At 51.7% G+C, this 57,671-nt stretch carries 45 protein-coding genes (2 of these 45 cut by a window edge); 24 read left to right on the top strand and 21 right to left on the bottom strand.

The window, feature by feature from the left end:
- The 3 genes in view from H8L47_RS21550 to H8L47_RS21540 are tightly spaced (at most 9 nt apart) and all read right to left on the bottom strand, a layout consistent with a single transcriptional unit that may run on beyond the window.
- On the bottom strand, positions 1–29 hold the beginning of the coding sequence (locus H8L47_RS21550; protein WP_222616635.1) for a sulfotransferase. Its footprint begins 1,024 nt before the window's first position; 29 of the gene's 1,053 nt are visible here — the first part of the coding sequence; its start codon is at positions 27–29; its stop codon lies beyond the left edge, outside the window.
- Positions 30–38: 9 nt separating this feature from the next.
- On the bottom strand, positions 39–758 hold the full coding sequence (locus H8L47_RS21545) for an aspartyl/asparaginyl beta-hydroxylase domain-containing protein (RefSeq protein ID WP_162060879.1): 720 nt from the start codon (positions 756–758) through the stop codon (positions 39–41).
- Positions 745–1,320, bottom strand: coding sequence for a GNAT family N-acetyltransferase (locus tag H8L47_RS21540; RefSeq protein WP_186955657.1), 576 nt, complete (start codon positions 1,318–1,320; stop codon positions 745–747). The genes H8L47_RS21545 and H8L47_RS21540 overlap by 14 nt, the downstream gene beginning before the upstream one ends.
- An 89-nt stretch (positions 1,321–1,409) precedes the next feature.
- On the opposite strand from H8L47_RS21540, the gene H8L47_RS21535 reads away from it, so the two are divergent.
- The 4 genes from H8L47_RS21535 (at position 1,410) to H8L47_RS21520 (ending at position 14,327) form a co-directional block, all read left to right on the top strand.
- Complete coding sequence (locus tag H8L47_RS21535) at positions 1,410–1,739, top strand: DUF6916 family protein (RefSeq protein WP_186955656.1); 330 nt, start codon at positions 1,410–1,412, stop codon at positions 1,737–1,739.
- A gap of 329 nt (positions 1,740–2,068) precedes the next feature.
- On the top strand, positions 2,069–2,629 hold the full coding sequence (cysC, locus tag H8L47_RS21530; protein WP_186955655.1) for an adenylyl-sulfate kinase: 561 nt from the start codon (positions 2,069–2,071) through the stop codon (positions 2,627–2,629).
- Between the two features lie 200 nt (positions 2,630–2,829).
- Positions 2,830–3,678 carry a sulfotransferase gene (locus H8L47_RS21525; protein WP_186955654.1) on the top strand — a complete coding sequence of 283 codons (849 nt, stop codon included), beginning with the start codon at positions 2,830–2,832 and terminating at the stop codon, positions 3,676–3,678.
- Between the two features lie 2 nt (positions 3,679–3,680).
- Complete coding sequence (locus H8L47_RS21520) at positions 3,681–14,327, top strand: DUF4347 domain-containing protein (RefSeq protein WP_186955653.1); 10,647 nt, start codon at positions 3,681–3,683, stop codon at positions 14,325–14,327.
- 144 nt (positions 14,328–14,471) lie between these two features.
- Here H8L47_RS21520 and H8L47_RS30115 read toward each other — a convergent pair whose 3' ends face one another.
- Positions 14,472–14,606, bottom strand: a complete 135-nt coding sequence (locus H8L47_RS30115; RefSeq protein WP_255431525.1) for a hypothetical protein — start codon at positions 14,604–14,606, stop codon at positions 14,472–14,474.
- A gap of 208 nt (positions 14,607–14,814) precedes the next feature.
- Here H8L47_RS30115 and H8L47_RS21515 point away from each other — a divergent pair, with 208 nt between their 5' ends.
- The 9 genes from H8L47_RS21515 to H8L47_RS21475 all read left to right on the top strand — a co-directional run bounded on the left by H8L47_RS21515 (position 14,815) and on the right by H8L47_RS21475 (position 27,013).
- Positions 14,815–15,693: an ABC transporter ATP-binding protein gene (locus tag H8L47_RS21515; RefSeq protein ID WP_186955652.1), complete on the top strand. Its 879-nt coding sequence runs from the start codon at positions 14,815–14,817 to the stop codon at positions 15,691–15,693.
- Positions 15,690–17,267: a hypothetical protein gene (locus H8L47_RS21510; RefSeq protein ID WP_186955651.1), complete on the top strand. Its 1,578-nt coding sequence runs from the start codon at positions 15,690–15,692 to the stop codon at positions 17,265–17,267. Before H8L47_RS21515 ends, H8L47_RS21510 begins: the two co-directional genes overlap by 4 nt.
- Positions 17,268–17,611: 344 nt before the next feature.
- A complete protein-coding gene (locus H8L47_RS21505; protein WP_186955650.1) occupies positions 17,612–19,456 on the top strand; it encodes a M48 family metallopeptidase in 1,845 nt (614 codons plus the stop codon).
- 219 nt (positions 19,457–19,675) lie between these two features.
- Entirely contained in the window at positions 19,676–20,911 is a 1,236-nt protein-coding gene (locus H8L47_RS21500; protein WP_230413856.1) for an efflux RND transporter periplasmic adaptor subunit, read from the top strand.
- Between the two features lie 31 nt (positions 20,912–20,942).
- Positions 20,943–21,698, top strand: a complete 756-nt coding sequence (locus H8L47_RS21495; protein WP_186955648.1) for an ABC transporter ATP-binding protein — start codon at positions 20,943–20,945, stop codon at positions 21,696–21,698.
- An 11-nt stretch (positions 21,699–21,709) separates the two neighbouring features.
- Positions 21,710–23,017, top strand: coding sequence for an ABC transporter permease (locus H8L47_RS21490; RefSeq protein ID WP_186955647.1), 1,308 nt, complete (start codon positions 21,710–21,712; stop codon positions 23,015–23,017).
- Between the two features lie 7 nt (positions 23,018–23,024).
- Entirely contained in the window at positions 23,025–24,272 is a 1,248-nt protein-coding gene (locus H8L47_RS21485) for an ABC transporter permease (RefSeq protein WP_230413855.1), read from the top strand.
- A gap of 39 nt (positions 24,273–24,311) precedes the next feature.
- Positions 24,312–25,646, top strand: coding sequence for a sigma-54-dependent transcriptional regulator (locus H8L47_RS21480; RefSeq protein ID WP_186955646.1), 1,335 nt, complete (start codon positions 24,312–24,314; stop codon positions 25,644–25,646).
- Complete coding sequence (locus tag H8L47_RS21475; RefSeq protein WP_186955645.1) at positions 25,643–27,013, top strand: sensor histidine kinase; 1,371 nt, start codon at positions 25,643–25,645, stop codon at positions 27,011–27,013. Before H8L47_RS21480 ends, H8L47_RS21475 begins: the two co-directional genes overlap by 4 nt.
- On the opposite strand, the gene H8L47_RS21470 is transcribed toward H8L47_RS21475, so the two are convergent.
- Positions 27,010–28,203 (bottom strand): ATP-binding protein, encoded by a 1,194-nt coding sequence (locus H8L47_RS21470; RefSeq protein ID WP_230413854.1) that lies wholly within the window; start codon positions 28,201–28,203, stop codon positions 27,010–27,012. The genes H8L47_RS21475 and H8L47_RS21470 overlap by 4 nt on opposite strands.
- 2 nt (positions 28,204–28,205) lie before the next feature.
- Entirely contained in the window at positions 28,206–28,895 is a 690-nt protein-coding gene (locus tag H8L47_RS21465) for a response regulator (RefSeq protein WP_186955644.1), read from the bottom strand.
- 192 nt (positions 28,896–29,087) lie between these two features.
- On the opposite strand from H8L47_RS21465, the gene H8L47_RS21460 reads away from it, so the two are divergent.
- Positions 29,088–29,954: a dioxygenase family protein gene (locus H8L47_RS21460; protein WP_186955643.1), complete on the top strand. Its 867-nt coding sequence runs from the start codon at positions 29,088–29,090 to the stop codon at positions 29,952–29,954.
- A gap of 325 nt (positions 29,955–30,279) precedes the next feature.
- Positions 30,280–32,025, top strand: coding sequence for an ATP-binding cassette domain-containing protein (locus H8L47_RS21455; protein ID WP_186955642.1), 1,746 nt, complete (start codon positions 30,280–30,282; stop codon positions 32,023–32,025).
- 102 nt (positions 32,026–32,127) lie between these two features.
- Here the strand turns inward: H8L47_RS21455 and H8L47_RS21450 are convergent, their stop codons facing one another.
- The 3 genes from H8L47_RS21450 to H8L47_RS21440 form a co-directional block, all read right to left on the bottom strand.
- On the bottom strand, positions 32,128–32,400 hold the full coding sequence (locus tag H8L47_RS21450; RefSeq protein WP_186955641.1) for a hypothetical protein: 273 nt from the start codon (positions 32,398–32,400) through the stop codon (positions 32,128–32,130).
- Between the two features lie 79 nt (positions 32,401–32,479).
- Positions 32,480–34,006 carry an ATP-binding protein gene (locus H8L47_RS21445; protein WP_186955640.1) on the bottom strand — a complete coding sequence of 509 codons (1,527 nt, stop codon included), beginning with the start codon at positions 34,004–34,006 and terminating at the stop codon, positions 32,480–32,482.
- Between the two features lie 52 nt (positions 34,007–34,058).
- Positions 34,059–34,703, bottom strand: a complete 645-nt coding sequence (locus H8L47_RS21440; protein WP_186955639.1) for a response regulator — start codon at positions 34,701–34,703, stop codon at positions 34,059–34,061.
- Between the two features lie 430 nt (positions 34,704–35,133).
- Between H8L47_RS21440 and H8L47_RS21435 the strand changes: the two genes are divergently transcribed.
- From H8L47_RS21435 to H8L47_RS21425, 3 genes are all read left to right on the top strand, one after another.
- Positions 35,134–35,799: an energy transducer TonB gene (locus H8L47_RS21435; protein WP_186955638.1), complete on the top strand. Its 666-nt coding sequence runs from the start codon at positions 35,134–35,136 to the stop codon at positions 35,797–35,799.
- A gap of 209 nt (positions 35,800–36,008) precedes the next feature.
- Entirely contained in the window at positions 36,009–36,404 is a 396-nt protein-coding gene (locus H8L47_RS21430) for a hypothetical protein (RefSeq protein WP_186955637.1), read from the top strand.
- Positions 36,405–36,476: 72 nt separating this feature from the next.
- Complete coding sequence (locus H8L47_RS21425; protein WP_186955636.1) at positions 36,477–38,105, top strand: alkaline phosphatase D family protein; 1,629 nt, start codon at positions 36,477–36,479, stop codon at positions 38,103–38,105.
- Here H8L47_RS21425 and H8L47_RS21420 read toward each other — a convergent pair whose 3' ends face one another.
- From H8L47_RS21420 to H8L47_RS21380, 9 genes are all read right to left on the bottom strand, one after another.
- Positions 38,106–39,245: an ATP-grasp domain-containing protein gene (locus H8L47_RS21420; protein WP_186955635.1), complete on the bottom strand. Its 1,140-nt coding sequence runs from the start codon at positions 39,243–39,245 to the stop codon at positions 38,106–38,108. It abuts the gene before it with no gap.
- Positions 39,246–39,660: 415 nt separating this feature from the next.
- Positions 39,661–40,482 (bottom strand): penicillin-binding protein activator LpoB, encoded by an 822-nt coding sequence (locus H8L47_RS21415; protein WP_186955634.1) that lies wholly within the window; start codon positions 40,480–40,482, stop codon positions 39,661–39,663.
- A 19-nt stretch (positions 40,483–40,501) separates the two neighbouring features.
- Entirely contained in the window at positions 40,502–41,116 is a 615-nt protein-coding gene (gene lpoB, locus H8L47_RS21410; RefSeq protein ID WP_186955633.1) for a penicillin-binding protein activator LpoB, read from the bottom strand.
- A 40-nt stretch (positions 41,117–41,156) separates the two neighbouring features.
- Positions 41,157–41,558 carry a YcfL family protein gene (locus H8L47_RS21405; RefSeq protein WP_186955632.1) on the bottom strand — a complete coding sequence of 134 codons (402 nt, stop codon included), beginning with the start codon at positions 41,556–41,558 and terminating at the stop codon, positions 41,157–41,159.
- A gap of 38 nt (positions 41,559–41,596) precedes the next feature.
- On the bottom strand, positions 41,597–43,108 hold the full coding sequence (locus tag H8L47_RS21400; RefSeq protein ID WP_186955631.1) for a COG3014 family protein: 1,512 nt from the start codon (positions 43,106–43,108) through the stop codon (positions 41,597–41,599).
- Between the two features lie 225 nt (positions 43,109–43,333).
- Entirely contained in the window at positions 43,334–44,257 is a 924-nt protein-coding gene (locus H8L47_RS21395) for an alpha/beta hydrolase family protein (RefSeq protein ID WP_186955630.1), read from the bottom strand.
- A 53-nt stretch (positions 44,258–44,310) separates the two neighbouring features.
- On the bottom strand, positions 44,311–44,697 hold the full coding sequence (locus H8L47_RS21390; protein WP_186955629.1) for a hypothetical protein: 387 nt from the start codon (positions 44,695–44,697) through the stop codon (positions 44,311–44,313).
- Positions 44,698–44,731: 34 nt separating this feature from the next.
- The gene (locus H8L47_RS21385; RefSeq protein WP_186955628.1) at positions 44,732–45,934 is read right to left on the bottom strand and encodes a toxin-antitoxin system YwqK family antitoxin; all 1,203 of its coding nucleotides are present in this window, start codon (positions 45,932–45,934) and stop codon (positions 44,732–44,734) included.
- On the bottom strand, positions 45,931–46,128 hold the full coding sequence (locus tag H8L47_RS21380) for a hypothetical protein (RefSeq protein WP_186955627.1): 198 nt from the start codon (positions 46,126–46,128) through the stop codon (positions 45,931–45,933). The genes H8L47_RS21385 and H8L47_RS21380 overlap by 4 nt, the downstream gene beginning before the upstream one ends.
- Before the next feature lie 101 nt (positions 46,129–46,229).
- Between H8L47_RS21380 and H8L47_RS21375 the strand changes: the two genes are divergently transcribed.
- The 3 genes from H8L47_RS21375 (at position 46,230) to H8L47_RS21365 (ending at position 50,979) form a co-directional block, all read left to right on the top strand.
- Positions 46,230–48,578: a Tex family protein gene (locus tag H8L47_RS21375; protein ID WP_186955626.1), complete on the top strand. Its 2,349-nt coding sequence runs from the start codon at positions 46,230–46,232 to the stop codon at positions 48,576–48,578.
- Positions 48,579–48,859: 281 nt separating this feature from the next.
- Entirely contained in the window at positions 48,860–50,380 is a 1,521-nt protein-coding gene (gene adh, locus H8L47_RS21370) for an aldehyde dehydrogenase (RefSeq protein WP_186955625.1), read from the top strand.
- Between the two features lie 209 nt (positions 50,381–50,589).
- Positions 50,590–50,979 (top strand): DUF779 domain-containing protein, encoded by a 390-nt coding sequence (locus H8L47_RS21365; protein WP_186955624.1) that lies wholly within the window; start codon positions 50,590–50,592, stop codon positions 50,977–50,979.
- Here H8L47_RS21365 and H8L47_RS21360 read toward each other — a convergent pair whose 3' ends face one another.
- The gene (locus H8L47_RS21360; RefSeq protein WP_230413858.1) at positions 50,980–52,827 is read right to left on the bottom strand and encodes a sigma-54-dependent Fis family transcriptional regulator; all 1,848 of its coding nucleotides are present in this window, start codon (positions 52,825–52,827) and stop codon (positions 50,980–50,982) included. It abuts the gene before it with no gap.
- 281 nt (positions 52,828–53,108) lie between these two features.
- Between H8L47_RS21360 and grxD the strand changes: the two genes are divergently transcribed.
- Positions 53,109–53,420: a Grx4 family monothiol glutaredoxin gene (gene grxD, locus H8L47_RS21355; protein ID WP_186955623.1), complete on the top strand. Its 312-nt coding sequence runs from the start codon at positions 53,109–53,111 to the stop codon at positions 53,418–53,420.
- 7 nt (positions 53,421–53,427) lie between these two features.
- The gene (locus H8L47_RS21350; RefSeq protein ID WP_186955622.1) at positions 53,428–54,018 is read left to right on the top strand and encodes a UbiX family flavin prenyltransferase; all 591 of its coding nucleotides are present in this window, start codon (positions 53,428–53,430) and stop codon (positions 54,016–54,018) included.
- On the opposite strand, the gene H8L47_RS21345 is transcribed toward H8L47_RS21350, so the two are convergent.
- Positions 54,015–54,869 carry a hypothetical protein gene (locus tag H8L47_RS21345; RefSeq protein ID WP_186955621.1) on the bottom strand — a complete coding sequence of 285 codons (855 nt, stop codon included), beginning with the start codon at positions 54,867–54,869 and terminating at the stop codon, positions 54,015–54,017. The two genes, H8L47_RS21350 and H8L47_RS21345, sit on opposite strands and share 4 nt — an antisense overlap.
- Before the next feature lie 147 nt (positions 54,870–55,016).
- Between H8L47_RS21345 and H8L47_RS21340 the strand changes: the two genes are divergently transcribed.
- On the top strand, positions 55,017–57,086 hold the full coding sequence (locus H8L47_RS21340; RefSeq protein WP_186955620.1) for an esterase-like activity of phytase family protein: 2,070 nt from the start codon (positions 55,017–55,019) through the stop codon (positions 57,084–57,086).
- Positions 57,087–57,141: 55 nt separating this feature from the next.
- Here the strand turns inward: H8L47_RS21340 and H8L47_RS21335 are convergent, their stop codons facing one another.
- Positions 57,142–57,671 carry the 3' portion of a LysR family transcriptional regulator gene (locus H8L47_RS21335; RefSeq protein ID WP_186955619.1) on the bottom strand. Its footprint extends 367 nt past the window's final position, so 530 of the gene's 897 nt are visible here — the last part of the coding sequence; its start codon lies beyond the right edge, outside the window — the gene reads right to left on this strand; the stop codon is at positions 57,142–57,144.

Here is a 57,671-nt window from a genome sequence, read left to right as displayed (position 1 = left end):
AAGCCGGGTTTGATTTCCATGCTATCCATTTCTTGTATTCAATTAGGTATCGCCTGCCCCAGCCGTATGGCTTCCAGGCGGCTGGCAATTTGCAAGCCCGCACTTTGCCCGGTCGCGCGCAACATGGCGATCACTTCCTGCACATTACCGTCATGAATAGCCGGGTCATCATATTTTGGTTTGGGTCTGGCAATCCAGCCAGCATCGAGGAACACCTGCTCCAGCCAGGCATTGCTGACACAATCGAGCATCAAATGTACCCTGGCATGACTACTGGGGTTGACTACACCATGCAGGCAGGCGGCATTCAGATACCAGGTATCGCCCGCTGAAAAATGCACTTCTTCGCCATCGATTTTGAATAGCACATCCGGCGTGGTGGTGATGGGGATATGCAAACGGGTAATACCATCCTCCAGCGAAGTACCATCGTCCCTGTGCTCTTTGATAACACCGCCTGCCTCCAGCGACATCAGGCGCACAGACGTTTTTTCACATAGAAACGTATCGACAACTTCCCGCAAATAAGGGGAGGTTTGCATGAGCGCCGTATCCTGAAAATTGCCTTCATTGACAGGCATGATGTGATCAATACGGCCATCCACCGCGCGCAAGGGCAGGCAGGTCCAGTTGTTGATGTAGGCATTGGTATTGAAATGCCTGATCCATTCTGAGGCTTCGAGTTGGTGCAGTTCGGCACGCAGGCGTCCTAAATCAAAACTGAAGGGCAACTTCAGATAACGGCTAGGCTGTCGCATCAAACTGCCCTTGTTGTGTGATCTTGTGAGCGAGGGTGGTGGCTGGCAATAAATCGATCATGGCTTGCTCCTCTGCGGCTGCCTGTGAACGCCAGTGCATTTGTTCAAACAGGGCATCAGCACTTATGGCAACAAAGCCCAATTGTAAATACAGGCCGCGCGCTGCAAAATTGGTTTGTTCAACAGCAAGGCTGACACCCTTTCCCTGGCCTTGTGCATCGGCCTGTAGTGCCAGCAAAATAGCCCTGGCAATACCTTGGCGTTGCACTGAAGGAATAATCGCTATATCGATCAGGCGTATATCATCACTGCCTGCATTGATAATGACGCGCCCTACAGCCTGACCAGCGCGCTCAATCACCCTATGCATGGCATCAGGATAATTCATCCTGACACCCTCCATTTGCACATGCTGTTGCATTTTGATCATTTGCGCAATGAATGCGGCATCCATCGGCATTTGCCGCAAGTCTTCACGGCGGCTGGCATACAGAGCATCCAGAAAAGCCTGATCGTCGTCATACACTTCACGCAATGCAAGCGCAGCAGGTAATTTATACACAAGCACTCCCAAGCTGGTTAAAATAACATGTATATTATCCTGCCTATGCTTGTGCTTTCTTGCAAGTGAAACTTTTCACAACATTGATCATGACCATCAGCTTAGAACAAGTCCACCCCCTCATCGGTAACAAGTTTCAACTCGAAACCTCGAATGGCATCATTCACCTCGAACTGGTAGAAGCAGAAGAACGCCCACGCCGTGGCCTTCCAGAAATATTCCGCACCCCTTTGTTGTTGATTTTTGCAGGATCTTCCAGTCAACCGCTGGCACAAGATAATTATTTTGTCGAGCACCCCGCCTTGGGCAGACACATCTGGACTGTCGCCCCCACCCTGGCCGACCATTCCAAAGGGCAATATCAGCGCCCACATGAAGATGGCGGCACTTGTGTTTACTATCAGGTTATCTTCAATTAATTTCCCTGGGGAAAATTTTTTTAGCTTATCTCAGTGCCATGCAAATTTTTCATCTAAATTACTTAATTAATTAGCAGTTTTTTTGTTACATTTGCGCGCAAAAAAAGTTTTCAATGTTAGTATTACAGTTAATTATTTAACACTTAACAATTTATCTTCTTGATTTTCCAAGATAAATTGCAAGTCAGAAATATTGGCCTTTCAAACTGACTGGCACCATCTGTGAGTTTTGCAATAAGCCAATTCAAACAGCCCCTGCTGATTTCTGATCTGTTACGTATCGGGTTTCTGCTTAGTCCCGATTTTTTTAGCTTATCGGTGGTGTGCAGATGCCTGGAAGTAATCAAACAGAAAGCAGTACAGAACTTGCTGCAAACAAAGTCAAAACCTGGTGGCTAAGTGGCTTGCCCGGGGCGGGGAAGACAACACTTGCGCAAAACCTAGCCAGGCATCTACGCGAACAATCTATTGCAGTGTGCGTGCTTGATGGTGATGAAATAAGGCAGGGTTTGTCAAAGGACCTGGGCTTTAGCCTGGCTGACCGTGAAGAACAAGGCCGCAGGACCGCTGAAATGGCCCGCCTGCTCAATCTCAATGGCATTTTTGCCGTCGTCGCTCTGGTTTCTCCCAGCATGCGTGGGCGGGCGCTGGCGCGCAGCATCATAGGTCATGACAAATTTATTGAAACCTATATCTCGACACCTCTGCACATCTGCCAGCAACGCGACCCCAAGGGCTGGTACGCCAAAGCAAAACAAAACCCTGCACTGCAACTCACCGGTGTCTCTGCGCCTTATGAAGCGCCAACCTCAGCAGAGTGTGTGATAGATACCAGTCAAACAGACTTGGCTGATGCAATTGATCAACTGACTACTTTCTTGAGAATGTGAGCATATTACATACATGAAAACACATTTCATATCAGATGGGTACGGCTCGCAGGCTTTATCTCAGACTATAGACGCTTTCCTATCTTCTTACGATGAGCTTACGGGACTCTATTAAATTGATCAATTTTTCATTATCTAGCCGATAAGCAATTTAATATTTATTGCACTAATGCCATTTTCAGTTTGAACGCGAAGACCTCATGACTCATACAAAATATCATTTCATCTCAGGTTTGCCCCGTTCCGGTTCTACCTTACTGGCAGCCTTGCTGCTGCAAAACCCGCGCTTTCATGCGGGCATGACCAGCCCGGTTGGCACTTTATATACCAGCATGTTGCATCAATTTGGCGCAGGTACAGAATTTGGCCCGGTAATTACCAAGGCCGAACGCAAGCGCCTGGTACGTGGATTGTTTGATTCTTATTATGCTGAACACGCTGAGAAGAGTGTGGTGTTTGACACCAACCGCATGTGGACAGCCCATCTGCCGATGTTGATGGATCAATTCCCCGGTTCCAAAGTGATCGCTTGTGTACGCAATGTGGCCTGGGTCATGGACAGCATAGAGCGTAAATACGCAGCAGACCCTTATGAAATCACCCGCCTCTTCAATGACGACAATGAACGCGCAACGGTCTATAGCCGGGTAGAGACCCTGGCTCTGCGCAACCGCATGGTCGGTTACCCCTGGGCGGCCTTGAAAAGTGCCTTCTATAGTGAACACGCTGGCTCCATGCTGCTGATCGACTATGACTTGCTGGCGCAAGCGCCACAAAAAGTGCTGCCCCTGATTTATGACTTCATCGGTGCAGAACCATTCGAGCATGACTTCCAGAATATCCAGTATGACGCACCTGAATTTGATGCCCCTCTGGGCATGCGAGGCCTGCACAAGGTCAGGCCAGAAGTGAGTTTCCAGGAGCGCGACACCATACTGCCTCCCGATTTGTTTCACCAATATAGCCAGCTATCGTTTTGGAAAGACACGACTGGTAGCCGCGCCAATGTCATTACCGCCAAATTTGTTCCGACTGCGATAGGAAATTGATCATGATCCCAACTAACACATCCCCGAACAACCAAGCGCAAGATGCTGATCATGCATCTCTCCCAGTAGTGCAGCCAACACCTGTTTTACAGGCAGCAGCACCAGCGCTAGCACCCTCACCAGCACAGGTTGGTCCACATGAGATCGTGTTTGTTGATACCACTTTGCAGAACTGGCAAAGCCTGATCAAGGATATCAAACCTGGCACTGAAGTGATCACGCTTGATCCTTTGAAAAATGGCGTGCAACAAATGGCAGACGCCTTGCAGGGCAAGGCAGACATCACTGCCGTTCACATAGTCTCGCATGGCGGTGAGGGTTATCTGGTCATGGGTAATACCATGCTGTCCTCATATAACCTGGCGGACTATCAAGTCAGCATGGCGAGCATACACAAGGCGCTGGCACCAGGGGCAGATATTTTGCTATATGGCTGTGATGTTGCCAAAGGTGAAGCTGGCAGCAGCTTTGTCAATCAACTGGCAAAAGCGACTGGCGCAGATGTGGCAGCGTCCACCAATGACACTGGTGTGCGTGGCGACTGGACACTGGAATATCATAGCGGCACAGTGGAAAGCACAGCCATCTCCGCACAGCAGTATGAATATGATCTTGCAACTATTAAGGTCACCAATCTGAATGACAGTGGTGCAGGCTCTTTGCGTGCCGCAATTACATCAGCTACGGGCAATGCGGCTGCCGATACCATTGTTTTTGATCCGGCATTATTTGCCAGTGGCGCAGCCACCTTGACACTAACTTCTGGCGAGATAAATGTTGCCGCTTCGGCTAGCAATGCCGACGCCTTGACCATCGTTGGTCCTGGTGAAAATTTATTGACTATCAGTGGCAACAATAACTCAAGGATTTTTGCCGCCTATGGAGGAGGCGATACTTCACCATTGTCGCTTTCTGGCATGACCTTCACTAATGGCAAGGGCATCAATGCGGATTCAGGTTATGGCGGCGGTGCAATTACTTTCCAGAATTCAGGTTCGTTGACACTGGATCACGTCATCATTACCAATAGCACAGCAACAAAACAAGGGGCAGGCCTTCTCTTTTCTGACACCAACAGTAATGTAACGATCAGTAATAGCACCATTTCGAATAACACATCAACCGCTACGTTTTCTAGCGGAAATGGTGGTGGAGCATATGTTTCAGGTAAACAAGTTGTCATCAGCAATACGACGATTAGCGGCAATTCTGGCAGTAGCTTGGGTAGGTATGGAGGCGGGATTGCAGTTGGGTCATCCACCAGTGCCACATTGACCAATGTAACCATCGCCAATAACTCGACAGGCACCCCTGCAGATGCCGCTGGAGGTGGGGCAGGTATCTCAATCCAAGGTTCAGGACTAACGACAATAGTCAATTCAACGATTGTTGGTAATTCATTTACTGGGGCAAATGCTCCAAGCAGCGGCGGCGGTGGACTCTATTTAAGAGGTACCAATCTAACCTTAAAAAACACGATCATCGCTAATAACTCCAGTACGAATGGCACGACTAACGATACTGACGTTTTTGTAGGTACCAGCGGCACCTTAACTGGCAGCAACAACATCGTTCTCACGACAATAGGAGCAAGTGGAACTAATTCTTTGACGGGAACGATCACTACTCTGGGTTCGGCTTTAGGTTCTCTGGCATTTAACGGTGGTCCAGTTCAAACCATAGCCATTGCAGCAAGCAGCAATGCAATCAGTGCAGGCACTACCACAGGTGCGCCCACGACCGATGCTCGTGGTGCTGGACGTGGCGGTACAGTAGATATAGGTGCTTACGAATTCAGTGACAACAATACCTTCAATTTTGCTGGTGTGGTGTCTCCGAATACCGGTGCCATTGATGTGCCAGCGAATTACGACCTTGTCATTGAATTTGGCACGGCCGTCACTGCTGTTGCCGCCAAAAATATAGTTATTTATCGTCAGTCTGACAATGCCGTTCTCGAAACCATCGCGGCTAATGATGGCGCAAAAGTCACTTTCAGCGCTGGCACAGGTGGGGCCAACAGCAAGGTCACCATTAATCCAACCGCCACGTTTGCAGGTAACACTGGTTACTATGTCTTGATTGACAGCGGTGCTTTCCAGGATGGTGGCAGCAATACCTATAACGGCATCAGTTCCAATGCGACCTGGACGTTTACTTCCATTGCCATCCCAACCAGTATTACCAGTGCCACCTACGATGCCAGCACAGGCGTTCTTGTAGTCACCGGCACCGACATCACCAATGGCGGCACGATCGATGTCACCAAACTTACACTTACTGGGCAGGGTGGCTCATATACTCTCACTGGAGCTACCAGTAATCCCACTGCCAGCAGCGCTACCTCTTTCACGGTCACACTAGGTGCAGCGGACAAAATTGCGGTCAATGGCGTACTGAACAACAACGGAACTACGTCTGCGACCGGTGCCATTACGTTCAACCTAGCGGCAGCGGCCAACTGGGATGTAACGGCCGCCGCCTCAGCTGATTTGACCGGCAATGGCGTCACCGTCTCCAATGTCACAGCGCCGACGCTCGAGTCTGCCACCTATGACGCCAACACAGGCACACTCGTTGTTACGGGCACAAATCTAGTCAGTGCCATTGGGTCAAACAACGACATCACTGCCAACAAAATATCTATACGCGGCGAGGGCAACGTCACTTATGTGTTGACTGATACCCCAGATGTGGACATCACGTCTGCTACTTCCTTTACACTCATCCTGAGCGCTGCTGACAAGGCTGGCCTCAACCAATACATTAACAAAGACGGCACTCTCCCAACATCTGCCTCTTCACTATACCTCGTTAAAGGTGCTGACGATTGGAACACCGTCATCACAGGGGGCGACATTAAAGATATTGTCAACAACTTCATTACCGTCAGTAATGTTCAGGTGCCGACCATTACTTCCGCCACCTACAATGCCAGCACGGGAAGCCTGGTGGTAACCGGAACGGGCTTCACTCACCTGAATAATGGAGGAACAGACGACATCGTCGCCAACAAATTCACCATGACTGGCGAAGGTGGTTCGACCTATACGCTAACCGACACAGCAAATGTAGAAATTACCTCAAACACAACGTTTACCCTGCTTCTGAGCGCGACCGACAAATCTGGCGTCAATCAGATCATCAACAAAAATGGTGCCAGTTCCACTGGTGGCACCACTTATAACCTGGCCGCCGCCGAAGACTGGGCAGCCGGTGCTGATCCGGCAGTCGTCGTTGCCGACCTGACTGGTAACGGCATCACGGCCAACACGGTGGCGGCACCTGACGTCACATCAGCCACTTATGATGCCAGCACAGGTACGCTGGTAGTAACAGGTACCGGATTTACCCATCGTGCAGGCGCTATCAACGATATTATCGCCAATAAGTTCACGCTGACTGGTCAGGGTGGCAGCACTTATGCATTGACGGATACTGCCAACGTCGAGATCACTTCTGACACCAGCTTCACTCTGGTACTTTCGACCGCCGACAAATCTGGATTGCGTACCTTGCTCAATAATAATGGCACGCAGTCAGTAGGTGGCACGACTTACAATCTGGCAGCAGCGGATGACTGGGCCAACGGCGCTGATGCAGCGCTCAATGTTGCTGACCTGACAGGCAATGGTATTACGGTATCAAATGTCGTTTCGCCTACGATTACATCGGCGACCTATGATGCCAGCACAGGTGTATTGACCGTCACTGGTACTAATATGCTGACTGGTGATGCGATTGATGCCACCAAATTAAGCCTTACCGGCGAAGGTGGTTCTTACACACTGACAGTTGACACCAGCAATCCAACCGCCAGCAGTGCTACCTCTTTCACAGTCACGTTGGGTGCAGTCGACAAACTGGCCGTCAATGGTGTACTCAACAAAAATGGTACGACTGCCGTTGATACCACAACCTTTAATCTCGCTGCTGCGGCTGGTTGGGATAGCACTGTCAATGCGAGCGCTGACCTGACCAGCAATGGTGTGACCGTCTCCAACGTCACTGCACCAACGATTACCTCTGCGACCTACGATGGTACAACGCATCAGTTCGTCATCACCGGTACCAACCTCGTCAAGACCATTGGTGCAACAAACGATGTGAACATCTCGACGCTGACCATCACTGGCGAAGGCGGTGCAACCCGCACCCTGTCCACAACGGGCAACGTCGAAGTCACCTCCGCCACCAGCTTTACCTTTACCCTGGCTGGCGCAGACATTGTGGCCGTGGATAGCCTGCTCAATAAAAACGGCACGTCTTCCGCCAGCAGTTCCACCACCTATAACATCGCAGCAGCCGACGACTGGAACAGCGCCATCACCGGCGGTAATATTGCTGATTTAACCGGCAATGGCATCACCGTCTCCAATGCCGCGCCTAGCATATTGAGTTCTACTTACGATGCAGCGACTGGGATGTTGACGGTTTCTGCCGCCAACATCGCCACCAACGACGTCATTGATGTCACCAAATTAAGTGTGACTGGAGAAGGTGGTTCTTACACGCTGACAGCGGCTACCAGCAATCCAAGTGCGGCCAGTGCCACGTCTTTCATCGTTACGCTGGGTGCTGCCGACAAACTTGCCATCAACGGTATTTTGAACAAGAACGGCACCACGGCGGTGGACACCACCACCTTTAACCTGGCTGCCGCTGCTTCCTGGGATCAGACAAGAACTTCCGGTGCCGACCTGACCGGCAATGCAGTGACTGTCTCCAACGTCACCGCACCAACAATTACGTCTGCAACTTACGATGGCACCACGCACGTCTTCACCATCACGGGTACCAACCTCGTCAAGACCATTGGTGCAACAAACGATGTGAACATCTCGACGCTGACCATCACTGGCGAAGGCGGTGCAACCCGCACCCTGTCCACAACTGGCAACGTCGAAGTCACCTCCGCTACCAGCTTTACCTTCACCCTGGCTGGTGCCGATATTGTCGCAGTCGATAACTTGCTCAACAAGAACGGCACCTCGTCTGCCAGCAGTGCCACCACCTACAACCTCGCCGTTGCCGATGACTGGAACAGCGCCATCACTGGTGGCAACATTCAGGATTTGACTGGTAACGGCATCACCGTTTCCAATGCCGCACCAAGCATATTGAGCTCAACCTACGATGCAGCGACTGGCATATTGTCCGTCTCGGCAGTCAACATCGTCGGCGGAGACACCATTGATGTCTCCAAACTCTCGATCACAGGCCAGGCTGGTTCCTACACCCTGACCTCTGCCAACGTCACCGCCAGCAGCAGTACAGCCTTTGCAGTCACGTTGAATGCCGCCGATAAGCTCGCCATCAACGGCATCTTGAACAACAACGGCACCACCGCCGTTGATACCACCACATTTAACCTGGCCGCTGCTGCTAACTGGGACGCCACCACCGCATCCAGTGCAGATTTGACCGGCAATGCTGTGACTGTATCGAATGTCACCGCACCAACGATTACGTCCGCGACTTATGACGGTACCAGCCACGTCTTCACCGTCACTGGCACCAACCTCGTCAAGACCATCGGTGCAACAAACGATGTGAACATCTCGACATTGACCATCACTGGCGAAGGCGGTGCAACCCGCACCCTGTCCACAACGGGCAACGTCGAAGTCACCTCCGCCACCAGCTTTACCTTCACCCTGGCTGGTGCCGATATTGTCGCAGTCGATAACTTGCTCAACAAGAACGGCACCTCGTCTGCCAGCAGTGCCACCACCTACAACCTCGCCGTTGCCGATGACTGGAACAGCGCCATCACCGGTGGCAACATTCAGGATTTAACTGGTAACGGCATCACCGTTTCCAATGCCGCGCCAAGCATATTGAGTTCTACCTACGATGCAGCGACTGGCATATTGTCCGTCTCGGCAGTCAACATCGTCGGTGGCGACACCATCGATGTCAGCAAACTCTCGATCACAGGCCAGGCTGGCTCCTACACCCTGACCTCTGCCAACGTCACCGCCAGCAGCAGTACCGCCTTTGCAGTCACTCTGAACGCTACCGACAAATTGGCCATCAACGGCATCTTGAACAACAACGGCACCACCGCCGTTGATACCACCACATTTAACCTGGCCGCTGCTGCTAACTGGGACGCCACCACCGCATCCAGTGCAGATTTGACCGGCAATGCTGTGACTGTATCGAATGTCACCGCACCAACGATTACGTCCGCGACTTATGACGGTACCACCAACGTCTTGACCGTCACTGGCACCAACCTTGTTAAAACCATCGGTGCGACCAATGACGTCACGATGTCCAAGCTCACCATCACCGGTGAAGGCGGTGCGACCTACACCCTGTCCGCCACTGGTAACGTTGAAGTCACTTCTGCCACCAGCTTTACCGTCACCCTGACTGGTGCTGATATCGGTGGTGTTGCCGCGCTGTTGAATAAAAATGGTACCTCTTCGGTCAGTAGTACCACCTATAACATCGCCGCTGCCGATGACTGGAACAGCGCCATCACCGGTGGCAACATCCAGGATTTGACTGGCAATGGCATCACCGTTTCCAACGCTGCACCGAGCATCATCAGCTCTACCTACGATGCAGCCACAGGTATTCTGAGTGTCACTGCCGTCAATATTGTCGGTGGCGACACCATTGATGTCAGCAAACTCTCACTCGTCGGCCAGGGTGGTGGTTCTTATACCTTAACCACCCCCAACGTCACCGCCAGCAGCAGTACCGCCTTTGCCGTGACCCTGAACGCCGCCGACAAACTCGCCGTCAATGGCCTGTTGAACAAGACTGGCACCACGGCCGTTGATGCCACCACCTTCAACCTGGCCGCTGCTGCTTCCTGGGACGCCACCACCACATCGGGTGCCGACCTGACCGGCAATGCCGTCACCGTCTCCAATGTATCTGCCCCAACCATTACCTCAGCCACCTACGACGTCACCACTCACGTCCTGACCGTCACCGGCACAGGCCTCGTCAGCACCCTCGGTGCCACCAATGACATCACCGTCTCTGCCCTGACCATCAAAGGCGAAGGCGGTGTCGTCCGGACTTTGTCGACCACCGGCAATGTCGAAGTCACCTCCGCCACCAGCTTTGCTGTAACACTGGCCGGTACCGACCAGACTACCGTTGAAGGCCTGTTCAACAAGAATGGTACGACCTCAACCGGTGGTACGACTTACAATCTGGCCGCAGCAGACGACTGGGACAGCGTCATTACCGGTGGCAACATTGCCGTCACCACGGCCCCGATTACCGTCTCCAATGTCGCAGTGCCGACCATCACCTCCTCGGTCTACAACGCCAGCACCGGTGTACTGACCGTCACAGGTACCGGGCTGACCGGCCTGACAGGGGCCACCAATGACATCGTCGCCAACAAGTTCAGCCTGCAAGGTGAAGGTGGTGCCAGCTATACCCTCACCACCACCAGCAATGTCGAGATCACCTCCGCCACTTCGTTCACACTGACCTTGAGTGCTGCAGACAGGTTGGGTGCCAACCTCATCATGAACAAGAATGGCACCAGTTCCACCAGTGTCAATACGTACAACCTGATCGCCAACGAAGACTGGAATGCCGGGGCTGATGCCGCTGTCGTCATTGCTGATCTGACCGGCAATGGCGTTACCGTTACCAATGTGGTGGCACCTACCGTCACCTCGGCTACCTACAACGTCGGCACGGGCGTACTGGTGGTCACGGGCAACAACTTCCTGAGCCTGACAGGGGCCAGCAACGACATTACCGCCAACCGTATCCGCTTCCTCGGCCAGGGTGCCATTAACTACACCCTGACCGATACCCCGAATATAGACATCACCTCCAACACCAGCTTCACCATGACCATGAGTGTCGCCGACAAGACGCAACTGGCACTGAAGCTCAACAAGGATGGCAATTCTTCCACCGACAGCACCACCTACAACATCGGCATGCTGGAAGACTGGAATACCGGTGCCGCTACTGCTGTCGTCATCGCAGACCTGTTTGGCAATTTCATTACCGTCACCGGCAACAACGTCGCTCCCGTCATCGGCGGTGTTGTCGCCGGCCAGACTGTGACCGAAACCACCACGGTTTCTCCGTTCACCGGTGTCACCATCACCGATCCTGATGTGGGTGCGTCGGAAACCATCATCATCAGCCTCGATACCGCCGCCAAAGGAGCCTTTACTGCCGCCTCCCTGGCAGCCACAGGTTTCTCAACCGCCGATGGCGGTCTGACCTATACCCATGCAGCCGGTACCCCGGCTGCCGTTGAGGCCGCCATCCGTGGCCTGGTATTCCAGCCTGCGGCGGGCCGTGTCCCTGTCGGTGGCACAGAAACCACGACGTTTACCATCAGTGCCAATGATGGTATTGCTTCTGCGGTACTCAATAACACCACCACCGTGATTGCCACAGGTGTCAATGCCGCACCGACCAATATCACACTGTCGAATGCGGCTGTACAGCAGGGCTCTGCTGACAATACCAGTGTTGGTACGCTGACTGCGGTTGATCCTAATCCTGGTGATACGGCAGCGTTCACGCTGGTAACAGGCAATGGCACGAATGATAAGGACAATAGCAAGTTCACCATCTCAGGCAATAGCCTGGTGGCAAAGAACCCTGTGGGCATGACGCCGGGTAATTACAGTGTCTTTGTGCGCGCCACCGATGCCTTGGGTGCTGCCTATGAGAAGAGTTTTACTATCGCTGTTGGCGATAATGTTGCGCCTGTTGCTACCGGTATTACCCGTATCCAGCCTGAGAACACCAGTCTGGGTACGATAGAGTACAAAGTGAGCTTCAGTGAAGCGGTGACGGGTGTGAATGCGGCTGCCTTTGCCCTGGCCACCACAGGCACTGCGGCAGGCACCATCAGCAGCGTCACCCAGCTTGACCCTTCTACCTATAGCGTCAGGATCACGGGCCTGACAGGTGATGGTACCCTGGGCCTGAACCTCAAGGGCAGTGGCACAGGCATTGTGGATACGTCCAGTCTGCCACTCAATGGCGGCTTTACCGGGCAGTTGTATCAGGTAGACCATACCGCGCCGACAACGGGCATAGGCTCTGTCCGTCTGTCGAATGATGATGGTGTCAGCGCTACTGACTTCATCACCACCATCAGCAACCAGACCATTTCGGGTAGCCTCACTGCCGGTCTGCTGGCGGGGGAAACCGTGCAGGTCTCGCTGGATAATGGTGCCAACTGGATCAATACGCTGGCGACCGCGGGCAGCACAACATGGAATTTACCGAATCAATTACTTTCTGGCAGCAACACCCTCAAGGTCAGGGTCATTGACCTGGCAGGTAATAGCAGCCTGGAAGTGGCGCAGCCCTTTAGCATCAACACCGGAACAGATAATCCCAATAGTGGCAGTAGCGATGCCGACGGTGATGGTATTACTCAAGGGACAGAGGCGGAAGTCCCCAATCTGAAAGGTGAGGGCAATGGCGATGGTAATGGCGACGGCATACCGGATCAGTCACAGAAGAATGTCAGTTCCCTGATGTGGCATAACAATACGGCTGCGACTCAGCATTATGTGACGCTGGCCAATAGCAATTTCCTGTCACAAACCAATGTGAACACGACGGTAGCGCCAGCGACGCTGCCGGCAGAACTAAGCATGCAGTACGGCATGATCACTACCCAACTGACCGACCTGACTGCAGGGCAGGAAACCACAATGTCGCTCTACACGGACGCCATCGGACCTGTGAATGGTTACTGGGTACAGGACAAGGCTGGCACCTGGACGAATATTGCCACTAATATTGCGACAGTGAACGGCAAACTGAAAGTGGATTTCAAGATCACTGATGGCGGACTCTTTGATGCTGACGGCAAGGTCGATGGCAAGATCAGCCTTGTTGGTGGTCTGGGCTTTAAAACCACGATTCCGACCAATCCAAGTACATCACTGCCAGGTGACAAAGATGGCGATGGTATCCCCGATGCGATAGAAGCAAAAGTCGGCACCAAGGTCGATGTCAAAGACAATGATGTACTACACCGCTCTGACTTGTTTGCCATGCAGCTCTACCGCGATGTGCTGTTCCGTGAGGCGGATGCGGCAGGTGTGCAGTACTGGCAGCAGCAAATCGACAGTGGCAAGATGAGCCGGGCTCAGGTGGCGGCATCCTTTATGGAGTCGGCTGAGTTCCAGAGTGGCATAGGCGGTATCACACGCCTGTACTTTGGCGCCTTTGACCGTTTGCCTGACCGTGAGGGCCTGGCGTACTGGATGCAGGCGCAAAAGGATGGCATGAACCTGTCCAAGATCAGTAGCTCATTCGTGGCCAGTGCTGAGTTCCAGAAGACTTACGGGGCATTGGACAATACGGCATTTGTAGACCGTGTCTACCAGAATGTGCTGCACCGTGGTTCAGACGCAGCAGGTAAAGCTTACTGGTTGGGTCAGTTAGGGAATGGTCTGTCCCGTGGCGATATGCTGGCAGGCTTTACGGAATCGACGGAGTTCAAGGCGAATTCGCAATCCAAAGTATCGCTGACGCTGGATTACATCGGTCTCTTGGGTCGTGCGCCAGATCAGGCGACGTTTGATGCACTGCTGGCGCAGTCAGGTACTGATACGGTGACGCTGATCGGGCAGTTTATTAATTCACCTGAGTATCTGGCGAGGTTTATGGCTGGCTGAGTTACTGATATGCGTTACTGATGTACATTAATGATGTGCAGTATTGATGTGCGGAGTTTCCCTCAAAAGAAATTCCGCACATAGATTATCTTTGAAACACCTATTCTCACCAGGCAGAAATATCCTGCCTGGTGCAGATCAACTCTATGCACCAGTGCGCTGTGTCCATGGAATTGCCGTCCCAGCCTCTTTCTTGGCTTGCTTGGCGGCTTTCTTTTCTTTAGGCGTACTGGCCGCCTGCTTCTTGGTTTCTTTATTGCTTTGTTGCACTTTACTCATGATTTACTCCCGGGAACACCAAGGTCTTGGTGATAAGCCAGTATAAGCTTCAATTACCGCATTAAACGTTTTATAAAAAATATAATCTCCGCGCCCAAACCCCGTTTCATACCGTGATTTCTGCACTCTGTCTGAAGGCCAGGGCAAAACCAGGCACAATTCTTTACAGTCCCCCGTATTCAAACAGATCAATCATGCGGGGGACAAGATGCTGGAAATCCGGAATATCACAAAGAGCTTTGGCAAAAAACTGACGGCGGTGAATGACGTGTCACTCAATCTCAGCCATGGAGTAGTCGGCCTGATCGGGCATAACGGTGCAGGTAAAACCACCCTGATGCAAATGGTGGCGACGCTGACACGGCCCAGCAGTGGCAACATACTTTTTCAAGGGCAGGATATTGTTAAAAAGCCGCAAGCCATCCGTCAGCGGCTGGGGTTTTTACCGCAGGATTTTGGCATTTACCCCAATCTGACGGCGCTGGAATTCATGCAGTATTTTGCAGCACTCAAAGGTGTACGTGACCCTGCCAGGATCAGGCATTTGCTGGAATTGGTGAACTTGCATGAACAAGCCAAGCGCCAGGCATCGACCTTTTCTGGCGGCATGCGGCGACGCCTGGGCATCGCTCAAGCCTTGCTGAATGATCCCGACATCCTCATCGTCGATGAACCAACTGCTGGCCTGGACCCGGAAGAACGTCTGCGCTTCCGTCATCTACTGGGCGAACTCGGTTTCAACAAACTGGTGATCATGTCCACCCATATCGTCTCAGACGTTGAAAGCATCGCCAGCCAATTGGCCATCATGCGCCAGGGCAAACTGATCGCCTGTGCCACGCCAGATGACATCCTGGCACAAGCACATGGGCAGATCTGGACTGCCGAAGTTGCCAGCCATGAATATGATGCTTTGCGTCACAAGGTGCATGTCTTGCAAACGCAAAAACAGGGCATGAAAATGAACTTGCGGATTGCCCATCCACATCAGCCTTGCGCCGGTGCGCAGCATGCCACTCCCAGCCTGGAAGAAGCCTTGATGGCACAACGCTATGCCATACAAAACACACAGGAGCTGGCTGCATGAATACTGCACTGAATACTGCACTGCTAAGCACTCTGGTATTGAATGAAGCACGCCTGCGCCTGCGCCGCTTAAGCAGCGTAGTGGCTGTGCTGGCTGTTATCGCCCTTGCCTGGGTAATGATCCCTGACCCGCAAACAGGCGTGACTCTGATGGCGATTGACGATGCCAGAGTTCTATACACCAGCTCTACTCTGGCCTATGGCAGCTCGGCGCTGGCCAGCCTGCTGTTTGGCCTGGCAGGCTTTTACCTGGTGCGTGGCCGCATTGCCGAAGATATGCGCAGTGGCTGCGGTGGAGTCATCGCCGCCACGCAGGTAGGCAATGGCATTTTTTTGCTGGGTCGCTGGCTGGGTGGCGTGGTGTATTTGCTGGCTTTGCTGGCAGCACTCCTGGGAGCGATGCTGGTCTGTCATTTGCTGCGTGGCGAAGGCAGTATAGAACTATTTGTGTACATCCAGACATATGCTGCAATCCTGTTGCCCATGGTGTTTTTTGCCGTCAGTTGTGCAATTCTGTTTGACAGCTTTGCGCCCTTGATGGGCAAGCTCGGTGACCTCATCTTCTTTTTTATCTGGATGGCGCAAATTGCCATGATGAACAAGGTAGAGAGTGGAATAGTGGGCCAGATCAATCCCTTTGTGTACATCGATTTCATAGGAGCGGCCACGTCGATGGCAAATTTGAAGATACATATGGGGACCAACCACTTTTCGATTGGGACAGCCACATTCAATGCCGCCATCCCGCCGATACTTTTGCCCAATGTCATGTGGTCGGACAAATTGCTGCTGATACGCGGCGCGAGTGCACTCCTGGCATTGCTGCCACTGCTGCCAGCGATTGCCTTGTTCCATCGGTTCTCTCCTGATCGTGTTCAAGTGAGCCAGACACGCCAACGCCGCTCGCCATTGATTGTGTTGAATCAATGGCTGCGCCCCTTCGCAGGTCTTGCACAAGCCTTGTTCCGGCTGGCACAAGCATTGCCTGGCTTGGCAGGACAGATATGTGCCGATCTTGCCCTGACTGTGGCCAGCAATCCCCTTGCTGGCCTGGCACTATTAGTGCTGCCCTTTTTCGCCATGTTCTGCGAATCAGGCAGCTTGCCTGGTTTGCTGACGATCAGCGTCGCCATGTGGGGCATCCTGGTGAGTGACATTGCCAGCCGTGATCATCATGCCGCCTTAGGGGAAATGACAGGGGCGCTGAACGGCGGTATCAGGCAGCGCTATCTGCGCCAGTTTGCAGCGACTGCCATCTTGGGCTTGTTGTTGACTGGTGTGATCGCACTCCGCTGGTCCATACATGAACCAGTACGCAGCTTGGCCTTGCTGACTGGCATCTTCAGCATGAGTGCTGTGGCCTCTTTGCTGGGCCGCTTATCCAGGACGCCGCGCACGTTTTTATCGCTATTTCTGTTTGGCCTGTATGTAGCAGTGAATGCGGTGAAGGTTCCGGTGATTGATATATTTGGTTTCAATGGAGTTGCAAACAGCCAGTCCATCAGCTGGCAGGTCATGCTGGGCCTGTGCACACTGATCGCCGGATATTTCTACAACCGCCGCGCTGCCGCATAAGTCATCTCCTGTTGATAAGTCGGTGGACAAGCTGTAGATAAACCGGTGTCTTCCTGTGGGTAAGCTGTGGGCGGGCTGTAGATAAGTAGCAGATGCCTTATCGATGAAATGTGTGCAAATGTATCTGTACAGAAAAAACAAAATGTATTAATTGTAAGCAGACTTTAGTTTGATTGTTTTAGCAAAAGTATGACCATATACTTTTGTTCAATAAATGGTGGATCTGTGCACAGTGCCAGATCTGCCTGAATCCAGTCTGCTGAGTCCACTGCCATCTTTGTCATCCCGGCCAGTACATCAGCATTGCTTCCTCCGCTTGATTACGACTAGGATAGATCACGCTTATGTCTGCCGGACTTACCCTTAAAAAAGATTTAGCAAAAATACTGCTGTATTCCCTGCTTTCTCTATTTCTTATTCCTGTATTTACTTACTGGTTTGCCCAGCATGTGGAAAACAAACAGGATGAAAAATTTCTTGCCTATGTAACGCAGGAAATTTCCAGTGACAGCAAATTGACAGTCGATGAGAAATTTCAGCAACAAGAATTTTTCCGTCTCTATCCTCCATCCAGAATCTGCGACAACACCAGTATAGAAGCGAGCAATCACCGGAACAGGGTGTGCGCACCTTATTCCGATAACTGGCAATTCACCATGGCCAAAAAAGTTGCTGCCTGGACCATCATCGGCGGCGTGGTTTTGTTGTTCAGCGTGCTGGTACTGAATGCCCTTGCATTCCTGAATGAAAAAGCCCAATACCTGAGTTTTGTGACTGGCTGGCGCGTGCTGACTTTAAGCTGCACCGCTGGAACCATTGCCCAGGGAGCCATGCTGATGTGGCTCTCATTCTGGGTCACCGCATTTTTCATGCACCGTTATTCCATCAAACTGATAGCGGTCGCCGTGATCCTTGTCGCGATAGCAGTCTTTTACGTGATTGTCAGTATCTTCAAGCGTGCCAAAACAGATCATCAGATCCAGGGGGAATTAATTTCCGAACAGGCCGCACCCGGCTTATGGCGGCGCATACGCGATCTGGCTACCCGTCTGAAGACGGCCGCGCCGGATAATATCGTCGCGGGTATTGATGCCAATTTCTTTGTGACCGAATCACCCTTAAATGTCAGCGGCAGAAGCTTGCGTGGTCGCAGCCTGTTCATCAGCATACCCTTGCTGCGCCTGCTCAGCCAGTCTGAAGCAGATGCGGTGCTGGCGCATGAGCTGGCTCATTTCCGTGGAGGCGATACCGCTCACAGTGCTGCACTTGGTCCCAAGCTGGCGCAATATGATCAATATTGTTTTGAAATGCGCAGCGCCCACGTGCCGACTGTGTTTTATCTGATGTGCCTGTACCGGATGATTTTTGAAATTGCTTCGGCACGCAATAGCCGCAACCGTGAATTTCTGGCTGACCGCATCGCCGCCAAAGTGATTGCACCTGCTGCCGTCACCCATTCCCTCATCAAGATTGCAGCATACGCCAACTATCGCTCAGAAATCGAGAGCCAATTATTTTCACGCAATGAAAGACAGGGCTCCAGTCTGGGCATAGCGCAATTTGTGGCATCTGGCCTGCATCCTTATGCCCGCTCATCCGATTTCCTGGCCATCATGAAAGATGCCCGTGTGCCGCACCCTTACGACAGCCACCCCAGGATGATAGAGCGCATGGAAAATGTCGGTCACATCATTACTGAGGCAGGCTATGGTATGGTCGTCACCAGCGTGCCAGCACAAACCTGGGCGGCAGATATACAAACTGCCGACGAAATTGAATCGCGCCTGTGGGCCAGCTATGAAGAAGATTTTTCCCAGTCTCATGAGCATAGCCTTGCTTATCGCTATGAACCTGCAAATGAAGAAGAGCAAGCCCTGGTGTTGCGCTACTTCCCGCCGGTAGAATTTTCCCTGAAAGAGGGCAAGGCCATACAGGTCACCTATGCTGGCTGGATCCTGCCAGATGAATCTGAACCTGTACCCTGGGACAGAGTAGCGACCTATGAATATGAAGACGGCATGATGTCGGATGTACTCACCATCAAGCATCCAGAAAAGGGCATGCTTGGTGCCAAAAGTACCAAGGTGAAATTGCCAGGTATCAAGAAAGTACGCGAAGAATTCAAGAATGTCTCCGGCCATTACTGGCACAGACATCAGGTTATGCGGCATCAGCAAGCATTGCAGTAAGCGCCGCATGCTCCCAAGCGAAATCCCGCCTCTCTCAAGGCGGGATTTTTTTGTACGCGTCTCCTGTACGGACAAGCGTACGGACACGCCGGACAATGGAGAAATATAAAATACCCATATAAATCAATCACTTGAAACTGGCACGGTTTCTGCTAAACAGTATGCAAACTGTTTAACGGAAACATCATGATAAGAGACACTTCAGGCCAGGACATGCTTATGTCCACCAATAAGGGACAAAAAAGCAAGCGTGTGATCATTGCGGGTGCTGTCACGCTGGTGGGTATCACAGCCCTGGTATTACTGATGTCGGCCTGGCGCGGCAGCAGCCAGTCTGTGAATGCTTCACGCTTGCGCATTGCTGCTGTCAGCCATGGCAATCTTGTCAGGGATGCCTCGGTGAATGGCAAGATAGTCGCTGCGGTCAGCCCGACTTTGTATTCCAGCGCTGGTGGCACGGTGACCCTGAAAGTCAATGCGGGAGAGGCGGTGAAGAAAGGCGATATCGTCGCCGAGATAGAATCTCCTGATTTGAATGACCAGTTGAAACGTGAACAATCCAATACCGAACAACTGGAAGCTGAAGTCGCGCGCCAGCAAATACTCGCCAAAAAGCAAAAGCTGATCGCCAGACGTGATGCCGACCAGGCCGAAATAGAGCGTGTCGCCGCTCAACGCGCCTTCCAGCGTATAGAAGCGGCTGGTGTGATCGGTGTAGTTGCCAAGAATGATTTCCTGAAAGCACAGGACGCCATGCATTCAACCGAACTGCGTGCCAAGCATGCTGCCCAGGCCGCCGACCTGGAAAGCGAAGATGTCAGCCTGGAGTTAAAAACCAAGGTAAGCCAGTTGCAGCGCCAGCGTCTGACCATGGACTATGCCAGGCGCCGTGTAGAGGAATTGAAATTGCGCGCACCAGTTGACGGCATCATCGGCAGTCTGGCGATTTCGAATCGTAGCGTGGTGGCTGCCAATACCGCCCTGATGACCCTGGTTGACCTCTCGCAGCTGGAGGTCGAAGTCGAAATTCCTGAATCGTATATGACAGACCTGGGTCTGGGCATGAAGGCCGAGATCATGATTAACAATAACAAGATCATGGGTACTTTGACTGCCATCTCACCTGAAGTGGTGAAAAACCAGATACTCGCCCGTGTCCGTTTCAGCGGCCAGCAACCTGAAGGTCTGCGCCAAAGCCAGCGCGTCTCGGCCCGCTTGCTAATGGAAGAAAAAGCCAATGTCATGATCTTGCCACGCGGCCCCTTTGTTGAAGCAGAAGGCGGGCGTTTTGCCTATGTCGTGGAAAATGGCGTCGCCCAGCGCCGCCCTATCAAGATTGGAGCAACCAGTATCTCAGCAGTAGAAATTCTCAGTGGTTTGAAAGACGGCGACAAAGTCGTGATATCCGGTACCGATGCATTTGAAAACGCCAATAGCGTTTCTATCAATAACTAACATCCATCATTCATTCAAGAAGGAATATCCCATGTTACGTATGAAAAATTTGAGCAAAGTATATCGCACCCATTTGATAGAAACCCATGCTCTGCGCGGCTTTGATATTCATGTCAAGGAAGGTGAATTTGTCACTGTTACCGGGCCTTCTGGCTCCGGCAAGACGACTTTCTTGAACATCGCCGGTTTACTGGAAGATTTCAATGATGGTGATTACCTGCTTGATGGCATCAATGTCAAAGGCATGAATGACAATGCCCGTACCCGTTTGCGTAATGAAAAACTGGGTTTCATCTTCCAGGGTTTTAACCTGATTCCTGACCTCAACCTGTTCGACAATGTCGATGTACCTCTTCGCTACCGCGGCCTGAATGCGACCGAGCGCAAGGACCGCATAGAAGCGGCGCTGGTGCAGGTAGGACTGGCTTCGCGCATGAAGCATTACCCGGCTGAATTGTCGGGTGGTCAGCAACAGCGAGTAGCCATTGCCCGCGCACTGGCTGGCTCCCCCAAACTCTTGCTGGCCGATGAACCGACTGGCAACCTTGATACCCAGATGGCGCGCAGTGTCATGGAATTGCTGGAAGATATCAACGCCAAGGGAACCACCATTCTGATGGTAACGCATGACCCTGAGCTGGCCGTAAGAGCGCAGCGCAATGTGCACATCATTGACGGCCAGGTCAGCGATCTGGTGCGCAAAATGCCTTCGCTGTATGACGCCAAAGCAGACGGGCATGTAGAAACCGACTCTGCCAATGAAGTTGATCGTTCGGCTGTGGCCTGAGGAGCAAGAGCATGTTGAAGTATTATTTCTTATTGGGCTTGCGCAGCCTGCGCCGTAACCCCGCACTGACTGCCTTGATGATACTGACCCTGGCAGTCGGCGTTGCGGCCAGCGTCTCTACCCTGACCATCCTGCATGTGATGTCGGGGGACCCCATTCCCCACAAGAGCAATCGCTTGTTCACGCCTGTGCTCGACAATGGCACTACCAAAGGATATGTGCCCGGTGCCAAGCCTGGTGATACGCAATTGAGTTATACCGATGCCATGAATTTATTGGCCAGCAAACAAGGTGAGAGACGAGCTGCCTTGTATGGTGTGGAAATGGCGATAGAACCAGCCCGCAAGGACCTGGGGGCCATGTCGTCAGCAGGATCAGCAGCCAGCAGCGACTTCTTTGCCATGCTTGACACACCGTTTTTGTACGGCCAGGCCTGGAATGCAGACAGTGATACCAAGGCAGAAGATGTGGTCGTACTTGGCCGCAGTTTGTCAGAAAAGCTATTTGGCAACAGCAACCCGGTTGGTCAATCCCTGGTCATGATAGGCCATCAGTTCAAGATCGTTGGCGTGCTTGACACCTGGGAACCCAGCCCGCGCTTTTATCGCGCGTCTGACGCCTTCGGTGTCTACGACCAGTTTTTTATCCCCTTCAGTACCGCCATACGCCATGAGATTACCCACGATGGCGGCATGAGCTGTTCAGGTGGCGCCACTAAACCGGGCTGGCAAGGACGCCTGGAATCTGAATGCACCTGGCTGAGTTTCTGGATTGAACTGAAGTCGCCATCGCAAAGACAGGATTTACAAGCTTATCTCGATAATTATGCCAAAGAACAGTACAAACTCGGCCGCTTCCAGCGTCAGGCAAAAAATCAGTTATTCAATGTCATGGAATGGCTGGAAGAAGCCAAGGTTGTGGGTAACGACAACCGCCTGTCGGCCTGGCTGGCATTCGGTTTCTTGCTGCTTTGCCTGGTGAATACTGTCGGTTTGCTGTTGGCCAAATTTTCCGTGCGGGCTTCAGAAGTGGGCGTCCGTCGCGCCCTGGGTGCTTCACGCCGCGAGATTTTTACCCAGTTTCTGATTGAAAGTAGTGTCATCGGCCTGGTGGGTGGCGTGCTTGGCCTGCTAATGGCATTTGGTGCACTGGCGCTGATTGCAATGCAGTCGAAGGAATTGACCGTGGTTGCCCACATGGATTGGGAAATGCTGGCACTGACCTTTGTCATGTCGATTTGCGCTGCCATTCTTGCAGGCTTGTTCCCGACCTGGCGTGCCTGCCAGGTAACGCCTGCCATACAACTTAAATCACAATGAGAACAACATGAAAATAAGCTTGGAAATCCGGCCAATTTTGTCTGCATTATTGCGCAGCAAGACAGGTGCCATCCTGGTAGCCATTCAGGTTGCCATCAGTCTGGCCATCCTGGTCAATGCTGTGTACATCGTCAATCAGCGTCTGGCCGTGGTGGCCCGCCCTAGTGGTGTCGCTGCAGAAAATGAGGTGTTTTCTGTTGGCATCGACAACCGCAAACTGGATGATCATGCCACACAAATCGCCATGCAAAAACAGGATGAGGCAACCATGCGTGCAGTACCTGGCGTGGCTTCTGTTATCCGCTCCAGCCAGTCGCCCTTGTCGCGATCAGGCAGTACCACCAGTATTGCTCTGCAAAGAAAGCAAACCAGTGCCAGTGCCCATGTTTCCTATTACATGACGGGTGACTCTGCGATCAAACACTGGGGCTTGAAGCTGGTCGAAGGTCGCGATTTTAACCCGGGTGAATATTTAGAAATTGACCAAAGTTCCAGTAAGGAATTTGTCGATGTCGTCATCATCACCAAGGCACTGTCGCAAAAACTCTTTCCTGGTGATGCCAGCGCCATAGGAAAAACCATTTATTTTGGTCTTGGTGATGACGCTGAAGCAACGCGCGTTATTGGCGTGGTTGAACGTCTGCAAACTCATGGAGCGAATAAAGGAAGCAAAGGTGAAGAATCTGTCATTTTGCCGATACGCATGTCCAACAATCCCTACGCGATCTTTTCAGTACGCACTGAGGCCGGGCAAAGGGACAAGGTCATGAAAGACGTGGATGTCGCTTTGCGCGCAGCCTCAGCAGCACCCATCATCGTCAAAATCCGCAGCATGGAAGATGACCGCCGCAAACGCTATCGCGCCGACAATGGCTTGGCATGGATGCTGATCGCCGTCTGCGTCTTGCTCTTGCTGGTCACCGCCAGTGGCATCGTCGGCATCTCCAGCTTATGGGTGACCCAGCGCCGCAAACATATAGGGGTACGCCGCGCCCTGGGTGCGCGCCGTATCGATATCTTGCGTTATTTCGTCACGGAAAACCTGATGATCACCAGCTTTGGCATAGGCTGCGGCCTGGCACTGGCAATCGCTCTGAATCAATTATTGGTCAGCAAACTGGAATTGACGAAATTGCCGACCCCTTATTTGCTGGGAGGCAGTGTAATTTTCTGGATACTTGGTATTATCGCGGTGGTGGGGCCAGCAGCCCGTGCTGCTTCGATTTCACCCGCGACTGCCACCCGCAGTACCTGAAACCTTGAGCCTGATGCCCTGAAAACCTGAACACTGACAATGCCTACCGTATTAATTATCGATGATAACGCCACCGTCGCGGTGGCACTGGAAGTGCTGTTTTCCCTGCATGATATTGATGCAGTCTGCGCCACATCGCCAGAACAAGGGCTGGCGATGCTGGAGCACCAGACTGTCGACCTGGTGATACAGGACATGAACTTCACGGCCGACACCACCTCTGGTGATGAAGGCCGTGCCCTGTTCACAGAAATACGCAAACGCTACCCTGATCTGCCCGTCATCTTGCTGACAGCCTGGACGCATCTGGATGCGGCGGTGGAATTGATCAGGTCAGGCGCGGCTGACTATCTCGGCAAACCCTGGAATGACCAGAAACTGCTGACCACAGTCAGGAATTTGATCGAACTGGGACAAAGCAACCGCGCCCTGCAACAAAGACTGCAACGCGAACGCAAGCAAAAGCGCGAGCTGGAGCAAAAATTCAATCTCTGCAATCTGGTCTGGAATGATGCAGCTACCGAACGCGTGCTTGGCATGGCGTGTCAGGTAGCGCGCGCTGATGTGCCAGTGCTGATCACCGGCCCGAATGGCGCGGGCAAGGAAAGAATTGCTGAAATCATACAGGCCAATTCCAGTGTCAAGGATGGCCCTTTTGTGGTGCTCAATTGCGGTGCACTGCCAGCCGAACTGATAGAAGCAGAACTGTTTGGTGCCGAAGCCGGTGCCTATACAGGTGCCAGCAAAGCGCGCGAAGGCAAGTTTGAAGCCGCAGACGGGGGCACCCTGTTCCTTGATGAAATCGGTAACCTGCCACTGGCCGGGCAAATGAAATTATTACGCGTGCTGGAAACCGGGCGTTTTGAAAGGCTGGGCTCGAATAAGGAAAGGCAGGTCAAGGTACGTGTCTTAAGCGCCACCAATGCCGATCTGGCCGCCATGATCAAAGCTGGCAGTTTCCGCCAGGATTTGCTGTACCGATTAAACGTCATAGAACTGCATTTGCCCACGCTGGCAGAACGCACGGGCGACATCTTGCCGCTGGCTGAATACTTCCTCAGCAATGGCAAGACCCTGCATCCCAGCACGGCATCGGCACTGGTGCAATATGCCTGGCCGGGCAATGTCAGGGAACTTAAAAATGTCATGCAACGCGCCTGCCTGCTGGCCGCCAAAACTGAAATCATGCCCACGGATCTGGGCCTGCCATTGGCGAATAGCTGGGTCAACGAGCAAGAGCCAGACAAGGATGCGATAGAACGCGCACTGCAAAAAGCTCGCGGCGTAGTAGCGCAGGCTGCTGCCGAACTGGGCCTGAGCCGCCAGGCTCTGTATCGCCGCATGGACAGACTGGGCATCAGCCGCAGCGCATGACTTTCCAGACACCTCCACCAGCCAGCGGCAGCGTGCCTGGAAAACGCTCGCTGTTTTCCATATTGACTCGTCTTAGTTTGTTGATGGTGGCAATATTGTTGCTGGCAGTCGCCATCAGCATGCTGATGCTGCATTTGCTGCCAGATCAAATCTGGCTGGCTGCTGGCCTCAGCCTGCTGATCATCTTGCCGCTGGGGGTCGGCATGATGCGCAGCCAGTTGCTCGACATGATACGTTTGTTCCATACCCTGGCTGGCACGGTCATCAGTTATCAGGACAATGACTTTTCCATCGGTGTGCACTGGCCCTTGAAAGATGAACTGGGTGAGTTGGTGGATGCCCACAATGCATTGGGTGATGTCTTGCGCAAGCAAAGACTGGATCTGGTCCAGCGCGAATTACTGCTTGATACCATGGTGCAGAATACCCCGGTAGCAATGATGCTGGTAGCTGACCACGGGCCCATCGTGTTTGCCAATATCGCTGCCAGACAATTACTGAACCAGGGTCGCAAGCTGGAAGGTTTCAGCTTCAATGAAGTGATGATGCAAGTTTCGGCCTCATTGCGAGAAGCCATACTGCGCGGTGGCGATGGCCTGTTCACTGTCGCAGCCAAAGACCCGGAAGAGGAGGAAGAAGTTTATCATCTGGCACGCCGCCACTTCAGCCTGAATGGCCGTCACCATGAATTATTCCTGCTTCGCCATTTGACGGTGGAGTTGCGTCGCCAGGAAGTGCAGACCTGGAAAAAAGTCATACGTGTGATCAGCCATGAATTGAATAATTCGCTCGCACCCATTGCCTCGCTGGCAAATTCTGCTGCCGTACTTGTAGGGCGTGGGCAGACTGAACGCCTGCCCGGCATCTTGCAGACCATAGAGGAACGTACCCGCCATCTGGAAAGTTTTATCGATGGTTATGCACGCTTCGCCAAATTGCCGACACCCAGGCTGGAAAGCACGCACTGGCACAGCTTCATTGCAGGCTTGAAGTCGCAAGTCATTTTCACCGTCGTTGACAGCCTGCCGGATGAAGTCGTCAGCATGGACCGTGCGCAGATGGAACATGCCTTGCTGAACCTCTTGAAGAATGCCCATGAATCTGGCTCCCGGGCCGATGATGTCAGCCTCAGCATCAGGGCATTGCAAGGCGTAACGCGCATAGAAGTCATGGACAGGGGCAGCGGTATGACAGATACAGTGATGTCGAATGCCCTGATCCCCTTCTATTCCACCAAACGCAGCGGCACAGGTCTGGGGCTGGCACTGGTGCGTGAAATCATCGAAGCCCATGGTGGCAGGATCAGCCTGCAAAACCGTGAAGGGGGCGGTTTGACAGTCAGCCTGTTCTTGCCTTTGCCAACCTAAGCAAAGGCAACTGGCAGTATCATCTGCATGCAGAGTCCAGCAGGCTGGCGATTGCTGGCAGTAATGCTGCCAGCGTGTGCCAGTATCACCCGCTGGGTAATCGCCAGACCCAGGCCATAACCATCACCGGTATGTTCTGCCAGCACACTGCGATAAAAAGGCTGGAAGATGCTCTGCAATTCAGCTTCCGGCACACCACTTCCTTCATCCAGCACCTGAATATGCAGTTGCCCCTGCTTGACGTGTGCCTGCAAACTCACGGCAGTATCTGGCGCGGTATGCCGGATGGCATTGCGCAAGACATTTTCCAGCGCTCGATGTAGCAGTTCATAACTGCCCCGCACACAAGTCTTGCTGATTTCATCAGCAGAAAATGCAACCTTGAAAACTTTGCCTGCATTGCTGGCTTCAAACTGTGCATTGTCGGTCAGCTCGGCAAATAACTCATCCATATAGATCAAGTCTTGCCCGGCTTGCGCGCCTGCTTCGAGGCGCGACAGGGTCAGGATTTCGCCCACCAGTTTGTCCATGCGCACGGCTTCCCTGTCCATACGTACCATGTACTCTTCAGCCTTGTCGGGCTGCTGGCGGGCCAGACCGATAGCAGCCTGCAAACGTGCTAGTGGTGAACGCAGTTCGTGCGAGACATCGTGCAAAAGACGGCGCTGATTTTGCAAGGCGCCTGTCAATTGCTCGGCCATGCGGTCAAAGTCGCGGCCAAGTTCAGTCAGCTCGTCCTTGCGCTGTCCCATGCTGTCTCCTATGCGCGCATGCAGCTTGCCACCCGCCAGCGCCTGAAATGCTTCACTCAGCCTGCGTATGGGTTTGGACATATACCAGGCCATCAAAGCTGCAAACAGCAAGCTGGCTAGCAAAGCACATGTCATGGGGATCAGAGTGCGCATCCCGCCGTTATCAGGTGGCGGTTTGCGTTTCCCCATTGCTGGCGACGCAAAATCGCCAGGTGGTTTCCCAGGGCCTTCACCGTGATGGAAAACTCGCCCTGGGCCTGGTCCATAGCGCCCCTCTTCCACGAGTTTGCTGGCATTCATGCTCGTGGCGGCTGATCTGGCAAGTTCTTCGTTGCTGTGTTTGATCCAGAAAGTGATGCTGATACCGGCGATTGCGGTCAACTGCGCCAGCCAGATGAAGAAAAAGAATTTCCAGAATAGTCGTCCCAGTTTTAGCATACTCACTCTCGTGTCAGCATGTAACCCTGGCGGTACACTGTCTGTATGATGGTGCGGCCATCGGCAAAGGCACTGATTTTCTGGCGTATGCTGCTCAGGTGGACATCGATATTCCTGTCAAATCTGGCGAGAGGGCGACCTAGCCCTTGTTCAGACAAGTCATTCTTGCTGACGGTTTGCCCGGCATTTCTGGCCAGCAGTTCCAGCAAGCTGAATTCCGTGCTGGTCAGGTCCAGCAATTTGTTATTCCATTCTGCCCGACGCTGGCCCGGCCATAATTGCAGTGCGCCTACGACCAGACATTGCCTGTCCTGGTCAGCCGCCATGCCCATTTCTGTGCGTCGCAAGATTGCCCTGAGTCTGGCCAGTAATTCACGCGGCGTACAAGGCTTGGGGACATAGTCGTCGGCTCCCAGTTCCAGTCCGATAATGCGGTCTACATCGTCCCCCCGGGCGGTCAGCATCAGCACTGGCATGCGGCTGTGTTCACGTATCCGGCGCAGGGCATCAATCCCATTCATGCGCGGCATCATGACATCCAGCACGACAATCGCATGCTGGCCAGACAGCGCTTCTTTCACAGCCTGCTCACCATCGTACGCTGTCGTAATGACAAAGCCTTCACGCTCAAGGTACTCCTTGAGCATCCCTACCAGTTCGACATCATCGTCTGCGAGCAATACCTTGGTCATGTTTTGAAGGACAGTAAATTTTATGTCTTGATGATAGCAAAGCCGTCACTGCACCTGGAAAAATTTACCTGCTTTTACACTCCCATTCGCACATGACACAAAATCCTTACCTAACTTTACCTTTGCTTTACTGCGCTTAACAAGCCGCCACGACACAATGCAGCAAGCCCACCCCCATCAGGAAAAGACATCATGGATATGCATAGCAACCAACTGGAAAACGACCTTAAGACTCTCATGCAAACAGCAGCATCACGCAGGAAAATGCTGCGCTGGCTATCAGCCGGTGGCGCCATTACCCTGCTGGGCTGTGGCGGCAGTGATGCCAGCACGGCATCCACAAGCGCAGCGACCAGCAGCGGTACCACGACCAGTACGACAACCGGTACAACGACTGGTGCCAGCAGCGCCTCTTGCAGCATCATCCCTGAAGAAACTGCTGGCCCTTACCCTGGTGATGGCAGCAATAGCAATGCAGGCGGCATCGCCAACTCCCTGACATTGTCTGGCATCGTACGCAGCGACATACGCTCCAGCATCGCGGGAGCAAGTGGTGTGGCAGCAGGCGTGCCTTTGACAATCAAACTGCAACTGGTGAATACCAAAAGCAGTTGTGCTTCGCTGGCTGGATACGCGATTTATCTCTGGCATTGTGACCGTGATGGCAATTATTCCATGTATTCAGCCGGCGTCACTGCAGAAAACTATCTACGCGGCGTGCAAGAAACCGATAGCAACGGCAATGTTAGTTTTACCACGATTTTCCCTGGCTGCTACGACGGACGCATGCCCCATGTGCATTTCGAGGTTTATCCCAGTCTGACCAAGACTAGCAGTGCCATTAACAAGGTCAAGACTTCACAATTCACTTTCCCCATGACAACCTTAAATGAAGCCTACCAGGCTACTGGCTACACCAACAGCGTGCGCAATCTCTCGCGTATCAGCTATGCAACTGACAATGTCTTCAGCGATGGCACCGGCCTGCAAATGGTCAGCGTTACTGGCAGTGCCAGCATGGGCTATGTCGTCACACTGACGGTTGGTATTTCAGCATGATTATGCGGCAAGTGCGCGTTCAGGTAAGTGAGCCGACAAGTGAGAAAGTAAGCGGGGCGAACTTGCCCCGCACAGAAAACTTCAATAAAATCGAGTTTCGATCAACTTCTTTTTACAGAAAGGAGGAAACATGGAAGTAATTAAATACGCAGTTTGGCGCGTATCTAACTTTGGTATATTTGCCCACTCTTGTCCCGGTTCCATCGCGCTGCGATAATCAGACGAGAGCACATTTATCCCACTTACCCTCCGGGCCTGTTCTCGGCTCATATCGTTAGCGCTCCTGTTGACGTGGATGCTTGCATCCCAAATCAAAGACAAGAGCATGACTACCTTATTATCTTCACAAGCATTACAACTGGAAACCACCCACGGCGTTTTATTCCAGGATCTTAACTTCACCCTGCAAGTTGGCCAGCGCATAGGCTTGATAGGCCACAATGGCAGCGGCAAGTCCACCCTGCTTTCCTTGTTGGCCGGACAACGCAGCGCCAATAGCGGTGGCATACAAATGGCACGACTATGTCGTCTGCAATATGTGGAGCAACATTTACCACCTGCCCTGCATGCGCTCAGCCTCTACAATGCCATGCTAGATGCCATAGACGACATGCCGGAATTGCACTGGCGCGTTGACAGCCTCTTGCACGAGCTGGGCATCGATGCTGCCACTGCTGAAGTCCCAGTACAATCACTATCCGGTGGTCAGCATACCCGCTTGCTGTTGGGGCGTGCCTTGCTGCGCGACCCTAATCTTTTGCTGCTGGATGAACCCAGCAATCACCTCGACTTGCCATCTTTGTTATGGCTGGAAGAATTCTTGCTGAATTGGAAAGGCGCTTTCGTGCTGGTGTCACATGATCAGCGCCTGTTGAACCGTGTGACACGACAAAGCTGGATCTTGCGTGACAGGCAAATCACTTGTTTCGACCAGCCATGCTCAGAAGCCCTGCAGTCTCTGGCTCTGGCAGATGAAGCAGCACAGGCCAGGCGTGACGCCGAGCAATCAGAGATAGACCGTGTGACTGCCAGTAGCAAGCGTCTGGCTATCTGGGGCAGTGTCTACGACAATGAAAAACTGGCACGCAAAGCCAAGACCATGCAAAGACGCGCTGACCGGCTAAAGGAAGAACAAACCACTGTCACAGAAGGCCAGCCCTGGACTTTGCAATTGCATGGCAAGGCTTCAGCGGCCAATCATTTGCTGCAACTGGAAAACCTGACCGTCAGAGCCATGCCGGACTTGCCTGGTTTATTCATGCTGGAGCAATTCAGCATACGACCGGGCAACAAAATCGCTTTGCTGGGCGCGAACGGCACAGGCAAATCTTCCCTGCTCAGGCAATGCTGGCAAGCGATACTGTCAGGAGAAATTTCTTCACAAATACGCTGGCATGCGGCAGCGCAAATAGGTTATTACGACCAGTCTTTGCAGCAGCTCAACAGTGATGCCAGCCTGCCAGAAGCGCTCTATCCCTTTGTCGCCAGCTCGGAGACTGCCAGAACAGAGCTTGCGCGCAAGCAGGCCCTGATTTCGGCAGGCTTCCCGTATCACCGGCATCAGCAAAAAGTGGCATCGCTGAGTGGTGGTGAAAGAGCGCGCCTGTTATTCCTGGCACTATCGATGGCCAGCTATCATCTACTGTTTCTGGATGAACCTACCAATCATCTGGACATGCAGGGCAAGCAGGAATTGACAGCCGCGCTGGCGGGATTTGCTGGCGCCTTTTTACTGGTATCACACGACCGGGATTTGATAGAGCAAAGTTGCCAGGAATTCTGGGTGGTCCAGGATGGCCATCTGGAAAGATGGCTGGATGCAGAAAGCGCTTACCAGTGTTTGCGCAATAAACCCTCTCCAGGTTCAGAACTGCAAGGGCATGTTGCAGGAACTGTCAAAGTTGCGGAGCCTGTTATCAATGACACCGAACTGGCTTTGCAAAGATTGTGTGAACTGGAGGAATTGCTGCAAGCAGATCTTGCACGCAAACCCAGGCACCAAAAAGTGCAACAGCAAGTCCTGTGGCGTGAAGAAATGTCTGGCTTGAATAGCTTGCTGGGGCTGGATTAAGTTTGCTAAAGACAGCCTGTTGACACGGCTTCCTGCATACTCTTTTTGATTCGCATAGATCGGCACGAAGCACAACATCTCAGGATGTTGTGCTTCGATTTCTTAACTTTCGGGCAGCCCCTGATCACACCACATACATTCTTCTCTCAGGCTATCTGTACGCATTTTGCATTTCGGACATGCAATCAAGCTTTCATTGTGGCGGAAAACGGTAGTAAGTACCTTGAAGATTACCCAGATAGTGAAAACTGCAAACACGGCAAAGAAAACCAGGTAGGCATCGGCAGGATCAGAAATCCAGTTCTGCAGTATCGCAATGCCGACGCATGCTGTTAGCAGCATGATGGCCAGAAAAATTTTCAACAAGCGCTTCATCTTGCTTATCCGTTTAAAAATTCACTCACAACAAAAAAACAGGCTTGCTTGCTTTAGCCATATTTATCATCCCCTGCACTCAAGTTGTAGCCACAGGGAAACGTATGATGAGCTGCGTACCCTCTTCTGCCGACGATTGCAAATCAATCTCACCATGAAAGGCAGCCACGCGCTCACGCATGCCTGTAATACCTATCCCTGCTGAACTATGGTGAATATCAAAACCCTGGCCATTGTCACTGACTTCTATCTGCAAACTGTGCTGCGCTTCCAGCATGGTCAAAGCCACTTCTACCTGCGTCGCTTGCGCATGCTTCATGACGTTGGACAAAGCCTCTTGTATGATGCGGTAGACTGAAATCGCCAGGCCGCTATCGAGCCCTGAAAAATCACCTTCGCTATCAAAATGAAACTGGCAGCCTTGTGCATTGCTGTTGTAATGCCTGAGCATATCTTCCACAGCTCCCTGCAAACCCAGCATGTCCAGCACTTCAGGGCGCAGGCGCCTGACCAGATTACGGCCATTTGCGTATAAATCCAGAGTCATCTTGGTGATGGCTTTGGCGCGCTCCTGAATTTCGCCTGCGGCTTCACCATTGACTTCGCTCGTTTCTATCTGTGCGGCCAGGTGTTGTATGCGCTGTGCCTCTAGTCTGGCAGCAATCAGTGAAGCATTCAGTTCATCATGAATTTCTATGGCAATGCTTTTGCGTTCATCTTCCACTATGCTATGCACTTTTTGTATCAGCTTGCGTTTTTCTGCATTGGCTTTCAAGGCTTCGTTGCGGGATGCCATCAAGTCCTGCGTTCTTTCCTGTACCTTGTTTTCCAGGTCTTGTTTGGCTTGCTGCAGGCTGACCGACATGGCATTGATGGAAGTCTGCAAATCACCTATCTCTCCACCGGTAGTCACTTCCAGTGTACTGGAATAATCACCCTCCCGTATTTCGCGCAGGGTTTCTATCGCCATCTGCAAGGGATGCGTCAAACTCAGCGACAAGTAGACGGCCAGCACGGCACTTACAAACAAGGCCAGCGCACTGATGGCCAGCTCAAACATGAAACGCTGACTATGCCTGGCCAGCATGCGCGTAGCCGTCATGGTGACTCTGACGTAGCCTAATACACTGGCATTTTTTGCGGCATTTTTTCCATCGGCCTTGCCTGCATCCAGCGCCAAACCATCTGCCCTGACATTTTGTGCGTCGTTAAGCAAATTAACCCACACCAGTTGACGTCTGACCGGAACTTCGACAAAGCGTTCCGTGCTGAGGGCTTTTTCAGAAGAAATAACATGCAAAACATGAGTCCTGTCAGCATCAAGCACATCAATTCTGTAGATGCTGCGATCTGACAGCATGACATCGGTCATGGTGCTTTTCAGCCCGGCCAGGTTCCTGGTCAGCAGATTGTATTCCACACTTTCTGCCAGTGCAGTCGATACCACATAGGCGCGCTCTGCCAACTCGCCTTTGCCTTCTTCCAGTCTGGAATGGTAGGTGTACCAGACCATGGAACAAAACATATAGATCACTGGCAGCAAGATGATCAGCAAGAGGCGCGAGCGCAAATTCCAGTTGCGCCAGAGTAGCGCAGACAAATTCATTGCGCCTCTGCCTGCGCGTTAGTCTGCAAGCTTGCCTGTACCTTCAACTGCATCATGGCGCAATCAGGCCATGTTTGACTGCCAGCTTGGTAATATAGGCAGGACGGTGTACGCCCAGTTTCTCCTTGATGGTTTGACTGACATTGCTGATGGTCTTCAAGGACAAATCCAGTCTTTCGGCGATCTCGGCATTGGTCAGACCTTCTGCCATGAGCTTGAAAATTTCCAGATCACGCTCATTGAGCAGCGATTGTGGCGACTCATCACCGCGCACTGATAAATTTGCCAGCCGCTCAGCGATCTGCGGCAAGAAATACAATTCACCCTGGTGGGCACGCTGCACCGCGGTCGCCAGATCTGCTGGATCACAATCCTTGGTCACAAAGGCCTTTGCTCCCAGGCGGTAAGCCTCCTTGATCAATGCATCCTGATCAAACTGACTGAGGAAAATAATCCTGGCATCGGCATATTGCGCCAGAATATCGCGGGCGACATCCAGGCCCGTCAGGTCTGCTCCAAAGCGTATGTCCAGTATTACCACGTCTGGCTGCAAGGCAGCATATTGCTCAAATGCCTCTTGCGGCGTTTTGGCCTGCCCCAGCACCTTGATACCCAGATTATTGAGAGACATGGCAAAGCCTGTCATCACGATGGGATGATCATCCGCCAGCAATACTCTTATGCCATTTTGCATCATTACAACACCTTATAGATTAGCAAATCAATTTACCTTTTAGGTGCAATGATAATACTTTTTACTAGCAATCACATCATTGTCATTGATTCTGCCAACTTTGGGGCTATAAATTGCCAGCAAGCACGGCGCCCATTCTCCTTAAGACTGATATTTGGCAGCATGATCTCCATGCCAAAACTATTTATCTTCCTGAACTTATCCGAAAAAAGTCCATGCCTGCCATGCACAAGAAGCCTAATTTCCAAAAAAAATAATTAATAATACTTTTCAAGTGACATATTTATTGCTATCTTAAAGCACATGGATTGCACGCAAATACCATTTTCAACTTCCTGAAACTATAAAAGGATGGAAATGCATGTTGCTTATCCCAGCTAGTCCCAGTTACGGAAAGACCGTAGCTGGCCTGACCCCAAACCTGGAGAACAATATGGAATTCACACAAAACCAACAACACCCCCTGCAGCGCATGTCACGTTTGGGTGTCGTCGCCTTGCTGCATGTGGCTTTGCTTGCTGTATTGCTGAGTAGCATGAAGATTAAGATCACCTCAAAAACAGAAGGCCCAATCCAAATAAGTCAGATCGAAAAGCCCGTGGAAAAAGAAAAGATTCCACCACCTGAATTTGATACCAAACTGGAAAATCCGATAAATCCTCCGCTGATAGTCCCGGAGCCCCCCTCAGGTTTTCCGAAAAATCTAGATGAAAGTGGTCTTACAAGTACCGAGACTGGTATAAAAGATACCGGAAAAAGCACAGTGGGCGGCACCTTGGACGGTACAGTAGTGGCCGCTGTAGCGGTTCCAAAAAATCCCATCCATGTCGCTGCAGTCATCAACCTGAATGCCTGCGACAAACCGGCCTACCCGGGCAGTTCCATACGCACTGGCGAAACCGGCACCGTGACTTTATCGATGCTGATAGGCACCGATGGCAAGGTTATCGAAACCAAAACCCTTGAAAGCAGTGGCTATCGCGCACTCGACAGAGCTGCCAGCCAGGCCTTGTCGCTATGTCGTTTCACACCAGGCACGATAGACGGCGTGGCGCAACAAAGCTGGACCAAGGTGCAATACGTCTGGAAAATCGACTGATCAGTTTCCGCCACGGCCAGAATATCCCACCCTTTTGCTGCCAGCCTTTTCGCCTTGCGAGTGGCAGGCAGTTTTTTTAATAGACTTACGCAAAATTGTCCCAGCAAGGCGTCAGCAACGAAGACAGCGCTTTAGCACGGCTAGGAGCTGCAACGCTGCTGGGGCGGTTTTTCGTAAGTCCTATTTAGTATCCATACACAAAAAATGCCATGGACATCAATCGACATATCCGCACTTGCTTTCAACTACTCTGTCTGGTCACGAACTTGTTTCTGGCCTCGCATGCCTTTGCAATGCTACCGCCAGCAACAACCGCATCACCCGCAGAGAATAACAACAGCAGTCACCCCCATCTGGTGAACGACTTGACAGTGTTAATGGTCAATATTCATGATCAGTCCAGCCACGCAGGCAGCACCAACGAGCATCCATTCACACCCTACCAAGGAATACTGGCCCGCACCCCTTATCTGAACTGGATCATCATGCTTTGCGCCTGCCTGCTCCCCTTGGGTATGCTGGTGACAACAGTGATCACTGTCATCGATTTCCGCAAAAACAGGAGTGATGACGAGACTGCGACATTGATAGCGCTGGCTAGCTGAATGAATTGACATAGCTTGGTCATACTGGCACTTTAGAATACGTCACTTCTAAAGCCATTGTTCGGGATAGCCATGTCAAACGATCATGAATCAAACAAGAGCCATCAGCAACGTCGCCGCTTTCTGTGTCATGCCACCACTGGCGCTGGTGCACTGATTGCCGGAGCGGCCCTGCCCAGGTTTGTACGCGCTCAAAACAGCGCTCCTGCCATCATCACCGCCGACAAGTCGCGGCCGCAAATACCTTGTGGCGTCATGAGTGGTGACATTAATAAAGACAAGGCTATCATCTGGAGCCGCACCGACAGACCAGCCCGCATGCTGGTCGAATATGCCAATAATGAGTCATTCAAGAATTCCCACAGCATCAGTGGTCCGCTGGCACTTCCCAGCAGCGATTACACTGCGCGCGTAGATCTCAGCGACTTGCCTGCCGGTCAGCGTACCTTTTACCGCGTACGTTTCCAGGATTTGCAAAACCCTTCGGCCAGCAGTGAAGTAGTGCAAGGCAGCTTGCTTCTCCCCGGCGGCACAGAACGAGATATTACATTTGCCTTTTCTGGTGACGAAGCTGGCCAGGGCTGGGGTATCAATGAAGCCTTTGGCGGCTACCGCATTTATGAAAGCATGCGACGTTTCCAGCCTGATTTCTTTATCCACTCCGGCGACCAGATTTATGCCGACGGCCCAATACAGGCACAAGTCAAACTGGAGGATGGCAGCCTCTGGAATAATATCGTCACGCCAGCCAAGGCCAAAGTGGCAGAAACCCTGGACGAGTATCGCGGCAACTTTGCCTATAACTTCCTGGATGCCAACAAGCGCCGCTTTGCTGCGGAAGTGCCTTTCCTGGTGCAATGGGATGATCATGAAGTGCGCAATAACTGGTATCCCGGCCAACAGATAGGCGAAGCAGAAAAACGTTACCAGCAACGCGACTTGAATACCCTGGCGGCGAACGCGCGTCGCGCCATGTTTGAATACAATCCTTATCGCATAGACCAGCATGATCCCGACCGCATCTACCGCATGTTCAGTTACGGCCCCTTGCTGGAAGTGTTCATGCTGGATGAGCGCAGCTATCGCGGCAAGAATACGCCGAATCTGCAAAGCAGTTTTAATGAGGATGCAAGCTTCCTGGGCAAGCCTCAATTGCAATGGCTAAAGCAGGCATTGTTGCGCTCACGCTCAACCTGGAAAGTCATCGCCAGTGATATGCCTATTTCCATCATCGTGCCTGACCTCAACCCTGATGTGCCCAAAGGCAATTCTGAAGCCTGGGCCAATGGCGAGCATGGCAAACCACTGGGACGGGAACTGGAAATTGCCGAGATACTGAGGTTCATCAAGCGGCACAATATCAAGAATGTCGTCTGGGTGACCGCAGACGTTCACTATGCGGCTGCGACTTTTTACTCACCAGACAAAGCCAGCTTCACCGACTTCAAGCCCTTTTGGGAATTTGTCGGTGGCCCGTTGAATGCAGGCACTTTTGGCCCTAACGAAATTGACCGGACCTTTGGCCCAGATGTGAAATATGTCAGCGTACCGAAGGGCATGAAGCAAAACCGGCCGCCTACAGAACTGCTGCAATTTTTTGGTATCGCAAAAATCGATGCCAGGACCAAGGCGATGACCGTTTCCTTGCACGATATCGATGGCAAGAATTTGTATAAAGTCGATATTGCGCCTGAAGCTTGATCACCGAAGCGGACGAACCTGACTGGAAAGAAGACGACGTATGATCTGGCGCCAATTAAACAGAAAAAGTTTGGATTCGCGCCAGTTCATTTCCCGCCACCAGCTAACATGCGTACACCACGCCAATAGTCCTCGCCAGTCCCTTGCTTCTATCGCTCTGAATACATCTTGCGGAAATAGTGGGAGTAACTTGCTCACCGAGGTATCCTGGCGGAAATCTGTTTGCGACGAGCCCGCAATTCCCAGTATGCCGGCCAACGCAGCGACACTGTCCACACCTGCGTGCAGACCTAGTCCCACCGTCAGTGTAGGGCGAAAATTTTGTTCCAGTAACACCAGCCCACCAGACTTGTCATCCTGAATAAAGTCAACACCGCATGCACCATGAAAACCAGATAAGCACCCCAGTTTTTCCAGGATTTGTTGCAGCTCGGGAAAATGGCAGAATTCTATCGCGGCCGATGGTCCCAAAGCGCCCCAGGTTCGGGCACGGTAATAAGAAAACCAGGCAAGTAATTGTCCATTCTTGTAGAAGACTGCTGCGCTCCCCAGACGCCCCGCGACAAAACGCTGCGCGATGACTGGCATATCCAGTGGGTATAGTTCAAGGTTTTTCTGATCGGCAACGATGCTCACCGCCAACCCGGCATATCCCTGCGCCTCCTTGATCACCAACGGATACCCTAAACGGCTCGCCGCCACGCGCAAAGATGGTTTGTCATGGCATATCTCGAAATCCGGTACGGCAATTTGCTCCTGTTGGCAGCGCTGTATGAAACTCGCCTTTGAGGTAATGAAATCCATTCCTCCCAAACCGGCGCGACTGGGGAAAATTTCCTTTACCCAGGCTTCTTCACGCCGCCGCTCAAGTGCATACAAAACGGGATCATCGCCAATCAACACGAAATCATAGGGTTCTGCCACCTGATTTAAGTGTTGCTGCAACTGATCCATTGCCGTCTCAATTTCCTTGGAGGAATAGAAACGATGCCGGATAAATTTTGATCGTGACACATAGTTTTTGGGTGGCCCAAATACGCTGATTTCACAACCAGTCTGATGCAGGACATAGGGCAGACGGGATAGCCCCTCCCAAAATGCGTGGCATACGATCAACACGCGCTGTGCAGGCTTAGACATGGCACTAGTACAAAGTAACGGTGGATAATCGGCTTGCCTGCCATATGCGTGACGATCACGGCAGTCTTGCAAATGCTCTCATTGGCTGCGCTATCGTTAGCATGGCAATTACGCTTGCCTTGCCCTGATTCGACGGCCCCCTCTTCTTCACTTTCGATTCCACTGTTATAGCCCACAGGCTCCAAGTGGAAATTCCTGGAAAAGATGGGTAAGTAGTTTGCACTCATGTGCCACCATACATAGCAAAAATTTAACGTTATTAAATCTTAATGCAAGTTGACGGCAATAATCCTGACTTCAACATTAATTCACCTTTCCATGCCTGATGCATGGCCGACAGTACGCATGTAGCACAGAACAGTGGACAAAAAAATGGCTGACACGAGGTGTCAGCCATTTTATGAAGCCTGTAAAACTATCTGTACACGGTCACAGGCTCGGTGTTTTGCACTGGAACGACTGGCTGTCCCTGGATACGGACATTCTGGCCACGGTTGGCACCACGCGGTGCACCAAACTGCACAAGAATTTCATCGTAGGCCGCATCAGCCAGACTACGAGATGTTTCTTGCATCACTTTGCCACGATTGAAGACAACACGGTCACCAGCACGGCTGATGATCTTAGTATCAACGCCAGAACCACTGGCACTGAAAGCCGCCTTGATTTCATAAGTCTTGGTGTTGATGAGACTGAAATCAGCAACCAGGTCCAGCGACAAACTGGCTGTCATTGAATTGCCGTATTGTAGTTGATTGCTTTCCTGGCGGAACTGGATATTGCTGACTGTGCCAAACAAGACGTAGTCAGCACCTGGATACATGCCCTGTTTGATACGACCGATGATGTCGTAAATTTTTTCCATGGGCTTGCCGACGTAAGGACGCGCTTGCACCAGGCGAACACCGCCGCCCTTGATCAAGGCACCCTTCAGGTCAGCCGTATAGGTTTTCAATTCGCCACGGTCAATATAGGTATAAAAACCTTCTGCCTCGTAGTAATTGCTTTCGCTCTTGGCGTTGATATTGCCACGCTGCGAGTAGCTGCGGTCGGTTTCACGCTCGCTATAACTTCCCTTGACGCTACTCTTGCTGGAAGCAGACACCACGCGGAAATATTCGCTGACTTTTTCTTCATAAGTCAGATCGGTCACGGCAATTTTTGGTTCTGATGCATAGGCACTGAATGCCGCTGCAGAGCAGAACAAACCTGCCATCAGTTTTTTAAGATTCAACATCGTATTTCCCTTTTAAGGATTAGCGCTTGGAAGTTTTACGAATTTCTTTTTCGTCTTGCCATTCGATGGAGCCTTCTTCAACGTCATACAGTTTCAAGGTCATTTTGTAAAAAACGTCTTTGGTGTTGGCATTTTGCTTAACGATGGAAACAATTTCACCTTCCAGAGAATATTTGGCTGCCGCCATGTTGCCGATCTTTGCCTTACCCTGGGCTTTATACAAACCGCTTTGATTCTGGCGTTGCAATTCATCGACACCTTGTTGCATTTCATCTGCACTACGGGTGAATTTCACCTTGCGGCTTTTCACCAATGCAGTCTGAATACTGTTCATGATGGATTTGGTATCGATGTATTCGCTGGTCTTGTTGCGTACACCAGCCAAAGTCATGGTCGGGCGATTTGCCAGCACCGGATCTTCCAGCAGGGAACCAACCATTTTTTCGGCGATCATTTGCAAGTCGGTGGAACCAAACTCATTGGTGACAGTTTCTACTGCCTTGTTATCACCATACGTAGTCTGGCGAGCCAGGCTGACCGTAGGTTGGGACAGCCTGGTCTGGCAGGCAGTAAGTGTCAGGCCGAGCAACACCACCAGGGCGCAGCTTTTGGATAATGAGGAAATGCGTTTCATATGTACTCCGTAAAAATAATCTTGTTACTGTTATTGTCGATTAGCGTGGCTCTGCACTCATTTCGATCTTGAAATCCGTCGCTTGCGGGCCATAGGCTGTGCCTTTGATGAACTGGCTTTGTTGACCCAGTATCATCAATGGCTTCCAGACTTCACCATCGCCGACTTGCATGCCGGCAGCATCGGTCCAGCGAAAACGATAATAGATACGGACATCGTAGTTGGTCAGATTGACGGTCTCTGCCTGCACTACCATGACATCATTTTTGCGCTGCGAACGCAGATCCGTCACTTGCACACCTTCCAGTGTGCCACGCACGATCAATTTCGAGGCGATACCAGGAGAAGACGCATTTGGTATGGTATCAGCCATGACTGGAGCTGCGATACAGGCGGCGACCAGGGCAGCGCATGCGGCAAATTGTTTGGAAATCTGTTTCATATACCCTCTAATATCAGTTGGATTTGGTGCTGACAAACCTATTTGGTGCTTGTTGTCGTGGTCGTACCAGTGGCAGTCGTTTTTGTCACTGTTTTTGCTTTGGCCACTGGTTTGGACTTGCCAGTTGACTTAGGTGCTACCGCTTTGACTTCCGGCTCAGCCTCCAATTGTGCCACAGGCGTCACACTACCGAATTTTGCCAGGTCACCCAGATAGGTTTTATCCTGATAAACACGCACAGGCACAACCATGTAGCGGCCATCCACGGTGATTTTACTGACATCACCACGATTACCAAAATTCAAGTCATAGTCGCCTGGTGGCAAGAATGCGCGGGCCACAAATACGCGATCTGGCAGAGTACGCCACATACGATCATCTGCCGGGCTTTCTGTCGCAGCAACTGCCAGATTGGCAGCCAGACCAGCCAGCGGACCAAAATTCTTATTCACCTGATCCTGGACCAGGCCTTTGGTCACAGCACGTATCGCTGCACGTGTGTAAATACCAGGCAGTTCATCCTTCAGGGCTTTACGCGCCATGACATTGAAGTCTGTCACCAGTGCCGTAGGCAATACCTGATTACCGACACGAATACTATTGATCACCGGTGCATTCGGATCTGGATATATCACTGGGAAGGCAAAAGAAATCGTCACCAGACCACGGCCCGTTGGCACGGGAAAAGCAATTTTCTTGGATTGACGTGCAGGTGAATTACCGGCTTCAATCACGAACAGGACATCTGTCACGCCTTTTTTGCGGCGGAAACTAGTACGCTGATCCAGACCTTTCAAGCCATCTTCCAGCACTGGCAAATCCGGGCGCAATTCAATCGCCTTGCGATATCCAGGCGCTGCCAGGCCAGGTTCATTCAGTGCTTCATAAACAAATCCGGCGAGATAATGACTGAGGGCATTCTGATAGCCGTTTTTCAGTTTCAGGACTTCGGGGTCGTTCAGTGTTTCCACAGGATAACCATTCAATTCCTTGCCTGTCGAAGCCACGCCCTTGTCTTTGGCCTCTTTTTCGGCTTCCGCTGTTTCTTTGGAGCGGAACTCTGCGATGACGGCTTCGCGTTCATGGGTACGTTTGATATCGACACGCGCCGTGTCGAGGTCACCCAGGTTCAGGCGATCCATTGCCATGCGTGTAGTCAGCATGACTTTTTCATAATCCTGACCTTCATAATCACGACTGGCATCACCCATGATGGTGGCACCGATCTGCCCCATCAATTTTTGCGGAGAAGATTTGGCCGTCTCTTCCCAAATTTTCACCTTGGTATCTGCCACTTCAAAGGCATCGAGACTGTCCTTGTAACGCTTGCCTATGCGCATCAATTCGCCTTTTTCCAGATTCAACAGCAAATCTGTTTTGTTGTTGCCTTGCGTTTGCGCTTCAACCTGTCTGATCGCTTCATCAATCTGTCCGGATTTTGCAACCGAGAGCGAGGCCGCAACCTTGCTGTCGTGTGTTTGCGTAGTCACGCAGCCTGTCAGCAGCAGTGCAGCTACAATAGGCGTATAAGAGAGAGTCGAGAGGCGCATGGTTATCATTATGGGTGAACAACAGTAAAAGGAAATGCAAAACGAAGGCAGGGAATTATCCATACATAAGCACAGCCAACAAGTATAGTAAGGCTTTGCATTTTTGTCATGGAATTAACTGCTACAAAATCAAAGTTCTTGTAACTAGTTGTAATGGGATCGCGGAAAAATAATACTGTTTGGATATGTATGTGTTCTACAGCACTTATTTTGCAAAAGTCACCATCACTTGGCGTCCAATAACCAATTATCTATCTGATGCATAAAATCAGGCAAATAGTTTTTATCATCACTCACAAGACTATGACCTGCCCCGGGGAAACGACGTATATCGATAGTTTTTCCCGCCGCCTGAAACTGCTGTTGCAAATGAGCAATAGCCTTGCCCGGAATAACCGGATCAGCTTCCCCTAGTCCTAACAGTATCGGCTTGTCCAGCGCCAACAGATTGTCTGTTTGCGAGATACGACCTATCTCTGACCAATATCGCCAACTGCGACCATGCAACAAGCCCGCGTCGGGATCATCTGGTTTTCGCTGCAAACCCGTTTGCAACTGCTGCCAGGCGACTTGCATATAGGCGTGCTGACGGGCCAACGCGGCATACACATCCAGCGCATTCATCCCTGCGTGCGATAGCAATACCAGATGTGTGGCGGACAATTGCCTTGCCAGTATGGGCGCCATTTCTGCGCCCTCGGAAATACCGAAAATAACGACACGTTTTGGTTTCTTGCCAGCTTCTTTCAATGCAGCCAGTTGCGCGCGCATGAATTCCATGTGGTCTGCCTGCCAGCGCGAAGGATGATCAGCACGAACATAGGCATCACCACATGCCTTGCCATTGGATGCAGGCAGAATATGGCGCTTGTGCAGGATGAAAATCTGCGTAGGACCAGACTCGCCCTCAAGACCAGAAAAATATTGCGGCAGGAACTGCCCCATGCTGATGCAATCTGATCCTGAAATCACAAAGATCAGGTTCGCCAGATTCTTGCTACCAGACTCATGTTGCCAGGGCTTTTTCTCGAGTTGGTAGTAAATGGCCTTGCCACCATCTCCAAACCGGAACTCATGCAAATAAACAGGTGTTTGCTGAAATTTTCCTGAGTCAGCCGCACTGATACCAGGCCAACAAAAACACTGCATTAAAACCAGCATGCATCGCAGATATCTGCAATGACAGAACTGCAAATGCAATTTCATGCTGACAATGCGACGACAGAACTACATGCCAGCAATGCCAGAACAACAGGGGCCCAGATCCTGCGCTCCCACTTGCTGGGTGTGATCAAATTCAAAATGCTGCCAACCAGCGAGTAAGCAACGACACCCCAAATCGCCATGCGCGACCAATCCAGATAAGCGGAAAGAATAATGCCAGCACGGGTAAAAATAATCACGCCGATCAATACCAGCAATAACGACTGCAGCAGGGCAGCAATCCGCATGTGATTTGGAAATCTACCGGGGTATTTTCCGCCCATGGCAATGCTGCCCCAGGGTGCACCGCACGCAAGAGCCAGTTGAAACAGGATCACAATCAACAACAAAATACCAGCGGCAATGCTGACGAATAACAATTCCATTAGAGCCTCATTTCAGGTAAGAAAGTCGCCTGACTCACTTTGTGTATGCCTTGCGAGAACCGTCTTCATAGAGCATATCATCAGTCAATTGTTTGCCGCTTTCATCCCAGGTGCGCTCACGATGTATGCGGCCACGCTCATCGTAATGGGATTCGCGTAGCAGTTTGCCATTTTGCGCAAAACTTTGATGCACTCCGAGCGGACGTTCACGATAACGTCCCTCGTACACATAACGCTCGAGACTAGCCATTTTCCCGTCATCGAAATAATTGCGCACTTCCTTGATGTCGTCCTTGCCTTCTGTCGTAAATTTCTCACTGCGTTTGGCCTGGCCATTGAGATAAAAACTGGCATCAGATACCAGCTTGTTTTGTCTGCGGCCATCCTTGTCTATCATGGCAAAAAGCTGCTCGCGCAATTTTGAACCGCTCTCGTGATATTCAACTTCCCGCTCGATGACGACAGGTTTTTCTGCCGTATTCCAGACTGTCTCTTTGCGCAATACACCTTTGTCGGAATATTGCTTGCGTGTCTTTTGTTTGGCACCAAGCACCTCCACAGTTTCAGGCTTGCCATTCTCGTGGAAATAACTTGCTTGCTGGCTGACACCAGCCAACAAAGTGAACTGACTGCGCAAACGGCCACTGTCGGAAAACAACTGCACCTGCGATGGCTTACCCTGGAAACCGCACAGTACGGCATCATTTGCATGCGGTGCCAGCATAGCCTTTTCACCACATTCAATTTCACTTAACTGCCTGTCCGGGGTGTACCTGACAGCGGCTTTTTCTTTGGGATTGTCACCGATAAAAGCAACGCGCTTGAGCACACCATTGGGATACCATTCACGCAGCAAGCCCCGCACACTGCCATTCTCATTATTCTCTTCACGCAGCACTTGCCCGTTCGGTGCGAATTCACGCAATTTTCCATGGCTATTGCCGCGTTCGTTGACACTATATTCCTTCAGCAATACGCCATCACGGTAATAGCGTACCAGACCGATATTTACGCCCGCGCGCAATTCCTGCTCGCGCACCAGTTTGCCGGTATCCCGGTCCACACATTTCATGATACCGGTCTTGCCTGCAGTGGTGCTGCCATTGGCAGGATTGACAGATTCCTTATTGATTTCACAATCTTCCACCGCAAATACGACTGAAGCTGAAGAAAACAAAGTGGCGGCGATTACCAGGCGAGAACAGGGCAGTATGGAAAAAGGAAACTGATTTTTCATGGTTTTTTGAGATAAATAACAAAACAAACGGCAATATTCCTAACTTTAGCATTAGCAAAACTATCTTCCTGTAAAACTTGGTAAGTGAAGCCTGAAATCTGAAGACAGCGATAAGTAGTTGATAAATAAACGCTTAATAGCATAATCAATACCGCTACCGAGCTAATTTTATATGCATTTTTAGCAATTTTCATCTTCTAACCTTAGTCGCCTACCCTGTCAAGACTGGCGCAAAGTCACAAATTGCGTATCATCTGCGCCTTGATTGCTTTTTTTATGTCTGGATTCTGGATTTATGTTGCCTTCGATTGAACAAAGACTTGCCGTAGAGCTGGCTGCCAAGCCGGTTCAGGTTGCCGCTGCTGTTGCCTTGCTGGACGAAGGTGCAACCGTCCCGTTTATCGCCCGTTACCGTAAAGAAGTGACTGGTGGCCTGGATGATATCCAGTTGCGCCTGCTGGAAGAGCGCCTGCGTTACCTGCGCGAGCTGGAAGACCGCCGCACTGCCATCATCGCGTCCATAGAAGAACAGGGCAAGATGACACCGGTATTGCTGGACGCCATCACTCATGCCGAAGACAAGACCCGCCTCGAAGATTTGTACCTGCCATACAAACTGAAGCGCCGCACCAAGGCCCAGATCGCCGTCGAAGCAGGCTTACAGCCACTGGCCGATGCCTTGCTGGCCGACCCGATGCTGAACCCGGATACTGAAGCCGCCAACTACCTGAAGCCAGCCTTCACCACCGACAGTGGCGACAACCCTGGTGTAGCAGATGTCAAAGCCGCCCTCGATGGTGCGCGTCAGATTTTGATGGAACGCTTTGCCGAAGATGCGACGCTGTTGCAAGCCCTGCGCGAATACCTAAATGACCACGGCATCGTCGAATCCAAGGTCGTTGCCGGCAAAGAAGAAGCCGGTGAAAAATTCGCCGATTATTTTGATTACTCAGAAACCCTGGGCACTATCCCTTCCCACCGCGCCCTGGCCCTGTTCCGTGGCCGCCGCGAAGAAATGCTGACCGTAACCCTGCGTCTGGACAGCGAAGAAGAAAAACCAAAATGGGATGCACCGCTGAACCCATGCGAAAGCCGCATCGCTGCCCGCTTTGGCGTGAGCCAAAAAGACCGCCCTGCCGATAAATGGCTGGTGGATACTGTACGCTGGGCCTGGCGCGTCAAAGTCTTCATGCACCTCGATACAGAATTGATGGGCAAGCTGCGCGAAACAGCAGAAATCGAAGCCATCAATGTATTTGCCCGCAACCTGAAAGCCCTGTTGCTCGCAGCACCTGCCGGCCCACGCGCCACAATGGGTCTTGATCCTGGCCTGCGTACCGGCGTCAAGGTAGCGATAGTGGATGCGACCGGCAAGGTCGTTGAATATGCGACGATCTACCCGCATCAGCCTCGCAATGACTGGGATGGTTCGCTGCATGTCCTGGCGCAACTGGCGGCCAAGCATAATGTCTCGCTGATCTCCATCGGCAATGGTACAGCTTCGCGTGAAACCGACAAGCTGGCAGGCGACCTGATCAAGCTCAAGCCTGAACTCAAGCTGACCAAGATTGTTGTCTCTGAAGCGGGTGCATCGGTATATTCTGCCTCTGAATTTGCTTCAAAAGAATTGCCTGACCTGGATGTGTCGATTCGTGGTGCAGTATCGATTGCACGTCGCCTGCAAGATCCATTGGCTGAGCTGGTGAAGATTGATCCTAAATCCATAGGCGTAGGTCAGTACCAGCATGATGTCAGCCAGTCGCAACTGGCACGTTCACTCGATGCAGTCGTCGAGGATTGTGTGAATGCGGTGGGTGTCGATGTGAATACTGCCTCTGCACCTTTGCTGGCACGTGTGTCTGGCCTGTCGTCCAGCGTGGCGCAAAGCATCGTTAATTTCCGCGATGCCAAGGGCATGTTTAATTCACGCTCAGACTTGCGTGCAGTACCGCGTCTGGGTGACAAAACGTTCGAGCAGGCAGCCGGTTTCTTGCGCATCATGAATGGGAGTAACCCGCTGGATGCTTCTGCAGTCCACCCTGAATCGTATCCGCTGGTAGAAAAAATCCTGGCTGATATCAAGAAGGATATAAAAGGTGTAATCGGCGACGCTGGCTTGCTGAAGTCCCTGAACCCAGCCAAATATGCCGATGAAAAATTCGGCGTACCTACCATCACCGACATCATCGGCGAACTGGAAAAACCAGGCCGTGACCCACGCCCAGAATTCACCACAGCCACCTTCAAGGACGGCGTTGAAGAAATCAAGGACTTGCGCCCTGACATGATTTTGGAAGGCGTAGTTACCAACGTCGCCGCCTTTGGCGCTTTCGTTGATATCGGCGTACATCAGGATGGTCTGGTACATATCTCTGCCTTGTCCAACACCTTCGTCAAAGACCCGCATACCGTGGTCAAGGCTGGCCAGGTCGTCAAAGTGAAAGTGCTGGAAGTCGATGTCAAACGCCAGCGTATCGCCCTGACCATGCGCCTGACAGATTCGGCACCGGTAGCGGGTAGCAAGCCTGAGCAGCGTGGTGACCGCAACGATGCCAAACGCCTCAATCAACATCGCTCACAAGCTCAGACACCAGCACCTGCAGGTAATGCCATGGCTGCGGCGTTTGCGAAATTGCGTGGCTAAGTAAAAAGTAAGCAAAAAGCTTAATGGTCAGACTGTCCCAAATTGTGACAGTCTGACCAATGTTGCGAAATAATGTGACACCCGGATTATTGACATTCTCCCCGTCAGCCAATTCACCACCAGCAGCATTAGTAAATCCCCTCCTGCGCCTCCCTCTCTCTAGCCAGCATCCACTGTATTTTCCCGTCAGGAAAACATTTTCAACATGGCACGCCGTTTGCGTTGTTATCCCTGTGTTGCATCACATGCACACCATCTAACAAACAACGGAGACCACCATCATGAACATGGCAGACATCAGCAAACTCGGTATCAGCAATCCTTTCGCCAAACGCTACGACAATTTCATAGGCGGTAAATTTGTGGCCCCGGTCAAAGGTGAATATTTCGAAAACATCAGTCCCGTCATCGGCCAGGCATTTTGCGAAGTGGCACGTTCAACCGCAGAAGACGTGGAACTGGCTCTGGATGCAGCCCATGCAGCCAAGAAAGCCTGGGGGAAAACCTCACTGGCTGAACGTTCGAACATCCTGAATAAAATTGCTGACCGCATGGAAGCCAATCTGAGCCTGCTGGCCACCGCAGAGACCATAGACAATGGCAAACCCATACGCGAGACCATGGCGGCGGATATTCCTCTTGCCATCGATCACTTCCGTTATTTTGCTGGTTGCATACGGGCGCAGGAAGGTTCAGTCGCACAAATTGATGACCAGACTTATGCCTATCATTTCCATGAGCCTTTGGGTGTCGTTGGCCAGATTATTCCATGGAATTTCCCCATACTCATGGCGGTGTGGAAGATGGCTCCTGCGCTGGCAGCGGGCAATTGCATCGTATTGAAACCGGCAGAGCAAACCCCGGCATCCATCATGGTGCTGATCGACCTGATCAAGGATTTATTACCGCCTGGCGTCTTGAATATCGTCAATGGTTTTGGCCTGGAAGCAGGCAAGCCACTGGCATCCAGCAAGCGCATCGCCAAGATAGCCTTTACTGGTGAAACCGGCACTGGTCGCCTGATCATGCAATATGCTGCGCAAAACATCATTCCCGTGACTTTGGAGCTGGGTGGCAAATCGCCGAATATTTTCTTTGCCGATGTGTTGGAACAAGACGATGCTTTCTTCGACAAATGCCTGGAAGGCTTTGCCATGTTTGCGCTGAACCAGGGTGAAGTCTGCACCTGCCCTTCACGTGTGCTGATACAGGAATCCATCTACGACCAGTTCATGGCCAGGGCCATCAAACGCGTAGCTGCTATCAAGCAAGGCAATCCGCTCGACAGCACCACCATGATAGGTGCGCAGGCATCGCAGGAACAACTGGAAAAAATCCTGTCCTATCTGGACATAGGTAGACAGGAAGGCGCGCAGCTCTTGATCGGTGGAGAAAGAAATATGCTGGATGGCGATCTGGCCAAGGGCTATTACGTGAAACCTACCATCTTCCAGGGCCACAACAAGATGCGCATCTTCCAGGAAGAAATCTTTGGCCCGGTTGTTTCTGTCACCACCTTCAAGGATGAAGAAGAAGCCATCGCTATAGCCAACGATACCCTATACGGTTTGGGCGCTGGCCTGTGGACACGCGACGGCTCCCGCGCCTTCCGCGTTGGCCGCGCAATCGAAGCTGGCCGTGTCTGGACCAATTGCTATCACCTGTATCCAGCACATGCAGCTTTTGGTGGCTACAAACAATCCGGCATAGGACGTGAAAATCACAAGATGATGCTGGATCACTATCAGCAAACTAAAAACCTGCTGGTGAGCTATAACCCGAATGCGATGGGGTTCTTTTGATTGACATTTAAGACCTCTCAACACAGAGACACAGAGAAAGGCAAGAGAAAACCTGTAATGATGATTTCTAGACTTGTCTCTGTGTCTCTACTTTTATAGAGACACAGAGTTAGAATACAAGAAGTTTTTTGGCCTTCTCTTGCTCTTCTCTGTGTCTCTGTGCCTCTGTGTTGAGCTTTTTGGTCTTTACGTAAAACAACCGAAAAAAAATGACCACTACCCCCGCCCGTGTCACCGCAACTCCTGCAGCACTCGAATTTATCAGTGCGCTGAAAACCAAATACGGCCCGCTATTATTTTTCCAGTCTGGCGGTTGCTGTGATGGCAGTTCACCGCTGTGTTATGCCAGGAATGAGTATGGCATAGGCGATGCCGATGTGTATCTGGGTGACCTGGATGGCACGCCGTTTTACATGGGCAGTGATCAGTTTGAATACTGGCGGCACACGCAGTTGATCATAGATGTGGTAGCGGGAATGGGTGGCATGTTTTCACTCGACAATGGCACGGGCAAGCGTTTCCTGACACGCTCGCGGCTGTTCACGGATGAAGAAAATGATTTGCTGGGAACGGCCGTTTTGCACGGCCCGCAATCTTAACTATTCACTCTTCAAAGCTGCCAGCTTGCGGTAAATTGTATTGCGCGATATGCCCAGTGCCTTGGACACTGCAGATACATTACCCTGATGCAGCTGCAGAGCTCGTTGTATTGCATCGATTTCCAGCGCATCGAGACTCGCTGTGATTTGAGCATTGGAGATGGCCTTTGGCGCAAATGCCACTTCCATGTCTTCCAGAAAATCCTCGGGTAAATGTTCGAGACGGATTTCCATATCGGCATCCGTCATGACGATGGCCGTACGCAAGAGATTCGTTAATTGGCGGAAATTGCCCGGCCAGCCATGGGCATGAAATAACTGCATGACTGCAGGGGCAATTCTGTATTGCCTGCCTTCGCTTTCTGTCACCAGGACTTTGCTAATGACAACATCAAGGTCAGTGCGTTCACGCAAGGGTGGCAGGCGCACTACCAGGCCATTCAGACGGTAATACAGGTCATCGCGGAATTCGCCTTTGCCTATCATCTCGCGTAAATTGCGGTTGGTGGCGCAGATCAGGGCCAGGTTGACGGGGATGGATTTGCTGCTACCCAGCGGCGTCACCATACGTTCTTGCAAGACTCGCAGCAAACGAGCTTGCAGATTCAGTGGCATATCGCCGATTTCATCGAGGAATAGCGTGCCACCATTGGCCTGCAATATCTTGCCTATATTGCCCTTCTTGCGCGCACCAGTGAAAGCGCCATCTTCATAGCCGAATAATTCTGACTCAATCAGGGTTTCTGGTATCGAAGCGCAATTCACGGCAACAAAGGGGCCGGATTTGCGCGGCGAATCATTGTGTACAGCCTGGGCCAGCAATTCCTTGCCGGTGCCAGTCTCACCTGTCACCAGTATGGAAATGTCACGGCCTATCACGCGCTTGAGTTTATCAATGGCACGGGCAAGTTGTTCATCCCCAGTATCCAGATAATGCAGGCTGGACAGCTTGGGCTTGATTTCTGCCGACTGCGGTTCACGCGAATTGTCCAGTACATGCCTGGCGGCTGCCGACTGGCGTTTGAGATTCTGGCTCTTGGCGTATACGCGCACGCCATTGTGCAGGCAGAGCGTCAGCAAACCCGGTGTCGCGGTGCGGTAGTGCTCATGCAGGGCAGACACTGGCAAGCCAAACAAGGAACTGAAAGTATGCGCCTGCAAGGCAGATAGTGGCAAACCCAGCTGGAACAAGCCGCTACGGCTGGCCGACAAAAAACGACCATCACCGTCGAAACAGGCAATGCCTTCCATCAGGGTGCCCAGGAATTCCGGGCGGCTATGAAAACTCAGTTTGATGGCATCCTGGAAAGAGGAGGCAAATAACTGGTTCTCTATCATCTGCGCCGACATGCGCACCAGGGCCATGGTGTGCTTGTGGAAATTATGCTGGTCGCCAGTCACATCGAGCACGCCAATGACGTTGCCCATGACATCAAAGATAGGCGCAGCTGAGCAGGTCAGAAAATTGTTAGCTTCAAGATAATGCTGGTCTGCATGAACGATAGTGGGTGTTTTTTCGGCAATGGCGGTGCCTATGGCATTCGTGCCCTTGCTACGCTCTGACCAGGCGACACCGGGGCTGAGTGCCACCCTATCCGCCTTTTCCAGGAAATCAGCATCGCCGAGGGTGTGAATGATGAGCCCGTTCACATCGGTCAGGATGACCATATTGTGCGTATTGATTATTTGCTCATACAGGTTTTCCATGACGGGCAGAGCATGCTGATGCAAAACCCGGTTTTGTTCCAGCAGGGTCTTGAGATCAGTCTTGCCCAAAGAGCCATAGTCTGGCGCAGCCGTGCGCGGCAAGCCATAGGCGGCGGAGCGTTCATGTGCCTGTTCTATCATCATGTGGGCAGATGAAGCAGAACTTATGCCAGGGCCAGACAATATTTGCCCAGAGGAAATTCCAGTGTCACGCATTTGCATACGGGTCTCCAGCAACATGGCCATTTTTGGCTCTAGTTAGGACATTAAGCGCTTAATGTAACACTATTAGCTGACGGTGCCAGAAACTGCAAATTGATTTGCATTAAGTTTCCAACAACCAAATACGGTGCTGCGGCACTATATTTGGCTTTCTACTATAATGCAGGTATTCGTAATTCAAGTATTCAAGGAAGATAGCCATGAGCGACGTACAAAGCTGGATCAAAGAAACTGTTACTGCAAACCCTGTAGTTTTATTTATGAAGGGCACTGCCCAATTCCCGCAATGCGGCTTTTCTGGTCGTGCAATTCAACTGTTGAAGACCTGCGGCGTGCAAAACATGGTCACGGTGAATGTGCTGGAAGACCCTGAAGTACGCCAGGGTATCAAGGATTTTTCCAACTGGCCTACCGTACCGCAGTTATATGTCAAAGGTGAATTCATTGGCGGCTCTGACATCATGAATGAAATGTTTGACAGCGGCGAATTGCAGACTTTGTTGAAAGACTAAGCAAGACATGACTGAAGTCGCCGCCCGCAAGCGCCTGATTGTTGCTATTACCGGTGCGACAGGTGCTATCTATGGTGTGCGGCTGCTACAAGTCTTGCGTAATATCCCCGGCGTTGAAAGCCATTTGCTGATTTCGGAAGCAGGCGTGCTGAACCTGTATCAGGAAATGGACTTGAAGCGCAAGGATGTCGAAGCCATGGCAGATGTCGTCCACAATGTGCGCGATGTCGGTGCCAGCATTGCCAGTGGTTCATTCTTGTCTGACGGCATGGTCATCGCGCCCTGCTCGATGAAAACCCTGGCAGCGGTCGCACATGGTTTGTCCGACAACCTCATCACCCGCGCTGCCGATGTAGTCTTGAAAGAGCGCCGCCGCCTCGTCTTGATGGTGCGAGAAACACCCTTCAACCTGGCGCACTTGCGCAATATGACAGCCGTCACGGAAATGGGCGGCATCATCTTCCCGCCACTGCCTGGTTTTTACCACCGTCCGCAAAGCATAGCAGAGATGGTTGATCACACTGTCGGACGCGTGCTCGATATTTTTGCCTTGCCGCATGAAATGACACCCCGCTGGCAAGGCCTCAAGGTAAGTTAATACCTGTCCATAATCAATTGGGTCTTCAGCGAATCCTCAGCTACAAACCATCCACGCGAAATCAGATAAGCCTGCAATTCATCGTGCTTGACGGAGGCTGTAGCTGCACTCTTGGTCTTGAACGAGGCTTCGACGATATAGTCAGTGCCTGTACCAGCCTGGTTCAGGATGGGCCAGACTTCGATGTACAGGGTCATACCACTCCATGTACCGACTGAGCGCTTGGCCAGTATCGGGCCGTACTTGCGCGAATTATCCAGCATGGACTTACCCCAGCCGCTATACAGCCAGTTGTCCATCTTGCCGGGGATATTCTTTTTGAGCAGGCTGCGGGAGTCACTGGTCGATGGCAAGTCCATCCCACTATAACCGGATTTGCTGTCTTTCTTGCTGTTGGAAATACTCAGGGTTTTCTTTTGATAGCCCCATTCAACCTGTGCTTCATAATTTTTTTCTGTAGAGTCAAAACCTTCGGCATTGGCTTCATACAGGGCCTCAGTGATATTGCCGTTGTCTATGGCATAGCGCTTCTTGTAGGTCAGCTCAAAATCACTTTCGCCTTCGGTCTTGCGTATTCTGGCTATCCAGGTATTACCGTAAATGTCCTTGGCATTGGTGTCCATGAACAAGATATTCATCTTGGTCACCGAACTCGGCATATTAAAGGTGCTAAGCACTGTGCTCTTGAGTTTGTGATCGGCATCCAGAACAACATTCGGGTTCATCAGCAACTTCACCTCATAGTCAGGCACCATATTGCTGGCCGCGACTGCATTACTGAGTGGCAGCAGCAAACTCAAAGCGATACTGAATATGCTGGCTATGCTGGTACGAACAACAGACTTGATCATGATATGCACTCCATGGATTTTGGTGAGCACACTATAAAAGCCAATTATGACCCTTGCATTACGACCGTAGTGTCATAGCTGCGTCACATGCCAGTAGTAAATTCGCGGCAAACAATTTTCACGCAAATCACTACGAGGTTAAACCAAATGAATCGAAGCCTGTTATTGAGCAGCCTGAGCGCGTCCTTGTTGTTAGCTGCCTGTGGCGGTAACAGCAATACCGCAGTTACCCCAGCTACACCGACTCCCGTAAATGGCGTCTTCCTGGATGCAGCAGTGGAGGGCATGGATTACTCCGTCGCTGGCGGCAGCAAGCTCAGCACATCTGCCACAGGCGGTTTTAGTTGTAACGCTGGTGACACACTGGCGTTTACTGTCGGCAACATCGCCCTGGGCTCTGCACCTTGCGCAGCTAGTGCAACGCCGTTGACGCTGGCAAACTCCAGCAATGTCAAGGATGACAGCGTGGTTAACCGCCTGCTGTTCCTGCAATTGCTGGATGAAGATAATGATGTTGCGACTGGCATCAAGATTCCTGCTACAGTAAAGACTGCGCTCGCTGGCCAGACGCTGGATTTCAATGCCACTGCTGCCAACTTCAATACAGCAATGACGGCAACCTTAGCCAAACTGCCGGCGAATTACCAAAAGCTCACCGTGGATGCAGATCGCCGCATGCTGGTGCGTGAACATTTTGAAGACACCATGGCTTCCAGACTGAACACTCCTGTCGTTGATACTGTCAGCCAAACCAATGCCCTGGGCACGATCAGCGCCAGCGTCACGCGTTATCAGGTGCAGGCTGCTGACAGTTTCTTCGTGCCGTATGAAGGTACGAATGCAGCAGTCAAGGCAGAATTCCCGAAAGGCTTTTTGCCCTCCTACGGTTCTGGCCTGTCCTTCAAAGGCAAGGCTGCTGATGGCTCACTGGAATTTTATGGCATTACCGACCGTGGCCCTAACGGCGATGGCCCCAAAGTACCCAATTCCGTGGTGACGAGTGGTGCCACCGGCACCAGCGATGCCAAATTCTTCCCATCCCCGAGCTTCACGCCATCATTTGGCCTGATCAGTATAGGCAAGGATGGTGCCATCCTGAAATCCAGTACAGCTATCAAGTTCAGCACGACCATCAATGCTTCCGGTCTATCGATTGCTTCCGGTAAAGTGGGTTCTTCTGCTGAAGTGCCTTTGAATGACGCTGCCAAATTTGATGCCAGCAGCAAAACCAAATTCAGCGACTATGGCCTCGATACCGAATCCATCGTCTATGATGCAGCACGCGGCGCTGTCTGGGTATCGGATGAATACGGTCCTTTCATTTTGAAGATTGATGTTGCCACCGGCGTCATCCTGAAAAAATACCAGCCAGGCACAGGCGCAGCCGACCTGCCTGCTGTCTTGCTGAAACGCCGCGCCAATCGCGGCATGGAAGGCCTGACACTGGAAGTCGCCAGTGGCAAGCTGCATGGCTTTGTCCAAAGCCCGCTGGATGATGGCAAGGCCAGTTACATCGTGCCGGGTGCCACTGCAGCGACCAGTGAAAGCATCAAGGATTATGCCAAATTCAACCGCTGGGTAGAGTTTGATCCTGCGACAGAAAAAACCAAGCTGTATGCCTACCCTATCGACAGCAAGCAATACACTGCTGGCAAAACCGGCAATGCCAAACTGGGTGACATGGTGTCGCTGGGTAATGGCAAGTTCATTGTACTGGAACAAGGTTCCGGCCCGGATGGCAAGGTATTCAACAAGCTGATGCTGGTACAGGTACCAAGCAATGCCACTGACATCGCCAACATGGGTACCGATCTGGAAAAAAGCAGCATGACAGGCGCGGCAGTCAATGGTGTCAATTATGCGGATGTGGTCTTGCTCAAGAAAACACAGTTGTTTGATTTAAATAATGCAGGCTGGCTGGCAGAAAAAGCTGAAGGCCTGGCGCTAGTTGATGAGAACACCCTGGCACTGACGAATGATGACGACTTTGGCATGAAAACTGTCATCGTCGATCCTAGTGGTGCTATCGTAGCTGGTGCTGACGTCACCAAGTGTACGGTAGATGCCAATGGTGCCTTGACGACGACAGCAGGTGCCCTGGGCTGTACTGCAGGTAATACCATGCGCGTGTCCCGTGGTGCGGATACAGAACGCCCTAACCGTATCTGGCTGTTCAAGTTCAACAAAAAACTGACTGACTTCAATATTCCTTCCTGATCTTGTATTACCGATAGAAAGCCGCGGTGAGTGATAGAACTCGCAGCGGCTTTTTTCAATTCAACATTATCTCTTGCGACAGATACGAATACACTGCAGAAACTCTGCGCAAATGCCTGGCCTCAGTATGCGAGAGCAGCCACAACTCAGTCTGGCATTCGTCCAGCACATTGGTAAGCGGTACTAAATCCTTGCGGCCCTGCGCAAGGAATAGCGGCAAGATGCCCAGCCCCAGACCCTTCCCCACCAGTTCAGCCACAGTGAGTATGCTATTGACCTTGTAAGTTGCTTGCAGCCTGGGGAAGTGCTTCTTGCGCCACACCACAGATGGATGTTCTGGCAAGGCATCGTCAGGTGCTATCCAGTGATGACGCTGGGCGACATCAGCATCAAAATGTCTGATCTTGCTGGTCTTGCCCGCGTACAAGGCTACCCGTATCGGCCCCAGGTGCTTGCCTATCAAATGCTGCGGTGGCCGCTTGCTGGCACGTATGGCAATGTCGGCATCGCGCCTGGTCAGGCTGGCCAGTTCATTGCCTGCATGCAGGTCAAAACTCAATAAGGGATGAAGCAGTTGTAAGGGCT

Origin of the sequence: Undibacterium umbellatum (assembly GCF_014284125.1) — a bacterium.
In the GTDB taxonomy this organism is placed as follows: Bacteria; Pseudomonadota; Gammaproteobacteria; order Burkholderiales; family Burkholderiaceae_D; genus Undibacterium; species Undibacterium umbellatum.
The sequence above is the reverse complement of the archived record's forward strand: the minus strand, read 5'-3'. Positions and strand labels throughout refer to the sequence as shown.

What these genes read in the sequence shown, in the direction of transcription:
- H8L47_RS21385 (WP_186955628.1), bottom strand. Translation starts at nt 45,934, where the DNA reads ATGAAAAATCAGTTTCCTTTTTCCATACTGCCCTGTTCTCGCCTGGTA.
- H8L47_RS21445 (WP_186955640.1), bottom strand. Translation starts at nt 34,006, where the DNA reads ATGAATTTGTCTGCGCTACTCTGGCGCAACTGGAATTTGCGCTCGCGC.
- H8L47_RS21380 (WP_186955627.1), bottom strand. Translation starts at nt 46,128, where the DNA reads ATGAAAATTGCTAAAAATGCATATAAAATTAGCTCGGTAGCGGTATTG.
- H8L47_RS21480 (WP_186955646.1), top strand. Translation starts at nt 24,312, where the DNA reads ATGCCTACCGTATTAATTATCGATGATAACGCCACCGTCGCGGTGGCA.
- H8L47_RS21545 (WP_162060879.1), bottom strand. Translation starts at nt 758, where the DNA reads ATGCGACAGCCTAGCCGTTATCTGAAGTTGCCCTTCAGTTTTGATTTA.
- H8L47_RS21485 (WP_230413855.1), top strand. Translation starts at nt 23,025, where the DNA reads ATGAAAATAAGCTTGGAAATCCGGCCAATTTTGTCTGCATTATTGCGC.
- H8L47_RS21535 (WP_186955656.1), top strand. Translation starts at nt 1,410, where the DNA reads ATGACCATCAGCTTAGAACAAGTCCACCCCCTCATCGGTAACAAGTTT.
- H8L47_RS21500 (WP_230413856.1), top strand. Translation starts at nt 19,676, where the DNA reads ATGTCCACCAATAAGGGACAAAAAAGCAAGCGTGTGATCATTGCGGGT.
- H8L47_RS30115 (WP_255431525.1), bottom strand. Translation starts at nt 14,606, where the DNA reads ATGAGTAAAGTGCAACAAAGCAATAAAGAAACCAAGAAGCAGGCGGCC.
- H8L47_RS21340 (WP_186955620.1), top strand. Translation starts at nt 55,017, where the DNA reads ATGAATCGAAGCCTGTTATTGAGCAGCCTGAGCGCGTCCTTGTTGTTA.
- adh (WP_186955625.1), top strand. Translation starts at nt 48,860, where the DNA reads ATGAACATGGCAGACATCAGCAAACTCGGTATCAGCAATCCTTTCGCC.
- H8L47_RS21475 (WP_186955645.1), top strand. Translation starts at nt 25,643, where the DNA reads ATGACTTTCCAGACACCTCCACCAGCCAGCGGCAGCGTGCCTGGAAAA.
- H8L47_RS21505 (WP_186955650.1), top strand. Translation starts at nt 17,612, where the DNA reads ATGTCTGCCGGACTTACCCTTAAAAAAGATTTAGCAAAAATACTGCTG.
- H8L47_RS21470 (WP_230413854.1), bottom strand. Translation starts at nt 28,203, where the DNA reads ATGCTAAAACTGGGACGACTATTCTGGAAATTCTTTTTCTTCATCTGG.
- H8L47_RS21345 (WP_186955621.1), bottom strand. Translation starts at nt 54,869, where the DNA reads ATGATCAAGTCTGTTGTTCGTACCAGCATAGCCAGCATATTCAGTATC.
- grxD (WP_186955623.1), top strand. Translation starts at nt 53,109, where the DNA reads ATGAGCGACGTACAAAGCTGGATCAAAGAAACTGTTACTGCAAACCCT.
- H8L47_RS21490 (WP_186955647.1), top strand. Translation starts at nt 21,710, where the DNA reads ATGTTGAAGTATTATTTCTTATTGGGCTTGCGCAGCCTGCGCCGTAAC.
- H8L47_RS21435 (WP_186955638.1), top strand. Translation starts at nt 35,134, where the DNA reads ATGGAATTCACACAAAACCAACAACACCCCCTGCAGCGCATGTCACGT.
- H8L47_RS21525 (WP_186955654.1), top strand. Translation starts at nt 2,830, where the DNA reads ATGACTCATACAAAATATCATTTCATCTCAGGTTTGCCCCGTTCCGGT.
- H8L47_RS21365 (WP_186955624.1), top strand. Translation starts at nt 50,590, where the DNA reads ATGACCACTACCCCCGCCCGTGTCACCGCAACTCCTGCAGCACTCGAA.
- H8L47_RS21510 (WP_186955651.1), top strand. Translation starts at nt 15,690, where the DNA reads ATGAATACTGCACTGAATACTGCACTGCTAAGCACTCTGGTATTGAAT.
- H8L47_RS21400 (WP_186955631.1), bottom strand. Translation starts at nt 43,108, where the DNA reads ATGCGCCTCTCGACTCTCTCTTATACGCCTATTGTAGCTGCACTGCTG.
- cysC (WP_186955655.1), top strand. Translation starts at nt 2,069, where the DNA reads ATGCCTGGAAGTAATCAAACAGAAAGCAGTACAGAACTTGCTGCAAAC.
- H8L47_RS21415 (WP_186955634.1), bottom strand. Translation starts at nt 40,482, where the DNA reads ATGTTGAATCTTAAAAAACTGATGGCAGGTTTGTTCTGCTCTGCAGCG.
- H8L47_RS21375 (WP_186955626.1), top strand. Translation starts at nt 46,230, where the DNA reads ATGTTGCCTTCGATTGAACAAAGACTTGCCGTAGAGCTGGCTGCCAAG.
- H8L47_RS21460 (WP_186955643.1), top strand. Translation starts at nt 29,088, where the DNA reads ATGGATATGCATAGCAACCAACTGGAAAACGACCTTAAGACTCTCATG.
- H8L47_RS21465 (WP_186955644.1), bottom strand. Translation starts at nt 28,895, where the DNA reads ATGACCAAGGTATTGCTCGCAGACGATGATGTCGAACTGGTAGGGATG.
- H8L47_RS21455 (WP_186955642.1), top strand. Translation starts at nt 30,280, where the DNA reads ATGACTACCTTATTATCTTCACAAGCATTACAACTGGAAACCACCCAC.
- H8L47_RS21515 (WP_186955652.1), top strand. Translation starts at nt 14,815, where the DNA reads ATGCTGGAAATCCGGAATATCACAAAGAGCTTTGGCAAAAAACTGACG.
- H8L47_RS21440 (WP_186955639.1), bottom strand. Translation starts at nt 34,703, where the DNA reads ATGATGCAAAATGGCATAAGAGTATTGCTGGCGGATGATCATCCCATC.
- H8L47_RS21420 (WP_186955635.1), bottom strand. Translation starts at nt 39,245, where the DNA reads ATGTCTAAGCCTGCACAGCGCGTGTTGATCGTATGCCACGCATTTTGG.
- H8L47_RS21450 (WP_186955641.1), bottom strand. Translation starts at nt 32,400, where the DNA reads ATGAAGCGCTTGTTGAAAATTTTTCTGGCCATCATGCTGCTAACAGCA.
- H8L47_RS21430 (WP_186955637.1), top strand. Translation starts at nt 36,009, where the DNA reads ATGGACATCAATCGACATATCCGCACTTGCTTTCAACTACTCTGTCTG.
- H8L47_RS21425 (WP_186955636.1), top strand. Translation starts at nt 36,477, where the DNA reads ATGTCAAACGATCATGAATCAAACAAGAGCCATCAGCAACGTCGCCGC.
- H8L47_RS21390 (WP_186955629.1), bottom strand. Translation starts at nt 44,697, where the DNA reads ATGGAATTGTTATTCGTCAGCATTGCCGCTGGTATTTTGTTGTTGATT.
- H8L47_RS21405 (WP_186955632.1), bottom strand. Translation starts at nt 41,558, where the DNA reads ATGAAACAGATTTCCAAACAATTTGCCGCATGCGCTGCCCTGGTCGCC.
- H8L47_RS21520 (WP_186955653.1), top strand. Translation starts at nt 3,681, where the DNA reads ATGATCCCAACTAACACATCCCCGAACAACCAAGCGCAAGATGCTGAT.
- H8L47_RS21350 (WP_186955622.1), top strand. Translation starts at nt 53,428, where the DNA reads ATGACTGAAGTCGCCGCCCGCAAGCGCCTGATTGTTGCTATTACCGGT.
- H8L47_RS21395 (WP_186955630.1), bottom strand. Translation starts at nt 44,257, where the DNA reads ATGCAGTGTTTTTGTTGGCCTGGTATCAGTGCGGCTGACTCAGGAAAA.
- H8L47_RS21360 (WP_230413858.1), bottom strand. Translation starts at nt 52,827, where the DNA reads ATGATAGAACAGGCACATGAACGCTCCGCCGCCTATGGCTTGCCGCGC.
- lpoB (WP_186955633.1), bottom strand. Translation starts at nt 41,116, where the DNA reads ATGAAACGCATTTCCTCATTATCCAAAAGCTGCGCCCTGGTGGTGTTG.
- H8L47_RS21495 (WP_186955648.1), top strand. Translation starts at nt 20,943, where the DNA reads ATGTTACGTATGAAAAATTTGAGCAAAGTATATCGCACCCATTTGATA.